This window comes from Maribacter sp. UBA3344 (assembly GCF_002362375.1).
In the GTDB taxonomy this organism is placed as follows: domain Bacteria; phylum Bacteroidota; class Bacteroidia; order Flavobacteriales; family Flavobacteriaceae; genus Maribacter; species Maribacter dokdonensis.
The window spans coordinates 344449-402119 of sequence record NZ_DERI01000008.1 but is presented as its reverse complement, the minus strand read 5'-3'; the positions used below and the strand labels follow the sequence as shown (position 1 = coordinate 402119).

The window sequence follows — 57671 nt, the reverse complement described above, 5'->3', positions numbered from 1 at the left end:
ATAATAGCACAGTTAAAGGTCTTCATTCAATAATCATAAAAGTTCTACGATACTTACGTTAAGAATGGGGGAAGGTTCATTTTTCTAAAGATTAATATTAATTTAAACTTGGAAAAACAGCCGAAAAATAGTGAATACTTATCTTCATTGCTAATAATCGTATAAAAACTTTTGATAACTATATTGTAAGTTTCTAGCTCAAAAACCTACTTTTGTTATAGAAAATTTAATAGAACCACTTGATATTATGTCTGATAAAATAGAACGTGTAAAAACATTGATTATAGGATCTGGACCTGCAGGTTATACAGCAGCAATATATGCTGCACGTGCAGATTTAAAGCCTGTTATGTACACAGGAATGGAACCTGGAGGTCAATTGACCACCACGACTGAAGTTGATAATTTTCCGGGATATCCAGAGGGTATAGACGGTCCTACTATGATGGTACAGTTGCAACAACAAGCAGAACGCTTTGGTACAGAGGTTAGAATTGGTATGATTACTTCTGTAGAGTTTTCAAAAGAAAAAGGCGGTATTCATAAGGTTGTCGCAGATAATGATAAGGAAATTGAGGCTGAAACTGTTATTATTTCAACAGGGGCTTCCGCTAAATATTTAAACTTGCCAAGTGAGCAACGCTTACGTGGTGGTGGAGTATCCGCATGTGCCGTTTGTGACGGTTTCTTCTATAAGGGACAGGACGTTGCAATTGTTGGTGCAGGGGATACTGCGGCAGAGGAGGCTTCTTATTTGGCCAATATCTGTAATAAAGTAACTATGTTGGTACGTAGAGATGAAATGAGAGCTTCTAAAGCTATGCAACATAGGGTAAACAGTATCAAGAATATTGAGGTACGTTACAATACTGAGGTTGATGAGGTTTTGGGTGAGCAAGTTGTAGAAGGTTTACGTATGGTGAACAATCAGACTGGTGAAAAGGAAGAAATTGCAATTACCGGTCTTTTCATTGCTATTGGGCATAAACCTAATACAGATATCTTTAAAGGTCAATTGGATATGGATGAAACGGGTTACCTAATTACCAAAGGTAAGTCTACGATGACCAATTTACCAGGAGTATTCGCTAGTGGCGATGCTCAGGATAAGGAATATAGACAAGCTGTTACAGCTGCAGGAACCGGTTGTATGGCAGCGCTAGATGCTGAACGTTATTTAGCCTCTATTGGTTCTGTTGAAGAAGCAGTAGCCGATAAATATTAAGAACTATTCAATAATATTTTAAAAGAGCCCGTTCATTTGAACGGGCTCTTTTATTGTTTACCAAATGTGGTTAGTCTATTCTAACGTAGTTTTCAGAAAATGTTCTGTTGCCTTCTTCATCAAGGCTTATTTGGCTGAACCTGTCATCGGTAAGTTGTAGTTCAAAAGTGAAAATACGCATGGTATCCATAGCTTGGATCATTTCATTGTCACCGTATTCCAAGGTTTCCATTAATCTGTCATCGGTAATTTTATAAGTGCCATAGCCGAATCTTCCTATTTTGTCTATAGGAACATACCTTGTCCACATAATTTTACCATTATAGTACATTTTAACCTGTCTATATCCGTCAGCCGTAGGCACGGTATCAATTACTTGTTGACCATCGTAATTATAAAAACTTTCAAGTTCCCATGTGCCTTGTATGGTATGCATGAAGTTGTCGTTTATGGAATTTGTTGAAGCGGCTGAGACCAATACCAGCATCAACAATACCAATCCTAGTAATTTTTTCATAGTGGTAGCGTGTTAGTTAATAAAAGAGTTGATTGTGTATTAAAAAGATACGAATAATTTTCAGAATTTGATAAAAATCACACCAAATAATTATGAATAATATATTGAAAATTAAGTAATTGTAGTGAATACTACGATTGTGTAGAGAAAGTGTTAAGAATATTGCAAAGACTTATAATGTCTTTTTGGGTATGGGAAGCACTTAAAACTATACGGCTCATTAAAGAGTCGTTTTCTGTGGGATACCTGAAATTTGTAACTATGATGTTGTTTTCTTGTAAATATTGGGCGAGCAATTCATTTTGAAAATTAAAGGTAGGGTGCCCTTTTGCATATACAAATAGCGAAGGATCAACGATAGTTTTTAGAAACAAATGGATGTGTTGATCCAGTTGTTTCCTTTTGTTCAATATTAATATATTGGCATCTTTTATAGTAGCTAATGATGCTGGAGTGGCAGGGCTGGCACCTCCATAAAATGAGGTGTTTTTTAAATTTTCTATTGTTTTGTTACTCCCAAAAATGGCACCTGCTTGTATGCCAAAACCTTTACCTAAAGAGCAAGAAACTAATAGTTCCTTTGGCTGTAACATTTGTAAAAAACGATAGCTTCCGCCACCTTGCTCTCCTGTAATTCCTATACCATGAGAATCATCTACTACTAAAATGATATCTTTCAGCGGTAGTTTTTTAAGAAAGTTGTAGTTAGGGAAATTGTCGCCATGAAAATCAATACTATCCAAAAAAAGGACTGGTGTTTTGCCAATGTTTTTATGAATAGCCCCTTCAAGTTCTTGCCAGTTTTTAAATACTTTTTGTTGATTTCTAAAGAGTGCCGAGTGGGTGTTTGGTGCATAATACAAACTGTAGTTGATATTACTGAAATAGTCACATACCAATTGCCCGGCCAAATAACCGGAAGACATGGTAACACAAGCCTCGCTGCCTGTTAGCTCTCTAAGATAGCTTTCAATCTCACCAAAAATAGAAATCTTAATATTAGACTTTCGTGATGCACTATAGGATGTGCCGTATTTTTTGATGTTATTAATGAACAGTGATTGAAACTCTTCATTGGTTTGAAGTCCTAAATAAGAAGTGCCTCCAAAATAGAGGTGTTCTTTACCATCTTTGGTTATCGTCCTTCCTGGAAATTCATTAATAGTAAGCATCAATCTAAAAGTTGAACACCGCTACCGGCTAAGTTTGGAAAAATTACTTTTCCTTCATCCGTTATTTGAACTCCAGTGGCAATATCACTTTTTAACAACATTGCGCCATCCATATCTACATAATCCAATTGCGGAATTAGTTGGGCTATTGCAGAAATACCAACGGTAGATTCTGTCATGCAGCCTACCATTACCTTAATACCCAATTCTTTTGCTTTGCTGATCATACGTAGGGCAGGGGTTAGGCCTCCACATTTGGTCAATTTAATATTTATACCATTAAAATGCAGTGCACATTTTTCAACGTCGTTTTCTACAATGCAACTTTCATCTGCAATTATCGGTAGCACACTGTGGTGCATAACCTCTTCCATGCCAGACCAGTCGTCCGCTTTTAAGGGTTGTTCTAAAAATTCTACTCCTAAATCTTTTAATAAAGGAGCATTATATATGGTTTCCTCTGCCGTCCACGCACAATTGGCATCAATTCTAAAAACGGCATTTGTATGTTCGCGTAACTCACGAACAATGGCAACATCATCACTAGTACCCAATTTAATTTTATAGATAGGCCATGGCACTTCTTGCATTTTGGCGAGCATTACATCAATAGGAGCTATACCAATAGTATAATTTGTGGTAGGATAATGATTATTATTCGTACCCCATAACTCATATAATGGTTTTCCCTGTAATTTTCCATACAAATCATGAGCTGCCAGATCAAGTGCACAAATGGCAAAATTAGATAAGCCTTTACCTACCAAAAATGAGTGGAAAAGTTCAGGTGTGGTAAAATTGAAATTTTCAATCTCTGAGGCTATGGCATTAATTTCATTGGTCATGCTCAGAACCGTAATTTTATAATATGGGTTAGCGGTGGCTTCACCGTAACCGGTTTTACCGTTCAAGGATAAGGAAGCTATTAAAGTATCTTGAAAATCATGAGATTCCCGTGATATGCTAAAGGTGTGCCTTAAGGGTAAAATGTATTTTTTTAGATGTACTTGCATAGTACTAATATACAGATAAGGATAGGACTAAAAAACGAAAACCCACTGATATTTCAGTGGGTTCCAATGTTGAATTGATTGATGAATTTTTTAGTACTTGTGAACACTGCCGGAAACCGATTTATTCTTCTGAACCGTTGGGTCTCCTTTATAAGAAATATTGCCACCGCTAGAAGCTTCAGCAGTTAAATTGTCTTTTACATCAATGCTAATATTGGCACCACTACTGGCATCGGCATTGGCGTTTGAGGTTGCTAAATCATTTGCCCTAACGTTAGATCCGCTACTGGCATCTACATATACTTCATTAGCATTGCCCTCAAGTGAAATATTGGCACCGCTACTAGCGTCTATATCCATATTGTTAGCTTGTACCATGGCATTTAATATGGCACCGCTACTTGCATCTATCTCCAACTTGTCCGATTTAATTTTATTTTCGGTAGTTAAGTGTGCACCACTTGAAGCATATAGCCCTGTGACGTTGGGCATGGTTACGAAAATCTTTTTGGTGGCACGACCAATGTTCTCAACACAGTGAATTTTTAATTTACCGTTTTTGATATCGGTACCTATGAGGTCTATGATATTTTCATCTGCTTCTACCGCAATGTCAAAATCGCTTCCTTGTGAAATAAATACTTCTAGACCTTCTGAGGCAGAAACTTCGGTGAATTCTTCGGTAATTTCCCTAGTTTCTTCTACTACTACCCCGTTGCCGGCTTCTCCAGTTCCAAAATTGATGTCAAAGCCACAAGATGAAAGTAAAAGGGCTAAAACAAAAGCTACTGTTATTCTTACTAATGTTGTCATGATTGTTTGTTTTTATGATTGTTATTTGATGATGTAAAAATGATCGTTTGTTACCTTTTCTACCACTATATGTTACTGAATTGTAGATTTAGGTATATGAACCGTAATTAATTGATACTATCGTTGGCATCTATTTTAACGCCATTTTCGTCTAACTTCATTTTAAACGATTCTCCATTATCGTTTACGTCAATGTTAATGCCATTTTCGTTAATGATGATCTTGCCTTTTTCGCCGTTATCGTTAATGTTGATGTCAATGCCGTTCTCGTTGATATTTATACGGTTAGAGCCATTGTGGTCTTCGTCATCGTTCATTTCAATATACTCAGGGCAATCAAGACATTCCAGTTCTCCGTTATTGTTCATTTTCCATAAGTATCCCTCTAAGCCGTCTGTATCCCTATCTGTATTTGCCGTGGTAATCCAGCTTCTAGAATTGGTTTGTTCATAAGTTAAGATGGTACCTACAGGTAAAAATATACTCACACGAACTTCTTGGTCTTTAAACTTAGGACCTTGCGTGGTCAAATAATCATTCAATGAGATGGTATTTCCGCTTACCTCATATTCGTATAGTATTTGACTTGCGATATCCTTTGCTTCTCTATTGGAAGGACCGTCAGCTTCTTTTCTGATCTGAACTCTAACTAACGAATCTTTGGATTTACGAATTCTAAACCTTACATCATCTGAAACCAATATTTTATTACCGGCCTCATCGTAAGAGATAAAGGTATCTCCCATATGCATATCCTTTTCATAATCGTACTCGTCAGTAGATACTAATCTAATGTTCAAAGTATCTGTAGGTATTACGTTCGTAATCTCATCTTCAATAGAAGTGCTACCGGTATAGGCGTGTGAAGCTGCTTCTCTTATACCAAAAATGATCAGTAGTATAATTGAAATCAACCATAAGCCTAATAGCGCAAACTTGGCAACCGTTCCAATAGACTTCAAGTTGTTCACTAAAATTTTCAACCCTAAATACATTAAGAAAAAGAACGGAATTCCAATGGCAAAAAATGCTAGTAATGAAACTACCCAAATTGGCATGTTGGTAGAATTGACCACATTGTAAAAGTCAATGCCCGGTACATGAATTATGTCTAGTATACCCACAGTGAACATACCCACAAATAGACCAATTAAGGTGGTTGCACCAATAATTACTAAAAGTATACCAATGAATTTGCCAAAGATCTTAAATAGAAACATAACAATATCTCCAAATGTGTCAAAGATTGTTTTTCCTCCTTTTTTGACGGTATTGCCTACTTTTTCATAGTCAACACTTTTTACACGATCCGCAACGTCATCAAAACCCTCTTTAACTTTACGTTCAATATTGCTGATATTGACAGTTTCCCCGCTCATGTCCAATTTTTGGGCCGTAGTTTTAGCTTCAGGTATAAGAATCCAAAGTAAACCGTAAATAAAGATAAAGCCGCCCCATGTGAAAATGGTCAAGAAAATCCATAGTAGACGGATCCATAATGGATCAATGTTGAAATAGTGTGCTAAACCGGCAGAAACCCCGGCAACATATTTTTTCTCGGTGTCTCTATAAAGTTTTTTCACCTTGTTCTGAGATGAAGTGGTTTTAGCCCTAGGCTCGTCTTCAAAGATATCCTCATCAACCATATAATCTTCTGGTTGTCCCATAATGGCAATAACTTCATCTACCTCCTTTTTGGTAATGACTTGTCTTTCGTTTTCAAGTTTATCATGAAAAAGCTCGGCAATTCTTGCTTCTATATCAGCAATGATCTCATCGCTACCAGGTGTATTGGCAAAAGATCGTTTTACCGATTCTAAATACCTACGCATTATATTGTATGCCTCTTCATCTATATGAAAGAGCATGTTCGCTAAATTTATATTTACTGTTTTGTTCATGATTAGCTGTTTTTTGAGTTGGTTACTAGGTTGGTTGCTTTTCTTAATTCGTCCCAGGTAGTATCCAGTTCCTTAAGGAAAAGTTTACCGGTTTCGGTAAGTGTATAATATTTTCTTGGCGGTCCAGATGTAGATTCTTCCCAACGATAGTTCAGAAGACCTGCATTTTTTAACCTGGTCAGTAGTGGGTAAATAGTTCCTTCCACTACTAGCATTTTAGCATCTTTTAGCGTTTTTAAGATTTCTGAAGCATACTTGTCTTCCCCATTCAAGATGGACAGGATGCAGTACTCCAAAACCCCTTTTCGCATTTGCGCTTTTGTATTTTCTACGTTCATAATGTCTTTTTGCTTTTTATGCAGTCCCGCTTTTGGAGGGGATTGCTCCATTGTTTCTGTCGTCTGCATAGGTTAACTGTTCGTTTTTTGTTCGATGAATAAACATGTTGATCGATTGATTGTTTTGACTGTGATTAAACAGGTTTTAATTGATTGATAAATAAACTCCTACGGGTGTGATGAATACCCTGATATATATTGACTGATTCACTTATTTTATAAATTTAATACTTAACGGATATTCAAAAACTTCGCCTTCATTGGTCTTGATCGTCGCAAGAATGGTGTATACTATATTGATGATGAATAGGGCAGATTGTGCCAGTCCAAGTAACCCAACGGGTATCATCCATGGACCAAAAAAATCATCTGAGTCGAAATGAAAATTGATGTTATTGAAGCTATGAACGTTCACTAAGCCAAAATTGTCAAAGTCAAAAATATTAGGTAAGAATCCACCTAGGAAAAACGGAATACTTACCATACCTACAAGAATAGAGTAGAGTAATATGCTAATTTGAAAGTTCAATGCTTGTTTGCCATTGTGGTCCACAAACTCATATTCTTTTTTATTAGCCGTCCATAATACGAGCGGAATGATGAAGTTTCCGAACGGAATAAAGAATTTAGAAAACGTACTGGCATGTATTAGTGCAGAGAGGTTTCTTTCGTGTTTTGTTACTGTTTCTGTCATGATTGCTTCGTTGATGATGATGATTGATTTTAATACTATGTAAAAGCCAATTACTTTGATTACCTATTAACTTCCTATGCAAATATATGTCTAAAAAAAGGTACTATGTAACGCATAGTACTAATATTTAATAATATTTTAACATTTTAGAATGGTCTAAATAAATACTACTTTTAGCAAAATAAATAAACAATATGGCGGTAACAGCTAGTAAATTCAATATGTTTTCATTTTTTAAACTACCTGCAGCTTGGTGGTGCGGAGTACGTTTAAGAGAAATAGATAAAAATAGGTCTGTAGTGACCGTTACCCACCGTTGGATCAATCAGAATCCGTTTAATTCTATGTTTTGGGCAGTACAGGGTATGGCTGCGGAACTATCTACCGGAGCAATGATGATAGACCAAATTGAAGCAACAGGAAAGAAGATTTCTATGTTGGTCGCTAATAATAAGGCTAATTTTTCTAAAAAAGCTACTGGTAAAATAACGTTTACCTGTGAGGACGGACACTTGATAAAAGAAGCTTTGGAAAAGACCATTGCAACTGGAGAAGGACAAACCATTTGGATGAAATCTGTTGGTGTTAATGAAGACGGGGTAGTGGTAAGTACTTTTGATTTTGAATGGACGGTAAGGTTGAAACAGAAAAAGTAGTTTCAATGAAAAGAGCAATAAGATTCCAAGAGACTCAGAAGTTTACCCAATGGTGGTTGTGGTTGATCATACTTGCTCCAATACTATTATTTGTAATAGGTAAGGTAATAACTATTATAAGTTTATTTACAGCTCAAATTCCTAATGCTTCCGGTAATATTAGCATTTCATGGATATCGGGTAGGTTATCTATTGTTCAATTTATCTGCGTCCTGGTTTATATAGCTACCATATTATTTTTGGCATTATCAAAACTTAAAGTAGTGGTTTCAGATAAGGATATAAAAATTCGTCATCTATTATTTTTTAGTAAAGTCATTGATTTAAATGAAATAGTAGAACAACAGATCGTTAATTATGATTTTGTAGGGTACGGTATCAGAAAAACTAAAAAGTACGGTACAGTTTAGAATGTTAAGGGTAAAGAAGGAGTCGCCCTAACATTGACCAATGGTGAGAAATACCTTATTGGCTCGCAAAAGACCGAAGAATTTTTAAAATCTCTTTTAAAATAATTCGGTTTAGTTGTAACAAAACTTTCCTTTAATCAACTAATTAGTACCGATAAAATTGGGAATTTGGTTTTATATAACTTTACTATTATGCAGCTAAAACATAAACCATTTCTTTTAATTCTCCTTGCTTTAGTATTAATTCATCTACTTCATGGTTTGATAATTTGGTTAACAATGCAACTCGGTTTAAGCAATGAGGAAGTGGACATTATTTCTTTAATAACAATACCAATAGTTACGATAATTGGTATAGTTTTTTTGTTAATACAATTCGGAATTCATTTAAATTTTTCATTAATTAAGGTAAACCCGAAGTTGGTATTTTATGTTATGCTTCTTGCAGTTTTTATAGTTATTTTCCAATCAGCTCTAGATGTATCTTTTATAAAAGGGTTGTTACAATCTAAAGTTCGTTTTTTTACTTTTACAAACCCATCTCAATATGGTATACATAGTATTGTTTATTTATTTGGAGCAGTAATTGCAGCTCCAATTATAGAAGAAATTTTATACCGAAAAATTATCTTTATAAAATTAAAGGAGCATTATGGGCTAGCTTTCGGTTTGGTTGTTTCTTCTTTCCTATTTGCTTTAGTACATTGGAATTTTGAAGGCTTATTTGCCTATTTTATTACAGGGCTTCTCTATACATATTTGTATTATTTAACAAAAGTATTGTGGCTTAATATTTTACTTCATGGTATTTATAATTTTGTAATAACGTTTACGACAATTGAAATGTTTGATTCTTCAGATAGAATTTTTGTTATTATACTATTGCTGTATTTAATTTCTACAGCAGGCATTTATATGATTTTAAAAGATGTAAAAACGCTTACCATTAAAACCAATTGAATTAAAATTGTAACAATATCTTCTTTTCATCAACTAATAAGCATCAATCAAAAACAATATAGAAATGAACGCACACGAAATAGATTACGAGATTTTTGGAGAAGAAATGCAATATGTTGAAATAGAGCTAGATCCGCAAGAGGCAGTTGTAGCCGAAGCTGGTAGCTTTATGATGATGGATACCGATATTAAAATGAATACCATTTTTGGTGATGGTAGCAATCAAGACAATAGTGTTCTTGGTAAAATTTTCTCGGCAGGTAAACGTATGCTTACGGGAGAAAGTCTATTTATGACGGCATTTTTAAATATTGGTCAAGGTAAAAAACAGGTAAGTTTTGCCTCTCCATATCCTGGTAAAATTTTGCCAATTGACCTTTCTGAAATGGGCGGACGCTTTATTTGTCAGAAAGATGCCTTTTTATGCGCTGCAAAGGGTGTATCTGTCGGTATTGAATTTTCTAAGAGATTAGGTCGTGGACTTTTTGGAGGTGAAGGTTTTATTATGCAAAAGCTTGAAGGAGACGGAATGTCCTTTATACATGCAGGTGGTACGTTGGCAAAGAAAACCCTTGGTCCTGGTGAGGTACTAAAAGTAGATACGGGATGTATTGTTGGCTTTACAAAAGATGTGGACTATGATATAGAATTCGTTGGTGGTATTCGTAATACGGTTTTTGGTGGTGAAGGCTTATTCTTCGCAACCCTTCGCGGACCCGGCACAGTCTATATTCAGTCCTTACCTTTCAGTCGTTTAGCAGGAAGAGTTTTGGCATCAATACCAAGAGGAGGAAAAGATAAAGGAGAAGGTAGTATCCTTGGGACTTTAGGGGATATTGTTGGTGGAGATACTAGGTTTTAAGAATTATGGACAGGGTACAAGGTACAAGGTACAAAGTATTAAGTACGAAGTCTAAAGTTAGAAGCGTGAAAATAGAGTATAGAGTATAGAGTATAGAGTGTAGAAAATAGACTTGTTAGAAGATATATTATTTAGCAAAGCTAAGCTTACCAAATGGAAGCTATTAAGTAATAAGAATTACTAGAGCAATTGCTAATATAATATCTCAGTACCTAAATATTTATTACTTAATACTAAATAACGCGAAGCGTAATAGCCAAAAGCCAAAAACCAGTAGAAGAAAGTATTAAGTACAAAGTATGTTAATTTGAATTTGAATTTGAATTTGAACTTGACTCTTGAACTTGACTCTTGAACTTGAACTTGAATTTGATTTTTAAGCTTGAGTTTGTATTTTAATTTTCCAACAACCAACAACCAACAACCAGCAACGAGCAACGAGCAACGAACTTATGAGTTTTAAAAATCAGATAGACTTCTTAAAAGAATTACAGCAAAACAATTCAAAGGAATGGATGGATGCCAATCGTAAATGGTACAAACAGGTACGTGATGAATATATAGATTGGTTAAATAGTATGAATGGTAGACTATCGGCTATTGATGACGAGTACTATGATACTCCGGGTAAAAAGGGAATAAATCGTATCAATAATAACCTTATGTTTCATCCCAATAAACCTATTTATAAAGACCATTTAGGAGCGGGGTTTGACAAGAAACCAAAAACTGCCGATTTCTATTTTGAGTTGGGTATAGACCGTTGCATTTTTGCGGGAGGATTATGGAGACCGGAGCCAAAAGTATTGCGTAGTGTTCGTGAAGCCATTGATTATGATGGAGAAGAATTGGTGAAAATATTAAATAAGAAATCCTTTAAAACCCGTTTTGGTGACCTCTATGAAGATGCTAAACTGACCAATGCACCTAAGGGGTTCGCCAAAGATCATAAACATATAGAATTGCTCAAAACCAAAACCTTTGCCGTATTCCAAGAGTTTAATACTAAGGAAACCAACAAAGCTAAGTTTGATGATGAATTAATAGCAGCTTATAAAGAAATGCTACCATTTAGGCGTTATTTGAATAAGGCCATTACCGTGTAATTATTTCGCATCTGCTGCCGGAATCCACTTAGGTTTTAAATCTGGCTGTGCCATAGTGCTATCCAATGGAAACATAGGTCTTTTAATTCTCTTATAACCTAATCTATTTAAATCTTGGTCCACTCCGCCGGGAGTAAGTGCCATGGTCCAATCGCCACGCATATCATAAAGTTCAGGAACCAAGTAGCCAATTTTTACGACTACAATATCCGTGTTTTTAGGGTCCAGGCCTAAATTGGTAAAATCACTTAAAAGATGGTAGGGTTTGCGTTTTTTGGTCACGATGACATCAATATTACCAACCTTAACAACTACTTCTATCTCAGCGTTTACATCACCTTCTTTAATAGCGGTAACGGTACCTTCTAACGTTAGGGGACCTGCAAATCTATCATCGACGGCAGCGCCAGCTTCAGCTTTAATTTTACCACCAATTCCTATTTCTAACGCCTTTTCTACAAACTCAGGTCCTGGTATAGATGCATAAATAAGAGAGGTTCCGTTTTTAGACTTAAATTCCGGTCTGGCCAAAAGCTTTTTCAATGTCCAAGTGACATCACCTGCACCGCCAGCAGTAGGGTTATCGCCCATATCACTGATCATGTAAGGTTTCTTTTCACTGGTCAAAGCAAGTTTTAAGCTTTCATCTAGCGTGGTAGTAGGTGCGACAAATTCAAATTCGTTACGCACATCCCAGAAATTTTGTGCCAATTTTTCTGCTCCTTCGGCAACTTTTTCCTTATCATCTCCGGTCACCATTACAACGGCGTGGTTACGGGGTTCATCTGCCCAGGCATAGCCGATCCATATGGCGGCATCAATAACACCTTCTTGATTGGCAACGGTAGGAACTTTTGCGTATAAACTCTTACCGGGCTCTATACGCGTACTTGTTTTTTCTCCGGGTAATAAAATAGGTACAGGTACCCAAGCCTTAAAGGCGGGTTTACCTTTGCCACTTTCAAGTCGGTCAATTAAATTAGTAACCGCTCTTCTTTTAGATTCAATAGCATCTTCATGCGGTGCCATACGGTAGCACGTAATTAAATCGGTATGTTTTGCCAATCGTTCAGATACGTTACCGTGCAAATCCATAGATGTAGAAATAAGTACATCATCACCTATTACTTCACGAATACGCATTATAAGGTCACCTTCAGGATCATCTAACCCAACCACGCTCATTGCGCCGTGTATGTCAAAAAAGAGTCCGTCATATGGTTTGTTTTCTTCTAGCATTTTCAAACTTTTGCCAACCAAAGATTCGTAGGCTTCTCGCGTTACCGTTCCACCTGGCAGCGATTTCCCCACAAGTGTTGGTACCCATTGCGCTCTTTTTCTATTTATAGAATCTGGCTGTAAAAAGGGATATCTGGTGAAAACCGAATCACCTACTTTAGCATGAAAGGCTTCCTCAGTAGAAAGGGCAGGTGAAAAGGTGCTACTTTCTATGCCCAAACCGGCAATGGCAATCTTAGGTAAGTTTTTGGTTTCAGTATCTTTTTTTTCTTCATTGCAAGAAGAAGCTAAGCTAAGTAATAGAACGGCGTAAAGGTATAAATGCTTCAAAATCTAAGGTTGTTTGGATTGTCATGAAAAGATACTGGTTCATAGGGCATATTAGCAAGAGTTTTTGCTAAATAACCTTTTCTAAGCTATTAATGTAAGTATTGGAAAGACCTAGTTTATTTCTTCACGTTTTAAAGCGTACTGCTTTATCTTTATAATCACAATTTAAAACGGCTATTGATTTGAAAAATGGAGGCATTAAGAATGTAAAAAGAGAAATACTTTCTGATAATTGGTATATTTTAAATAAATACACCTATGACTACCAAAAGCCAGATGGTAGTTGGGAAACCCAGGAAAGAGAGGCTTATGATAGGGGTAATGGTGCTGCTATTTTATTGTATAACTCTAAAAAAAAGACTGTGGTTCTTACAAGGCAATTTAGAATGCCTACCTATGTTAATGGTAATAAAGACGGAATGATGATCGAAGTTTGTGCCGGGCTTTTAGATGGCGATAACCCTGCAGATTGTGTACGAAAAGAAACTGAGGAAGAAACCGGATATAAGATCAATAATGTGGAAAAAGTTTTTCAAACCTACATGTCGCCCGGTTCAGTTACCGAAGAGCTGTTTCTTTTTGTGGGAGAATATGATGATAGTATGAAGGTAAGTGATGGTGGTGGCGCAGAAGATGAAACCGAAAACATTGAAGTCTTAGAATTGAATTTTGATGAAGCTATCACCATGGTTTCAAATGGGGAAATTAAGGATGCCAAGACAGTTATGTTATTGCAATATGCAAAATTGAATGGGTTAGTTTAGGCACGGTTTATCGACAAATAGGTATGCAAAATCTCTTTAAAATAGGGTTTGGTGGTGGTTGCCATTGGTGCACAGAAGCCGTTTTTATGGCTTTAAAAGGTGTACATAAGGTAGAACAGGGTTTTATAGCACCTAAAGAAGATCCTGAAAATTTTTCAGAAGCTGTAATTGTGTATTATTATCCTAATTTAATAGCGCTAAAAGATTTAGTTGCCATTCATTTAGATACTCATAGAAGTACTCAGAATCATTCAATGCGCCATAAGTATAGGTCTGGTATTTATTATTTTATGAATAATGAACAAGCTATTTTGAAAGAGCTATTGTCAGCGTTACAATTGGAATTTAAAGAGCCGATTATTACTGGGATATTTCCATTTGGGGCATTTAATGCCTCAGAAGAACGATTTCAAAATTACTATTTTAAAGATACCGAAAAGCCATTTTGCAAAACACATATTACGCCAAAAATCCAATTACTTAAAGAGAAGTATGCAAAACATGTATCAACAGATGTTTTATGATCAATAGTTGTCCCTAAGTGTTTGTAGCATAAGTTCAAGTTGGGTTCTTTCGTCACTGGTAGCATTTTTATAATGGTTATTCATAAAACTGAAGATAAGCGTTTTACCAGATTTTGTGAGTAAATAGCCGCTTAAGCAGTAATTGTTGCTCAAACTGCCCGATTTGGCAAAAATATACGGTTGGTCTACACCTTTAAATCTATTCTTGAGGGTTCCAGATAAGCCACCGGCAGGAAAAATGGAATATAATCGCTCTTTGGGTACAAGAACAAATAATTCGTTTAAAACGTGCACCATATTTTGTGGGGTAAACAGGTTGTAGCGAGATAAACCTGAGCCGTCTACCCATCTTGGAGTTTGCGCTAATTGGTTTAGTTCATGTTCTAGGATATATTCTCTAGCTAAACCACTATTCAAAGTATCCTTTAATGTAGAGGCAGCTAGAACCAATAATTGTTCTGCAATGAAATTATCACTTTCATGCATCATTCTAATGTAGAGTGAATCTGCCTGAATTCCAGGTAAAGTTTGTTTTGTTCCAATGGACATTTTAGACCTGTTCAAAATAGGCTTGTTCAATGCTTGCTCTAAAATGGCCTTTGTGTTGAGGGTGTTTGTAATAAAAGGTATTTCTATAGTGTCAGCATAATTGGGTGGGTAAAAAAATAGGTTCGAAGTCTCCTTACGGTTTTTGGTATTTCTAATTTGTAAAATACTATCCTTAAAGTATGTGGGCGAAACCGAAAGTGATGTATTCTTGTGTATCATTACCACATTGCCATACAGTGGAAAAGCGTTGCGCTCAGGTGAATAATAATATTGATAATCGTCCCATGCCCAACCTGGTCCAAATTTGGTATCCATGAAATTATCTGTTGCGAATACTAAATTCCTTTTACTTTTTAGAAATTTAAATGCGGTAGAATCTTTTAGATAAGGATGTAGGAATGATGGGTCGCCTGTGCCTTCAAAATACAAGGTGTCGTTACGGTCAATATATTGCAATGCAGGTATTTGGTCCGGGAGTGTTCTTATAGCGGTAAAAAGTGTGAAAATTTTTGTGTTGCTGGCAGGGGTAAAATACTTATGATCATTAAGGTTATAAATGGTGTCTTTAGAATTTGCATCAATTACTAAAACACCTGTGAACTGATTTTCATAAAAAGCGGATGTTAGACGTTGGTCTAAATTTTTCTTAATGAGAGATTTTTTTGAACCACAAGAGGATACAAGAAAAATAAGTACAATAATTAAAACCAAGTTTTTCATGAATTCGAAAGTACAAAATAGAAACCTTATGATACCCATAAAAAATTAACACGAAGAGTATTACTTTAACTTTTTGTATACAATATTAATTCTGTATTTCTGTTTACCTTTATACAACAACAAAACCTATTAATCTAACAACAAAATGTCTAAGTCTATGCTAGAGTATAGTAAAACAGTACTTAAAAAGGTTAGTTTTGATACCTTGCTTTTTTGTAAGGAGTTGAAGAAAGCCTTAAAGACGTTATTACCTGAAGAGGTAGAAGAATTGAAAATCTGGTTAGAAAGTTTCATAACGGATAAACCAGAGTTAAAACAAAGTTTAGTTTATTTAAAAGCATAAGTAAGAGCCACGTAAAGTGGCTCTTTTTTTTAAGCAACCAATTGGTGTTTTGTGAGTCTTATTTAAAAAAGTATGATGATTACTAGAATATTTGTTACCATTAGTTTGCTCTTTTTAATGCAATGTCAAAATGATGACACGGAATTTGACAATACACCAGTAGACGATACTAGCTTAGTGGGAGAGTGGCTGTTGACGGAGTCTTATGTAAGTCCTGGTGGAGCTACCGAATGGCAAGATGTTGATGAGGGTTATCGGTATATTTTTGATGAATTCGGTAATTATGAAAGAACCAACTTTGATAAGGAGACTTTGAATACAGGTAGTTATGAAATAATAGCGCCAGAACTTTATTTGTATTTCATTACCGAAGGAGAAAAAGATACTTTAGGTTTTAAGGCAGATTTTAATAGTAGCAAGACTAGCTTAACACTATCACCTTCTTACCCTGGCATATGCATAGAAGGATGTTTATACAGATTTAAGAAACAATAAATTTATTGGCACCGCCAAAGGGTATAATATCCCGAGGCTTACCTCGAATTTATAAGTTTGTTTCCTTTGAGTGCCTCACGGACTTGCCCTGAGGTACTTTACTTAGTGAGCGGACTAATAATCTTTACATCTTGAAATGCAATGGCACCGCGAACAATGCCAGTAATAACATCTCTTAAGGCTTCCGTAATTTGAACTTTAAGTTCCTTTTTATGGTATATTAGACTTACCTCCCTTGCCGGTGATGGGTCCCTAAAATATTTTAAATTCTTTTTCTTTGAACTGTCAAGCTCAAGTGTATTTAAATAGGGAAGTAATGTCATACCTAAACCTTCATTAGATAAGTTAATAAGTGTTTCAAAACTACCGCTTTGTAGGCTAAAGTGTTCTCCTCCGATTTTTGGTGCTTTGCACAAATTTAGGACACCTTCCCTAAAACAATGACCATCCTGTAATAACAGTATATCTTCAATATCTAAATCATCCGGGGATATTTTAGTGCTTTTGCCCAAGCGGTGTTCCATAGGAACATAGCCAACAAATGGCTCATAATATAAAGGTCTTTCTGTAATGAAATCTACTTCTAAAGGTGTTGCTGCAATTGCAGCATCTATGTGGCCATCTTCAATGTTTTGAATAAGACTTTCTGTATTTTGTTCTTTGATAATTAGATTTACCTTGGGATATTTCTGAATAAAATTCTTAAGAAACATAGGCAATAAAGTAGGCATTATCGTTGGGATAATTCCCAGAACATAATCTCCGCCAATATATCCTTTTTCTTGCTCTACAATATCTTTTATACGTGCAGCCTCATTTACGATATTCTTTGCTTGATCTACAATTTTTTTACCCACTTCAGTAATGGTTATCGGTTTTTTGCTACGATCAAATAATAGTATATCTAGCTCATCTTCAAGTTTTTGTACCTGCATACTCAATGTAGGTTGTGTTACAAAGCTTTTCTCTGCTGCTAAGGTAAAATTCTTGTGCTCTGCAACCGCTAGAACATATTGTAATTGAGTAATGGTCATGTGTATAGTTTAAAGCTTTAAAATTACTAAAAACCATTATCATGACCTATTACAAGAACTATATGTAAGCTATTTTTATGTTAGAAACGCAACCTTAATTCAAGGTCTTCCGTGGAAACCGTAAATTTAGAATCTGCAAATGTCGGTGGGCCCATTGGCATTGAATTACCGCTCATGGCATAATCTTCCGTTGGCATTCCGTTAGTGGCAAAATCCATTCGGTTATTGTCGTTTTTATCGTGCAATACAGAAAATGCATAATCACCAGGTTGAATATTTTCAAACGTCAAAACCAATTCTCCAGCTTCCGCTTTGTCTTTACTTGTTTTTATGCCTTCTGCTTTCATAAAGGTGTCTTCATTATGAAGTCCGCTTAATACATGTCCTTCACTGTTTAAAACATTTTCAATAACTACTGTTAATGTAATGCCTTCACTATTTTGAGCATTCATGGTTAAACTCATGGCTAATACGAAAATGGGGAATAGTAACTTTTTCATTTTTAAAGGTTTTAAAGATTAATTGATTACTTCAAAGGTGCTATAAACCTCTATTTTTAGAAAAAGTAGATTACCCAATTGTTTTATTGTAGCACCCAATTGTCGTAATTCAATGCCGATATAAAAATATCGACCATCTAGCGTTTGGTAATGAGGTAGTCTAAACCAAATTTCCCAGAGCCAAAACCCATAAAAAATAGACCTAAGCAGAAAAACATAAAAGTGGGCATAATGTTCCAAGATTGGTCCCACGGTCTAAATGCAATGGTAATGAACATAGTTGTAGTAATAAAAAAAGCTGTAATTCTGGTATTAAGACCTAATAACAGTAAAATACCGCCCAATGCTTCGGTTAAGCCGGCAGACCAAGCAAAAACTTCTGGCATTAAAGAAAATGGTAATCCAAAATCCTTGGTTAATTCTACAAACCAATCTGATACCTCAAATAATTGAAGGTTCATTGATTTAGGTGTCCAGGGAGTGCCAAATTTGTTAATAGCAAATACGAATGCGAGAAGATAGCCAGTAAATACCCTTGGAATCAAAATGAAGATATTTGGTAAGAGTGCATCTACTTTAAAAGGGACTATCAATCTCTTTAAAGATGTAAGTTGATAAATCATATTGTTGGTGGTTGATTATCTAAACTTACCTAAAAATTAGTAAAATAAAAATGACTAAAATCAACGGGAATTAGTTCAAAATTTATTATTTTATTTGCTTGCCTAAACTATTTTAATACTATCAATTTTTAAGGTGAAGTCTTCGGCTACTCCGTTTTTTATTATAAAGGCAATTTGAGCCAGAAAATCCCCATGGTAATTTGGCAGTTCTAAGTTATCGCCCCTAAATACAGCTTCCATTTCTTTAAAAGGTATTTGGATCGTTTGCCAATCTTTGGTAGTCTTAAAACTATAGCTATAAGTATGGCGTTGATGTTCGCCAGATTTACATCTAAAGGCATATTTTTTACCATCACCCTTTAATTTGATAACGAATGATGAAAATTTTTCAACCGATATGCGATTTATATCATGCTTAATTAGGCAAAATCCGCCATTGTTTTCCAATGAAACATGACCACTGAAAACACCGTTTCCATCATCATCAATTTGAAGAAGCCCCATGGAAATACCACCCATAACTTCATCATTGACCAAATCCCATTGTTTTCGGTTGCTGGTTTTATTGAAATCAAAAATTGTTACTTCTTCACGCATCATAAGATATTTTAAGGGTGTTCAAATTCAAGTTAAAATTAGTTGATAGGCACAAAGGATGGCAACTCTAAAGGTTTAAATGTTAGCTTGAACACTAACTTATTCATGCAATCTTTTTTTCATTTCTTCTGCAACCGCTTTTTCAGATGCACCTTGTTTTTCTAACTCAGAGATAATTTTTGGGTGGTCATGGCTTCTTCCTTGAGATAGTTTGTTTACAGCCTGTATATCATTGATTTCAATTTCAAAACCAATGATGCCAGTTACCTGTCTCATTGTTTTTTTAGACATGTTGTTCAGTGAAACAGGATATTCAGATTGTTGCTCATATTTATCTACTAGAGCATGTAGAGAGGTCAATAATTCATCGGATGTCTGAATTTTTACGGTACCATAAACATGTACTGCAATATAGTTCCATGTTGGTACTTCTTCTTGCTGGTACCAAGATGAAGAAATATAGCTATGCGGTCCATTAAAAATACATAACACCTGATCCCCGTTATTAAGGTTCTTGCTTTGTAAATTGGCTTTGGCAATATGTCCCACCAAAATGTCATTACCCATTTCATTTTTACATAGTTCTAAAGGAATATGGGTTCCCCAAGGTTTACCTTCAATAGTATTGATTAAAATACCAAAACTGTTATTTTTTAAGAAATCATGTATTTCTTTGATGTCCGTGTTCTGATAGTGTTCTGGTATAAACATATGGTCTTAAATATATTGAATTCAAAAGATGGTTATAAATATCCGTTTTTTGAACCAATAATTTCACCTTTAACGCTAAGTAAATTCGTTAATCTTAAATATCTTAGAAGTGAATTTAAAATAGACATATATGCCCTTTATAACAAATACAAAAGCAAAAGAACAAGTAGATATATTTTATGAAGATTACGGTAGCGGACAACCGGTAATATTAATTCATGGTTGGCCGTTGAGCAGAAAATCATGGGAACAACAGGTTTGGAAAATAGTAGAAGAAGGTTTTAGGTGTATTTCTTATGATCGTAGAGGTTTTGGTACTTCTTCATCTCCATGGGATGCCTATGACTATTCTTCATTGGCAAGTGACTTAAACGCTATTATTGAAGAGCTGGAACTAAAGGATGCCATTATTGTTGGTTTTTCAATGGGAGGTGGTGAAGTTGTACGCTATTTAACGGATTATGGTCCTAGTAGAATAGCAAAAGCAGCATTGATCAGTTCTATTATACCATTAGTAAAACAAAAACCGGATAATCCTTCAGGAGTGCCGGAAGATGCCTTGGAAGGTATTATTGATGCTCTTCAAAAAGATAGGGTGGGTTTTTTAAAGGAGTTCAGTAAAGGTTTCTACAATTTTGAAGAAAATAAAGGAGAGAAAATCAGTCAGGCGCAGTTAGACTATGATTTTACCATTGCCTCTTTTGCTTCTCCCAGAGCTACTATACAGGCTGCGTTGGCATGGATGCATACAGATTTTAGACCAGAGCTTGAAAATGTTACCGTACCTACATTAATTGTACATGGTGATGCCGATGCAACAGTACCTATAGAAACTTCCGCAAAACAAGCACATGATGGCATAAAATATAGCACTCTTGAAGTAATTGAAGGTGCTCCACACGGGCTAAACGTGACACACCCTGACGAATTGAATGAAATTTTGATTTCTTTTTTAAAGAAGTAATTGAATGAAATGAAATGCAAATCGGACCCTGATACGGTCCGATTTTTCATTTGTAATAATAGCTATACATAGAATAAATGAGTTTAAGTTCAAAAATCAAAGCATGTATTTTTTTACTGTTTATGGTAATGATTTATAGCTGTAAGCAAATAAGAAAAGTTACCGATGTCATTGTACAACCAACGGCAAGAGAGCTTTATGCACGAGAATTTGAAAATTTAGATTCGTTGCGTTTTAATACCTGGCAACAGGCGTATAAATTGGCAAAAGCCGATAGTCTTCAAATACGCCTTCCTTATGCCGAGCAAGGTCAATATTTTAAAGATCGCATTACAGTTTATAGTTATAATATGTACTTGAATGAAGGTGAGGTATTAAATGTTGAGGTTGAGAACAATGTATTGGGAATACGAAGTTTTATAAATCTCATAAAGGTTAACCCAGACAGTAGTTTAACGGATGAATTTCATAATAAGTTGGGAGAACATCATGCGAAAGTGCCTATTGATGAAACCGGAATTTATAAAATTACCATTCAACCGGAATTGAACTCACAAGGAATGTTTTCCTTTCAACTATATACATCGCCTAGTTTTGGTTTTCCCGTGCTCGGAAAGGACAATAAAGCCATTCAAAGTTTTTGGGGCGCGGTTAGAGGGGGTGGAGCACGTAGTCATGAAGGTATTGATATTTTTGCAGAAAGGGGAACACCGGTAGTTGCGGCGGTTGATGGTATGGTAAGCGCTACTGGCGAAAAAGGATTAGGTGGTAAACAGGTTTGGTTAAGAGCGGGACTCTTTGGTAAATCGCTTTATTACGCTCATTTAGATAGTATATCGGTATCAACCGGTAATAGAGTAGCTATAGGTGATACTTTGGGTCTGGTAGGAAATACGGGAAATGCCCGTACTACTGCACCACATTTACATTTTGGAATTTATAAATCCGGTCAAGGGGCTATTGATCCGCTTCCGTTTGTAAAGAAGACAGAAAGACCTGATATAAAAAGGGTATTGAGCACATCTAAATTTATAAAAGTATCAGCAGCAATTGCCAATTATAGAAATGCCCCAGAGGTTGTGGGCATAAAGTTAGGAGAAGTAAAACGGAATGACACCTTGTCATTATTAGGGTATACAAAAGATTGGGCACACATAGAACTTTTAAGCGGGGATAAGGGGTTTGTTTATAAGAGTCTGGTATCTGAACTTTAGTGGAAATGCTTTTATATTGAAATACAAAGCCTCTTGATTTTAAGAAGAAGAGGCTTCGTAATAACTAAAATGAAAGAAGTACTTATTTGCTCATTAAAAGCTTTGTAAAGACCGGTAGGTGGTCAGAGATATGTTTATTGTTTTCCATTCTATCATCAATATGTAGGTACTCTAAAACTTCAAAGTTTTCTACGAATATGTAATCGATACGATTAGTTAAAATACGCGAATGGTCAAAACCGCTAAAAGTTCCCGTTGGTCCGTAAAAAGGTTTTTGAGCGATTGATTTTCCATCAGCCAAGGCATTTTGTAAAAATTGAATCGGTTTTTCCGTGGGATTCAAATTCAAGTCGCCCATAAGCACCACCGGAAGATGATCACGATTAACCTCCCTTATCTTGGATACAATGAGTTTTGCCGAGTTTTCACGAGCAACTGTACCTACATGGTCAAAATGCGTATTGAAGACCAAAAATTGCTTTCCCGTATTTAAATCTTCAAATAATCCGTAGGTGCAAATACGTTCCATTGCGGCATCCCATCCTACAGATATTTTACTTGGTGTATCGGACAACCAAAATGTTTCACTTTTTAATAGTTTATATAATTTGGTGTTGAACAGAATAGGGGAGTATTCGCCTTTTTCTTTTCCGTCATCACGACCAACACCTATATAATGGTAATTGGAAAGCTGTTCATCTAAAAACGTTAGCTGATGATGCAGAACTTCTTGCATGCCAATGACACCAGGGTCATAATATTGTAAAAGATCAACCATGGCAGCTTTGCGATCGTTCCAATTGTTTACTGTATCATTAACATTGTCGTACTTTATATTATAGGTAAGTATATTAATTTCTTGACCACAAAGGCTTGATATCGACATGCATAATGCCAGAACAAAACTTATATATTCTATACTATTCCGCATCCTTGTATTTTTCAAACCAAGCTAGTACACTGGCAATTTTGGCTACTAAATTACTAGGTCTGTTAGCAATGCCATGTCCTGCTCCGGGAATACGCACCATAGCCGTTTCAACACCTTCTAATTTAAGGGCAGTATAGAATTGTTCAGATTCTGCAATAGGCGTTCTATAATCTTCTTCACCCGTTAGCAGCATAGTTGGCGTAGTAACATTGGCAACATACATTAACGGAGAACGTCTAAAATAGTTTTCCGGATCTTCCCAAGGTTTTTTGCCGAACCAATATTTAGAAAAGAAAGCAGCACCATCTGCATAGAGCACGAAACTTGTCCAGTTTATTACTGGTTTGGCAACCACGGCAGCTTTAAATCGGTCAGTTTTACCCACTATCCATGCAGTAAGTACTCCGCCGCCACTACCACCGGTAACAAATAGATTATTGGTATCTATAAATCCTTTTTCAATGACGGCATCTACACCGCTCATTAAATCTTCATAATCGTGATTAGGGTAGTCGTGGTGAATTAAGTTACCAAATTCCGCTCCATAGCTAGTACTTCCCCTTGGGTTACTGTACAGCACAACATAACCAGCTGCAGCATAAGCCTGTATCTCGGCACTGTAAACTGAGCCGTAGCTAGTAAACGGTCCGCCATGAATTTCAAGAATAAACGGATATTTTTTACTTGGGTCAAAATTTGGCGGAGTAACCACCCAACCTTGTATTTTTTTCTGGTCATATGAAGATTCCCACCAAATTTCTTCGGTCTTACCTAAATCACGAAAAGAGAAAAGATCGTCGTTTACAAAAGTCAATCGTTTAGAACCTTTTTTGTCGGCAGCACCTAAATCAGAAGGGTGTTCGGTATTACCTAACGTATAGGCAAATTTAGAGTTGTTAGAAACGGTAAAATCACCCGCGTTATAGGGTCTTCCCAATGACAAACCACCAAGTCCTTCAACAAGAGTGGTTACTTTACCATTCAAAGTAATATGGCCTATTTTGGTAGCTCCTTCCGTATCATATTGAAAATAAAGACCTTTGCCATCATTTGACCACTGCACATTGGCAATATCCCTATCAAAATCACCGGAAATTAACCTAGGGTTGCTTCCATCGGTATTCATCACATAAAGATTGGTAATTTCATACCCCTGTAATTTATCATCTTTACCGGTGTAAGCTATTAAATTGCCATCTGGAGAAACTGTAGGTGAATTGTCCGGTCCATATCTAGAAGTCAGTGGAGTTACCTCTGCTGTTGATAAGTCTAATTTATAGACTTCGCTATTGGCAGGTTCAAAAGCCTCATCTGGATTAAAATTTGCGGAGAAGTATAACGCTTTGTCATTTTTGGCCCATACGGGAGCACCATGGTCAAATGTTGTAGTAGTTAATTGCTTTGGCGTACCGCCATCAATAGATAAGGTGAAAAGTTGAGTATTTCCGCCTTTAATATATCCCTGACCGTCACCCCTATAGTTCAATTTATCAATATATGTTGGTGGGGTATTCCATTTGGCGCCTTCAGGCTTCGTAGGCATTTTCACGATAGATTTTTCAGCCTCTGGCACAAACATGGTAAAAGCTAAATAACGATCATCATGAGACCAGCTTACGGCACCGGGACTTTTAGGAGTATTCGTTAATGGAGCAATTTCTTTGGTATCCATCCACATGAGGTATAATTTCATTTTGGAATCCTCTTTGTTCGATTTAAAAATGATTTTTTTACCGTCATGAGACCAACGTGGGTAGTAGTCGTTTTGGTTGCCAGTTGTCAAAGGTCTATTTTGTGAACCGTCGTAATTTATGATCCAAAGATTAGATAAATTCTTGTCGGTCATAATATCCTTGAAGTTTCTAACGTAGATTATTTTACTACCATCTGGCGATATCTGAGGATCAGATACATACTCCATATTAAATATATCGGTAAGCTCAAGATTTGAAGAAACTTGTGCAGTTACCGTTATTGAAAATAATAGGAGAAAGAGTGTTTTTGTAATAATTTTCATAGTGTTGAGTTTGGTTTGAAATGATGCCTTGAAGATAGCGAATTACTAAAAAAATTGAACGCATTACATTAAGATTTGAGGAAGTATTAACATTCAAACCTTTAATCCTTTTTGTATTTTCACGGTATGGAAGAAAAAGGCTATTTACATCAAATTCACCCTGTGCTTCCGGTTTGGGATGTTGTTGAGGCGTTAGATTTTTATGTTAACCGTTTGGGGTTTAAGATTGCCTTCGCAGATGATGCCAAAAACCCAAAATATGCGGGTATCTTAAGGGACGATATTGAGATCCATTTGCAATGGCACAATAAAAAAATGTGGGAGGTAGATATAGATAGACCTATGTTGCGCATTGTATCTCAAAACATAGAAGCTTTGTACAACGAGTATTCAAACGTAGATGTTTTTAATGCACATACATTGCTAAGGGAAACCGCATGGGGAACACGGGAGTTTGCTTTTTACGATCCATTTAAAAACGGATTAACATTTTATAGAGATGTTTAGACCGTTCAGTTTCATGGAATCATCAAGAATTAAAAATATAGAAATGAAAGTATTATTTATAGGAGGAACAGGGAATATAAGTACACCAAGTAGTAGATTGGCAGTTGCCAAAGGAATGGATTTGTACCTATTAAATAGGGGCAAAGCCAAAGTTGATATTAAGGGCGCGCACAGCATCATTGGTGATATCAACAAACCAGATGAACTTGAAGAGCTGAAAAAACATGAGTGGGATGTTGTGGTGAACTGGATAGCGTTTACACCTGATGATATTGAGCGCGATATTGAATTGTTTAAAGGAAAGACCAAGCAATACATTTTTATAAGTTCTGCATCTTGTTATCAAACGCCATTGAGCTATCCTGTAATTACGGAGTCTACTCCGTTACATAATAATCTATGGGATTATTCTCAAGGTAAAATTCAATGTGAGGACAGGTTACAGAAAGCATATCGTGAGGAAGGATTTCCTATTACCATAGTAAGACCATCCTTAACGTATGATACGGTAATACCTATAGCCGTTGGTGGATTTGATAAGTTCAATACCGCACAGCGAATATTGGATGGCAAAGAAATAATTGTACATGGAGACGGAACCTCACTTTGGACAGTGACACATTCAGATGATTTTGCAAAAGGATTTGTAGGTTTATTAGGATTACAGACGGCAATAGGGCATGCTTTTCATATAACTTCAGATGAGGTGCTGACCTGGAATATGATTTATAAGATTTTGGCTGATGCCTTAGGGAAGGAAGCAAAAGTAGTTCATATAGCGTCGGACTTTATTTGTAAAGTAGAGCCGTCATTTACGGGTACACTTTTAGCGGACAAAGCAGAAAGTGTCTTGTTCGATAATACCAAGATAAAAACTTTTGTACCGGGTTTTAAAGCTACAATTCCGTTTTCGGAAGGGATAAAGAGGACCGTAAAGTGGTTGTTAGAGCATCCAGAACATCAAAACATAAATGAAGGGACAGAGGCTAAGATTGAGAATGTGTTGAAGGCTTATAAAGGTTTGTAGATTTTTAAGAGCTCTAGCAGGTTGATTCACCATTCGTATTGCCCACCCCTAAATCCCCTCCCGGGAGGGGAGGAATACGTGATATTTGTGAGTATTTAGCGTTTTTAAATGTTAATTTACGCGTATCATTCTATGAATTGGTTGGAGTAAAGCAATTAAACATTCCCCTCCTTGGAGGGGCTAGGGGTGGGTTCTTTGAGTCTGCTGAATTTTTTCTTGTATGTGAAATGATAATAGAAGTAAACACTGTGCGCAATCATTTTCTTCACCTTAGAGTGGTAAATATTGGGTAATTAAAAACTAGCTTGAATCTTACTTTTCATGATGCTCTAAATAATTATCTATTCTGTGATATAAGAGTGCAGCATCTTTTTTGACATACTCAAGCCTATTTAGAATGGAATAGGCATAGGTTAATTCTGAATTAGTGAGTTGGTAAAATTTATCCTTACGCATCATTTTTAAAAGAATGGGGATTTCGGCGGGACTTACTGAATCTGGAAATTTAGGGTTAAATACTTTATATGAGTTCATAAAATGAGGATAATCACTCCGTGAATCGGCCCCATATTCATATAAGAATTCTAAATTTAAATAGTACGCAACAATCTCATCACGAATGTCTTGGTCTGATATTAGGCTAATATTACCTGTACTTGACAACTCATTATAAGTTCTGTTATTGGGGGTAAGCCTGCCGATGCCATAAATACCACCATAAGCTACATCATTTATAAATGTGATGGTATCGGTTGGTATAATACCGTTCAGATAATAATTTTTAGCTTTATTTAAGCCTTGTATTTTTTTATCACCTCTTTTAAACCAACTTCTTTCAAAATATAAAGAATCCGATAGTATATCTTCTTGAATGTTCTTGAGGTAATTCAATTCTACTTTTCTGCTTTTACGATACTCATTCCAATTATTAATCTGTAATGCAATTAATATTCCAACAACAACGAGAATAATTTCACCGATGGCGTATTTTAAGTACTTGGAGACTTTGCCTTCTTCGAGCAGGTTTCTGCGGATTTTTCTAAAGAAATTAATCATTGGTCAATTGTTCTGATTTCTTGGCGTCAAATTGATTTATTTTAGAGGGGGGTCAATTTTTAATTGGAGCTTCAGGAACCTTACCATACAACACATTACCTGCAGCTTCATATTTATCATCTTTCACCCAAAAAGGAGTTTCAGGGTCATTGGCTATCAGCCTACCTGAGAGCACATAGCCTTGGTAAAATTTCAATAGATAATCATAATCCAAACTATCTGCCTCATCACTAGGTTGGTGGTAATATTTGTTAATTTCATCATCAAAGGCATCAAAACCAGTTGAATAAGTAGGAGCGGGTACACCCTTACTGGCAAAGCTTACATTATCGCTACGATCAAATAGTCCTTGTTCAGGAGCAGGGTCATCAATGGCTTTTAAACCAAAAGTTGCGGCACCTGAAACAATATGTTTTTGTGCTGTTGTTCTATTTAATCCAATTACGGTAGCCAATTTTGTATTGTTATACCCTCCACCATCGGTATTGAAACCATATACTATTTGTTTGAGTGGAAATATAGGGTGCTCAACATAATATTGACTACCTAATAAACCTTTTTCCTCTCCGGTAAAAAAAATGAATATAGCTGACCGTTTTGTAGGAAACTTTCCAATATTCTCTGCCATACTTAAAACAGCAGTAGTGCCTATGGCATTATCCCGTGCACCATTATAAATACTATCACCTACAGCATCAGGTTTACCAATACCCACATGGTCATAATGTGCAGAATACATAATGAATTCTTCTTTTAATTTTGGATCGGTACCTTCTAGAACACCTATTACATTTTGTGTTTCTAGTGTTTCTTCTTTTATTCCGTCAGTTTCTATTGCATATGCTAGCTTAGCATTATTGAATGTAGCAAGTTTATTAGCTGAGGAATTTACCCAAAGATGAATAAAATCTGGTTTTGGCATTTGTTCATCTTTAGTATCAGGTATCTTAACACCTTCTTCCATGAAATGAGAAACCCTGGTCCACCAATCTTCTTCAAGTAAAGTCATCTCAAGTAACCCTATTGCCCCATTTTTGATTGCTAATTCCTGTTTTTCTTTATGTGCATTATAAACTGCTCTAGCATCTGAAGCTTCTGAAGTTCCACCTTTTACTATAATAAGTTTTCCGTTGACATCTTTTCCTTTGTAATCTTCTTCAATTCCAAAATTAAGATAGATTGCTTCTCCGGAAAGATCACTCCCTTTTGCTTCCACTGCAATGGTGTGTGGATAGTTTTCCCCATTTATAGAAACCTTAAGTACTTTGGTTGCAGTGGTTTGTATTAAATTAAATTTCTGATAGTAAGAATTTATGGCAGAATGCGGTTTTATGCCATACCCGCGTAAAGTATTAGCTAGATAGGATGCCGCTATTTTTAATTCTGGAGATCCAGTAGCACGACCTTTTAGGGCATCATCGGCCAAAAAATATATATGTCCCTCAATTTCATTTTTATCAACGGTCATCTCTGCTTTTTCTGAATCTGTCTGAGCAAAAACCAGAGTGGTCAAGCATAAAGTTATAAGTAGTAGTAAAGGTTTCATAGTATTCATTATATGGGTTATTTGATGTTAGTTTTAAATAATACATTTAAGTGTTATAGCGGTGTGTGCTTATGGTCACATAATTCTTAACACTCCATAATAAACTGCTGTTAATAGCAGTAGCACAAGGCTAATAGCTAAAAAGAATATAGATCGTTGAACGTTTCTAAACTTCCACGCAGATATTTTTGAATTGATGTAAATCTGTTCCCCCAGTTGCTCAAAAACTTCTTTTTCATTAATACTTACATCATAAAACTTCTGTGAAAATTCTTTAATAGTGCCAAACTTGGTAATGACATCTCCAAAATAAAACACATTATCACTATAGTTCCCTTCAAGTTTTGGAATAAAGCAGCGTACACTATAAAAAATGGAAACTACGGTAGCTACAAACCACAGTCCAATTAGTATATAGAACAAAATGGCATTTGACACGGAATGCATTACGGGAGCAGCACTTTGGTAGATGAAATTGAGAATAATACCATAGAAAGAGAGTATAAGTCCCGCCTTCAATTCCGAAGCCTTTATGAGTCCAGATACATAATTAATGGTGCCCCAATAATGATCTACTAATTCTTCTGCATGTCCCTTGGATTTTAATTCATCTAAAAGACCTTTCTCAAAAGCGGACAATGGGTTATGCTCTTGTTTGGTTTTATTGGAATTCTGGTTTTTATTGTCAATCGGTTTGGTCATGGCTTTAAATTTAGTTTCAATGGCTATTCTATCACATTGTACACCGTAAGAGGTTTTGCTTTGTTCTTCATGTTAATACTACCTAGGTTCTCACATTTAAAAGCCTCTTTTACCTGTTCGTAACAACTTTCACAGATGATAATTTGATTTTCTTTAGCGGCATCTTGCAATCTAGCGGCAGTATTTACCGAGTCTCCTATAACAGTGTAATCTAGACGCTTAAGGGTAGCGGAACCAATATTTCCGGAAATCATTTCACCACTTTTAATACCTATAGAAACTTTTGGCTGGTATGTTTCTTTGCCTTCCTCTTTGGGTAAGCTGTTCACTTGATTTCTAATGGCCAGTGCAGCATCAATGGCACGGTCTAAATGATATTCTCCTCTAAAAACGGCCATGACGGCATCACCTATAAATTTGTCTATAATACCATCTTGCTCCATTATTTCTTTGACCATGGTATCGAAATAGGTATTTAGCATTGAAACAACAATGTCAGGACTAGTGGTTTCACTAATTTTTGTGAATCCGCATACGTCTACAAACATTATGGTACCTTCAATATTCTCGTTTGCCATTATTTTAGACTCATACTCTTGGCCACCCATAAAATTGAGTACGTTTTCATCAACATACATTTTTAGAATATTGTTTTCTTTAATGGCCTGCAGTGTTTTTCTAATTTCCATGGCATGCTTTAAAGTCTTTTCCATCGTAATCGTTAAGTCTTCAAAGTTTATGGGTTTAGTGATAAAATCAAAGGCACCTCGGTTCATGGCTACACGAATATTTTCCATGTCACCATAGGCGGAAACAATAACCGATTTAATTAAAGGGCTAGATTCATGCAATTCCGAGAGTAGGGTAAGACCGTCCATCTCTGGCATGTTAATATCGCTCAAAACAATATCTATACCAGGATTTTCCCCAAGTTTCTCTAGCGCATCTCTACCGTTTATAGCAAATACAAACTCGTATTCGTTCTGCCGTATCTGTTTTCTAAATTTCTGTTTGATGAGTATCTCTAAGTCCGTCTCATCATCTACTACCATTATTTTTGCCATAGTCTTAAGTTAAGGTTATCAGCTTGTCTTTAAGAACTGAAAAATCTAAAGGTTTGGTTAGAAAGTCGTCCGCACCTAGATTTTTTGCCATTGTTCTATTTTCATCATCTCCATAAGCGGTTATCATCATAACCATTGGTGGTGGTTTCACATAATTTTTTTTGATGTTATCCAATAACTCTAAGCCGCTCATGCCAGGCATATTGATATCTGATAAAATCAATACCGCTTCATGCTGCATTGTTTTCATAATTTTGAGTGCATCTTCTCCAGAGAATGCAAAAACAAATTCTAGTTCCTCTTTTCTTATTTCTTTTCTAAAACGCTGTTGAAAAAGCACTTTTACATCTTGTTCGTCATCTACAACTAATATCTTCATAATCTGTTTTTTTTGTGTTTGTACATATTATAATGAGGGAACATTTTGCTATTTAATTCATTGGTAATGAGATGGTGAAGGTGGTGCCTTCACCTTGTTTTGTTTCTACCGTTAATTCGCCACCATGTACCTTTACAATATCATAGCTTAGTGATAGTCCTAATCCGGTGCCTTCACCTGAAGGTTTGGTAGTGAAAAAGGGTTGAAATATTTTATCCAATACCTCTTTAGGCACTCCATTACCATTATCAGATACTTTAATGAGCACCTTATTGCCCTGTTTTTCTGTAGTTACCGAAACGGTAGGTTCGTAACCATTTGGGTTTTCTTCTTTTTTCTTTTTTACCACATAAAAGGCATTGGTAATAAGATTTAAAATAACCCTCCCAATATCCTGGCCAACAATGTTTATTTTACCGATAGCATCATCAAAGTCGGTATTTAACGTGGCATTGAAGCTTTTGTCCTTTGCACGTAAACCATGGTAGGCTAGGCGTAGGTACTCATCAGATAAAGTATTGATATCGGTCATTTCTTTTTGACCGGTGCTGCTACGGCTATGCTGTAGCATTCCTTTCACGATACCATCGGCACGTTTGCCATGAAATATTATTTTGTCCTCATTGGCGGCTACATCTTTAGCCAAAGCTTTTACTTCATCATAATTACCGTTATCTATTTCTTCTTCCAGTTCATCAAGAAGTTCTTTATTTACTTCAGAGAAGTTGTTAACAAAGTTTAGCGGATTTTGAATTTCATGGGCAATACCAGCGGTGAGTTCACCCAAACTTGCCATTTTCTCGGATTGTATAAGCTTTGATTGTGTAGACTTTAATTCCTCTATTTTAGTCTTAAGCTGAACCGTTCTATGAGAAACACGTTCTTCTAAGATTCTATTCTCTTTAGTTAATTTTCTGGCTCTAAAAACAATATATGCCCTTAAAATACTAGCTGCAATTAAACCGAAGAGCAAGTATGCCCACCAAGTTTGCCACCATGGCGGATTTATTTTAAATGAAAGTGTATCTGGTACGGACCAGTCGCTATTCCCACTTCTATCAGCTACTTTAAAAGTGTAATCTCCTGGTTTTAAGTTATAATAGTTTTTGGTCTTGGTAGCATTTGCAGCATAGCTCCAATCTTCATCTTCACCATCTAGAATAAAACGATAGTTTAATTGATCCCTGTTGAATATATCATTACTTCCATAACTAAAACTAATACTGTTCTGGTCATAGGGTAGAATAAGGCCTTGAGGTAGGTTGTAAGGATGTTTTACCGACTCCCAAGTTATACCATTGGTATTGGCATAGGTTGAAGTTTGCACCTTTGTAGAATCTTTCTTTTGGTTGAACCCGAACCCCGGGTTTTCATCCATGACGAAAATGTTGTTAATTTTCACTGTTCCAGTAGTACTATCTTGTTGTGGTTCTGAATTAAGAACAAGTAGTTTCCACTCATTGGAATCATTCGTAACACCTGACCAAAACTGGCCGTTTTTTAAAAATTTAGGTGAATTTTGTAAATAATCATTCGATTTAAAACCGAGTCCACCATTAAAATTGTAGAAGCCTTTATCTGTTGTTTTTGCAGTGGCTTTTTCCATGGCAATTAAACCATTACCACTAGCCGCATACATAAAGTTCCCTCTTTCAACTAGGTCGTAAAAATCTAGTGGGTATAATCCATTTTCACTTTCAATAGTAGTAAGCGTATTTTGTTCTAAATTAAGTATGTCTATACCGTTTAAGGTTGCTATCCATAATTCACCTTCATTAGAAAGTTTTACTGAAGATACATTTTCATGGCTAAGACCTTGCTCTTTACTAAGATAACTAACAGAGTTCGTTTTTAAATTTACTTTGGCTAGTCCGTTTGTAGTAGGTATCCAAATAATTTCTTTGTCATAAGCTATGACGGATCCGCTTCCTGCCTTTAAAATTTCCTGGCCATTTTTAGAGACTGCTTTTTTAACGGTGTTGTTTTCAATATTAAATATGTACAGTCCTGATCTAGAGTAGTTCGCAATTGTACCTTCATTTATAATAGAAATTCCTGCAGCAAAAATGTTGGAAGAATTGGCATAGACGGAAAGTTTATTTTTCTTTTTATCAAGAATAGAAAAGCCGGGCCTTGTGCTTAAATAATACATGTCCGGTGATATTTCTTTGATAAAATTGATTGTATTGGGTGCACTATGTAATTGCTCAAAACTTAGGGTTTTTATAGTATTTTTATTTAAGTCAATAATATTTATACCCGCAGCGGTTCCAAGCCATAGTTCACCCTTTGAGTCTTCTTCTATTTCCCAAACTTGGTCATCTATTAAGCCTCTGGTGGTATCAAAATATTCTGTTTGTAAAGTAAATTCATTGGCGATAATTACTCCATTATCAGTGGAGGCAATCCAAAGTGACCCATCCTTACGCTTTAAGGGTGTTGGTATTTTAAGGGATTCTTCTCGTTTAGCGTTTAGCTTAATTTTTTTAGAGGCATTTCTATTTGCACTTAGAATATATGCCTCTCTAGGGCCAAATATCCATAAGTTGTCGTCAGAATCAAATTCCATATTGTCACCCTTTATGGTATATCCGTTTTCTTCACCTAATACACTAACTTTATTCTTATCTAATGCTATTCTTAAAATGCTTGGAGTGGTTTTAGTATCAGGATTTGGGTAAGGGTAACTTAACCAAATACCATTTTGTGCATCTTCTTTAAATTCATAAACGACAGAATTTATTTCTAAATTGGCTATGATTGAGATTGTTTTAATCTCAGTTCTTTCTTTATTCAATACCGCAAGACCATCTATAAACCCTAACCATAAGTTATCTTTGCTATCTTCAAAAAGTTTAAAGGGCTTATTTCGTCCTATATTTGAAATCTTTTGCAAACTTTTCATTTCCGAGTCCATTTTGTATATCCCTTCACTATCGGAGATTATGTATAGGGTTCCCGTATGATCGCAAAGAATGTCAAACGGTATAAAGCTTGCCGTTTTAGTTATTGTATAGGCTGTATTGTTTATAAAGTCTAACACCGTTAAAAAATTTGGTCCAGGACTTACCAACCAAAGCTTACCTTGTTGGTCAAATGTCATTTTATACACTCCTGGGTAATCGTAAACTAAGGCGTTCTCACCATCATAGTAGGTTAGGGGTGTATTATTCATGGAAGATCCTATCCAAATACCACCATCCTCAGTTTCTAAAAACGATGTAATATCGTTAGAGGGCAATCCCTCATTTGTGGAAAGCTGTAGAAGATTCACATTTGTGCCAGCCATATTCGCTGGGGGTTTCATTTTAGTAATAGTTGGTTTTTTTATGGTAGATTTTGTAACTGTAAATGACGCAGAATCAAGCTTCAATTTCTCTACAGGAAAATTTTCCCAATCCAAATCGTATTCTTTCATGGGAGTTTCCAGTGGCTTAAATTCATTAAATTCAAACGGTTTGCTTGGCAAGGCATCTACGTTTAAATCATAAAAAACGGGAGTTGTCAGCGTATCATTGGTTATGGTTTCCCATTCAAAAGGTTCGGGGTCCGTAAATTGTAATGGAATGGTTTCTGGAACCTTAAAATCACCTACTGTAGTTTCCGTTTCGGACTTGCTTTGTTTATGGCAGGAAACCAAAAACAAGCAGCAGAAAAAGCCTATTATAAGAACAAGTTTACTTTGTTGTGTATTTTTCATACTGGTTTGGTTGTTGGTCTAGTTTGGTAATTCTATAATAAATGTGGTTCCCTTATTTTTTGTTGTTTCCACTTTTAACTCTCCATTATGTCCTTTCGTTACAATATCATAACTCATACTTAAGCCCAAGCCGGTACCTTGCCCAGTAGGTTTGGTGGTGAAAAACGGTTGGAATATTTTCTCTACAATTTCCTTCGGAATGCCGTTACCGTTATCGGAAATAGAAATTTGTACACTTTGAGACCCACCCCCAACCCCTCCAAGGAGGGGAGTTCGCTTTGATATAATTTTTACGGTAGGTTTATAACCTTCAATGTCAGAATTAGCTTTTTCATTTACCGCATAAAAGGCATTGGTAATCAAATTGAGAATTACCCGCCCCATGTCTTGTGGTACAATATTTACTTTTCCCATGTTCTTGTCAAAATTTGTAATGAGTTCTGCATTAAAAGATTTATCCTTTGCCCGCAGACCATGATAGGCTAAGCGCAAATACTCATCAGCAAGGGCATTGATATCCGTAGGTTCTTTTGTGCCGCTGCTACTTCTGGAATGTTGTAGCATTCCCTTTACAATATTGTCCGCACGTTTGCCGTGATGGTTTATTTTTTCTAGGTTTTGTTTGATATCCAATGAAATAGCCTTCACTTCTTCAAGATCTCCTTTATCCAATTCCTCGTTCATTTCATCAACAAGTTCGTTGCTTACCTCAGAGAAATTATTGACGAAGTTTAACGGATTCTGAATTTCATGGGCAATGCCGGCAGTGAGTTCACCAAGGCTCGCCATTTTTTCAGATTGGATGAGTTGAGATTGGGTGGTTTTTAATTCTTCTAAAGATTGATTAAGTGCTGCTGTGCGCTCCTTAACTTGTTGCTCTAAAGTATTTTTTTGTTGAGATAAAATGGATTCTTTTTCTTTGGATAATTCTTGGACACGATTTAAATTTAATCTTAAATCTTGACTGCGCTTTCCAAATGCGTAACCTAAATAGATAGCTAAAACAACAGGAACGAGCATAAAAGAAAAAGGAATAAATTTATCTATCCGCTGGTCTACTAAACCCATATACCAACATATCATTAAAATCCAAAAGGCCAGGTTAATACAACTAGAACTTAAAAATAAAAAGCTGGCAACTTTATTTTTGTTCCAAGATTTTAAACTTAAACGTATAATACCAGCATAAAGGAAAATTGACCAGATTGGCCCCAACTGCTCAGGATCATATAAAAAGTAACAACCTATAGTTAAAAAACATAAAAAACTAATAGCTTTAAAAACAAGGTCTATAGGCTGTGCTAATATTTTGTAAAAACAGAACAAAAGAATAAGGCTTGAAATAAGAATGCAAGTGTCATAATAAAAAGTTAGCCAAAAATAAGTGCCAGTATTATGATAGAACGACAATACTCCTAAGGTAAATAGAATTAAGAATAATAAAGAGGCAGCAAAATAACCGTTAATTTTCTCTTTAGGAAAGAAAATAAAAAACGATAGGAAAATAATAAACATTAGAATAGCAAGTCCAAGTGAGATATAATAACTATTGACAAATTGTTGAAAAAAAGCTACACGTTTATTCTTTATCACATCAGTTGAATTGGCATTACGCAAGGACGATATATAAATTCTAATTAGTCCGTTATGATAGTAGATAGGGTATTTGTATTGCGCATTGACAAAACGTACAGCTAAAATTTGTTCCTTGCCGATCTCTAAAGGTAAATGAAGCACTTGGCTAAATGGGTTATGGTAGATAACTTCATCCTTATTAGAGCTTACACTGCCCAATTGGTGAATTAGTTTGCCATCTAAATAAATTTCTGAAGCTCCTTCTTGAAAGATATTTAAAACTAGTGCATCATTTAATGACTGGTCTGCCATAATACGTTTACGCAACCATACAATTTCGCCCCTATCTGCAATTACGTTTTTTCCATCAATCAGATTTAAGTTATTACTAGAGAATTCATTCCAGGTAGAATCATCAATTTCTGGATTAGCCCATAATATATTATCTCCTTTTTGAAAACGCCAATCCATTCCAAGAATCATCCAGTTATCAGCAACAGTACTATCTGTAATGACTAACACTTTGTCTTCTTGACTAAAAACTGTCAACGAAAGCAGAAAACCAATAATGTATAGTATATGTTTCATTATCATTTAAATTATGGGAAAAATGATTTTAAAAGTGGTTCCTTCACCTTGTCGTGTTGTCACCAGCAATTCACCACTATGCCCCTTAGTAATAATATCATAACTCATGCTTAAGCCCAAGCCGGTACCTTGCCCAGTAGGTTTAGTGGTAAAAAAGGGTTGGAATATTTTCTCTTTTACTTTATCAGGAATACCGTTACCGTTATCGGAAATGGAAATTTGTACACTTTGAGGCCCACCCCCGACTCCTCCAAGGAGGGGAGTTCGCTTTGATGTAATTTTTACGGTAGGTTTATAACCTTCAATGTCAGAATTAGCTTTTTCATTTACCGCATAAAAGGCATTGGTAATCAAATTGAGAATTACCCTCCCCATGTCTTGTGGTACAATATTTACTTTTCCCATGTTCTCGTCAAAATCGGTAATCAGTTCTGCATTAAATGACTTATCCTTTGCCCGAAGTCCATGATAGGCCAAGCGTAAATACTCATCTGCAAGGGCATTGATATCAGTTGGTTCTTTTGTACCGCTGCTATTTCTAGAATGTTGTAACATACCTTTTACAATATTGTCCGCACGTTTGCCGTGATGGTTTATTTTTTCAAGGTTTTGTTTGATATCCAATGAAATAGCCTTAACTTCTTCAAGATCTCCTTTATCCAATTCCTCGTTCATTTCATCAACAAGTTCATTGCTTACTTCAGAGAAATTATTGACGAAGTTTAAAGGGTTTTGAATTTCATGGGCAATACCAGCAGTTAACTCTCCAAGGCTCGCCATTTTTTCAGATTGGATGAGTTGAGATTGGGTGGCTTTTAATTCTTCTAAAGATTGATTTAATTCTGATGTTCTTTCTTTTACTTTTAATTCTAACTTTTCATTTTGAGAAGCAATAAGCGCACTCTTTTCAGCTTCGACCTTTACAAGTTCCATTGCATTTTTACGCATATCCTCATTTTTCTCTCTCATGCGATAAGCGACAAATGCCAACATTCCAAAATAAAAAATTCCCTTACCGATTAAGTCACTGTTTACAGAAACTAATCTTAAACTAAGATGATCACCAGAAGCGAGCCATCTATATATAAGTCCTAGATAAGAAGTAGTAAATGATAAAAATAAACTAAACATGACTACCCTGACAGATATTACTTTTTTTCTGGATTTTAATGCGAAAATGAGTAAAAATATGGCAATCCCTATTACCGTAATTAGGTAGGAATAAGAACTGAAATACATTGCTAAAGATGCTATTATACAGAATAGAATCAACCATTTTTTAAGGTTTCCATATAACATCCTATAGCCCAATAAAAGACATAATATAGGGAAGAAGAAAAATAAAATATTACTTACATAATCTAACGTAATCATGATGTTAGAAGGTAGGGTGAAAAATAAACTATCTCCACCAAAGAATGCCGATGCAATGGTTTCTAGTAACATTACAGTGCAAAAAATAGCTATAATTAATAACTCCTTTTCATCTCTAATTAGAATATAGAGAAGCCAGAAAAGAATTGAGAATATAAAAGAGCTGATCAAGTCAAATAAAGCTTTAAAACTCAATAAACTCATATAGTCAAAATACGCGTTGGATACAATTCTGGTTGAACCCACTAGAGCTTTGGTTATGTTTCCATAAGTGCTATAGTCAACATAATGTATCGTTAATGTATGTACTGTATCAGGTTCTAAAAATATTGGGGTTCTTATTTCAAAATCTTGAATGTGTTCTTTAAATGAGGCTCTATCATTCCCTTTTTCGCCAAATTGGCGGAACAACTTTCCATTTAAATAAATATCCTCAGCAGCATGATCTTCTTTATCTAAATAGAGAGGAAGCTTTGCTACAGCACTATCAATAGTAAACTGCAATCTGAACCATCCTTCAAATTTTCCAGAACTATCTACCATATCATTAGTTATCTCAGAAGGACTTAATCGTTCCCAGCCAGCTAAATCAATCTCTACAGGAGATAAATCTTTTTCATTGCCCGATTTAAAAATCCAACCTTCTCTATTTTTCAACGTTAAACCAAATAGTGGATCTACATCTGCTTTCGTAAAATGTATAATGGTATCGAGTGCCAATCCATTTTTATCTACCGGGTTTTCTTGCCCACTTGCCGTAAATAGCATACAGAAAAATAGCGTGATGAATAGCAGGGATTGTTTAATCATGTATTCTTAAGTTATTGGTTGAACCTGGTTCAAAAATGTTGGCAAAGAAATTGGAGGTTGAAGAAATAATTAAAAATACCTTTTTGACGGAAGTACCGTTAAAACAAGTGTCATCATTTAAAATGTAAGTATGGGTTGTTACGTAGACATTTAAATAATCATGTAGCCATTTGGTATAGATTTCAATGACTTGATTTTCCCTATTTACAACTAATTTCATGCACAATTGGTGGTTGGTTTAAAAAAATAGCACTGATTACAACTTCATCCTCGTATTTAATTTTTTGAATTAGACACAAGACAAATAAGGCTACACATCAGGGGGCGATGAGCAACATATTGTGAATCAGAAAATAAAGGGGAATTTTACACCCTTAAAGTACGTAATAACTTTTACTTTAAGAGTGTTTTATTAAGAATTTAGATGCAAGAGATGAACTAGAATCCTTAATAAGGATATTAGTACGTAAAATATAGTTATAGATTGAAGTTATGAAATAACAGTACTCGGTATCAGTTCTTCCACAATTTCACCATCATTTAAATAGACGTAGTACGAATGGTTTTCATCGTTCAATGAGACTGAAGTATGAACTTCACCATCAATAAAATGAATAGCGGAACGGTCGTCACAGGCATAACCTTCGGATAGTTTGCCGGTCTTTATGTTTTCAAAGTACAAAGGTCTTCGTGAAGTTTCAGAATTGTAATGCGGGCAGTGGCTTTTGTCTATAAATGACATGCCGCCAACAATACTTAATTCTTTTGGTCTAGAATCTGTAGTACCGCCATTAAACCAGCATAAAGAACCAGCGCTGCCACCACCCATAACTACCCCGTTGTCATAGGCTTTTTTAAGGGCAACATCAATGCCTTGCGCTTTCCAAATGGCGAGCATGTTCAACGTATTTCCACCACCAACGATTATGGCATCCATCCGGGAGATGATCTCTTCGAACGATTCTTTTTGATCATAAGAATTAATCCAAACCGAAAGTACATGTGGGGTAACATCTATCTGTGAGCACACCTCATAGAAAGAAGCAATATACTGAGCGTCTTCACCACTAGCTGTAGGAATAAAACACATATTCGGTTTTTCCTTGCCGGTAGCTTTGGCAATGTAGTTTAAGAAAGGTACGGTATGGCGGCCACTGCCGTAAATTACCATTTGCTTTTTCATAAAGACGATAAAATGTTTATGCTAAAGATAAAATGAATTTCTAACAGAAGCTATTCGCTTCTGCTAGAATCTGTTCGTTTTTTAGGCCTGTTTGTATTTCTATTGTTCTTTCCCCGAAAGTTGTTGCCACCAGGTCTATTTCTGTTTCTATTTTTATTACGGGAGTTACCTTGTTTTCTTTGTTGTTGTGCCGGTTGACTGCCCGTATCTTGCGGAGTATCTTCATCTACGAATTGATGCTCTGGCATGCGAGGTACAGATTGTTTTATCAATTTCTCGATATCACGTAAGTAGGGTCTTTCTTCTTTATCACAAAAAGAAAGTGCCGTACCACTTGCATTTGCCCTACCTGTTCTGCCTATACGGTGAACATAAGTTTCGGATACATTTGGTAAATCATAATTTACAACCAATGAAAGGTCTTCTACATCAATTCCCCTTGCGGCAATATCGGTTGCAACCAAAACCTTAAGATCTCCTTCTTTAAAAGCACTTAGTGCCTTTTGTCTTGCAGTTTGCGATTTATTACCGTGTATGGCTGCAGAACGTATACCTGCTTGGTCTAATTTCTTTACAATTTTATTGGCTCCATGCTTAGTTCTGGAGAAAACAATAAGCGTACTCTCAGGGTTCTCTTTAATAATATGGATAAGCAGTTTTGGTTTGTTTGGCTTACTAACAAAATATATTCCTTGTTCAACTTTCTCTGCTGTAGCTTGTTCTGGCTTAATGGTAACGCGTTCAAAATCGCCCAACATTTTTCTAGAAAGCTCAACAATGTCTTTTGGCATAGTAGCCGAAAAGAAAAGCGATTGTCGTTTAGGAGGCAATTTCGCGATGATTTTCTTAATATCATGAATAAAGCCCATGTCCAGCATTTGGTCAGCTTCATCAAGTACTACGTGTTCTAAATCTCTAAAAGAAATAAAACCTTGGTTCATTAGGTCTAATAAGCGACCGGGAGTAGCAATTAATATATCAACGCCTCCTCTAAGGGCGTTTACTTGTTTACCCTGTTTTACTCCGCCAAAAATAACGGTATTACGTAGGCCTGTGTATTTTCCGTACGCCGTAAAACTTTCGGCTATTTGAATGGCAAGTTCACGGGTAGGTGTTACTATAAGCGCTTTAATTTTTCTTTTGTTCTGGCTAAGACTTATACCTTCATATAATTGATGTAGGATAGGAATACCAAATGCGGCCGTTTTACCGGTTCCCGTTTGTGCAACGCCCAATAAATCTTTGCCTTTCAGTAATATGGGTATGGATTGTTCTTGAATTGGAGTAGGGTGAGTATATCCTTCAGCCTCTAATGCCTTGAGGATAGGTTCGGCTAAGCCGAGTTCTTTAAATGTCATAAAATTTTAATAAGCTGCAAAGGTACGCTTTAATGTGGAAGGAATTGTAATGTGGGGTTAAAGTGCAAAGTGTTGAGTACAAAGTAAGAAGTATAAAGTAGTTGGAAGTAAGAAAATAGAATAAAGAGAATAGACCTTTTTTGATTAGTTCCTAATCAAATCTATTTAGCAAAGCTAAATTTTATAGTTTCTAACAACTAACAACTAACAACTAACAACTAACAACTAACAACTAACAACCAACAACTAACAACCAACAACTAATCCTGAACTTGATTTTTGAGATTGTGCTTGTATTTAAAACATCGATTGTCGATTAAAGTCACTAAAAATCGGTAAGGTGAAAATAGGGGTAATGTCGTTAATCGACGGGATTTTACACTTAATCCGAATCTTTGTCAAGTAACGAGAATACGGTGTTTTTCAGCGATTCATCACCTAGTAGAACAAGGTCTACGGCGTTTTATAATTGTAACAAAACGCAAGTCATGAAAACATTAGCAACTATCATTTTCATCATCTTTTTAAGCTTTACTGCTCAAGCTCAAAACACAACTTCAGAGGTTAAAGTTGAAACTATTGAAATGAGCATTGTTACGGAAACTACAAATGAAGTTAAAACGGAATCTACTACTGAGGTTGCTCGTTTATACAAATTCAAAAATTCAAGAATTAAAAGAGATTTGAATTTTATCACTAAGGCTAACAAGCCTAAAATGGCTTAATTATAGTGTTCAGTGTTCAATTGCCAGGTACAGTTTAAAGTATTAAGTACTAAGTCTTAGGTACAAAGTACAAAGTGGAAAAGAGAAAATAGAGAAGAGAGGAAAGACTTTTGGTAATGAAAATTTTGCAAAGCAAAATTTCATTTTTCCAACAACTAACAACTAACAACTAACAACTAACAACTAACAACTAACAACTAACAACTAACAACTAACAACCAACAACCAACAACCAACTATAATCCTGCCATAGCAGCTTCGGCACATCTTTCGCCATCCATTGCTGCAGAAACGATACCACCGGCATAGCCACCACCTTCACCACAGGGGAAAAGTCCTTTGATCACTGGGTGTTCCAGTTTTTCGTTTCTAGGGATGCTCACAGGTGATGAGGTTCTGGATTCCACGCCTACAATATTTGCTTCGACCGTGTAATAACCATGCATTTTATCACCAAAAGCTTTAAAGCCTTGTCGCAATCTACTACCAATAAGTTTAGGTAACAGGGAGTGTAGGGGAGCGGAGTTTAATCCGGGTTGGTACGAGGTAGGGTTAAGGTCTACGGATAAGTTTCCTTCTACGAAATCGGTCAATCGCTGAGCTGGGGCAGTTTGCGTTCTTCCGCCAGAAGTGAATGCCAGTCGTTCTAAATTCTTTTGATATTCCAATCCTTTCAAAGCCCCGAATTTCTCATATTTAGGAATATCCTTATCCACATTAATTTCCACTACGATACCGGAATTGGCATACAGGTTATTTCGTTTTGATGGTGACATGCCGTTTACAACCACCTCGCCAGGGGAAGTGGCAGCAGGCACAATGAATCCGCCAGGACACATACAGAACGAATACACGCCGCGTTCCTTCACTTGTTCCACTAAACTATAAGAAGCTGCAGGTAACAATTCGCTTCGGTCACCAGAGCAGTGGTATTGAATACTGTCTATGATATGTTGCGGATGCTCTACACGCACGCCCATGGCAAATGATTTTGCTTGTAGCGCAATATCTTTTTTATGTAATAAGTCAAAAATGTCACGAGCGGAATGTCCCGTAGCCAATATTACGCGATCCACGGCCATTTCATTATTGTCGTTTAAAACAATGGCTTTTAACGTATTGTCGTTGATAACGAAATCGGTCACCTTGGTATTAAAATGAACTTCACCACCGTGCTGCTGTATAACTTCACGAATATTCTGTACAATTTTAGGGAGCTTATTGGTTCCGATATGTGGATGTGCATCTACTAATATTTGGTCTGTTGCACCATGAAATACCAAACTTTCGAAAATGCGACGTACATCGCCACGTTTAAGACTACGGGTGTATAATTTTCCATCAGAATACGTACCTGCGCCACCTTCACCAAAACAGTAATTACTTTCAGGGTTTACCTGATGGTCTTGGTTAATGGCCTTCAAATCTCGTCTGCGTTCTTTTACATTGTTACCACGTTCCAAAACAATAGGTTTGTAACCCATTTCTAAACAACGTAGTGCCGCCCACATACCCGCAGGTCCAAATCCTACAATATGTATGGGTTTGGCTTTTGATACATCTTTATATTCAAAATGAAGGGCGTCGTTAGGTGCGGGCTCGTTAATATATACCGCCAATTTGTAATTGAATACAATTTTAGGTTTACGTGCATCAATAGATTTACGTAAGACTTTAAGGGTAAAAGACCCTTCTTCGAGTCCAAGATATTGCGCTGTACGAATTTGTAATCCGTTTGGGGTTGCTTCTTCCTTTAAAGTTAACCTTAGCTGTACATTTCTAATCATAGGGCAAAATTAAAGTAAAAAGATGATGTAAAGTTGTAGCGGCTTAAAAATGCATAAGGTCTGTAGCGGTAAAATTATTTTTCAATGATGGTTCTAAATGTGAGGTTTACTCTTGGTGTTTTACTTTTCGTAGTGGGTGGCAATCTATGTAACCAGTGGGTCTGTGTTTCATCTTTCATCATTAATAGGCTACCGTGCTCTAAAACTAGTTCAACCTTTTCTTTCGTTTCTTTGTGTTTAAATGCAAATTTTCGCTCCGATCCAAAACTTACGGAAGCTATTGCGCCATTTTTTTTAAGGTCTTTTTCTCCATCACTATGCCACGCCATGCCCTCGCTGCCATCATGATATAGGTTTAATAGGCAAGAGTTAAAGGTTACGCCACTTTCTTGCTCTACTTTAGATTTTAATTGAAGCAACTCTGCAGTCCACGGTAGGGCTAGTTTAGTAGTTTTAGAGTAGGTATATTGAAAAGGTTTTTCGCCATACCACGCTACTTTTCGTTTGGTTATGATCTTTTTGCCAAAGATGATGGCTTCATCATTCTTCCATTTTATTTTGTTCAATAAGACATTTAGATAGTGTATAGCGTCTTCCTCATTTAATATTTTACCAAAGTAATGTACCGTTCCGTCACGTGGAAGTAGGTTTTTCGTGTGGTCAACCTCAATATCAAATAATTTCATAACCCTTGTTTTCTAACAATTCAGAGAACTAAAGTACTTGGTAATGATCTTAAAAGCAAAAGCGAATAGTTAACCTTTTTTATAAGATTTTCTATTCGCTTTTATAATTAAAATGAACTTTGTTGATATATACTAATTGCTTTTGAGCAAGTTTTTAATCGCTTTGTTCCATTTTTCTATAGACTGAAATTCTCCACTTAATTGATAGTTGACTTCAACATCATAAAATTCAAAAACTACATCTGGTGCATTGGTGTTTTTTGGGAAAAGTTGCAGCAGCAATCGCTCTGTAATTTTCTCTTTTCTTGCAAAGGATTTACCAATGTTCGCAATTTCAGCAGTTTTAATAGTGGCTAAATCGGCATACTGTTCATGTAATTCTTCGCCATTATTTGAGACAAAGAATACAAATTTCTTTTCAGTGTCCAAACCTATGGCATAGTGACCAAAAATCTCATATTCCGTTAGTTTACAATGATGTGTAGTTGCGATGTCGTTTAAAGATGCCATCATTTTTTTTTCTTTTATTTTTCTGTTTCTGTTCGTTAAAACAAAAGGCATTGCACATAGTGCAACAGATGCTAAACCAATAGCAGTTACTCCAAATTCCATGTTGTAAATTTTAATTTTTTAATACTGATTATTGTATGATGTAAAGTGATACATCATAAGACCTAGTTATTTAGCTATCAAATTGATAGCCTATATGAAGAGGTCTACCAGAAATTATGGAAAGGAAAAATAAGATCAGTTTTTCTAAACTTGATCAATAGTGTTTTGGCATAAAGAATATATTGCCTGTATCTAGAAATAGAGGCAAAATCAATACCGTTAAGGCTAGCGGTAAAGCCAGTAAACGGAAGCTTGTAATTAGGCGAAACAACTTCGGCAACATCTGAAACCGAAACTTCAGATTGCTGAGCATGTGGAGATAAAAGTTTGGTGGACGCTGCAAAATAGCTTTTTTGCTCGCTATTTTCGCTTAATGGTGTTTGGTTAAAGTTAGTTAGGGCATCTGCAGAATTAACTAGCCCGAAACAATAAATTGTAACGAGGAATAGAACTTTTACTATGTTGTTAAAACTTTGCATTTTACGCTATAACTACTTGGTCCAGTATTTCATTAACTTCTTTTAAGCTTTCTTCATTATCTAGAAGTAAAACCAAAATATCATTTGCTTCAATCACCGTAGCACCGCCCGGACGTACAAATTTACCATTTCTCTTTATCATCACAATGAAAGCCGACCTGGGAAAATGTAAATCGATAATTCGTTTTTCTACAGCAAAACTGTTGGGAGCAACCGTAACTTCTTCCATAGCGGATTTAGGTAGATTAAGAATGTATCTATCATTTTCTGCAATAGGTTTTACTTCCTCCGGTAAAGCAACATTAAGCCATTTGGCAAAAATAGATAGGGTAGTACCTTGGATTAAAACCGATGAAACCGATATAAAGAATACGATACTAAATATAATATTGGCCTTATCAATGCCTGCTAATAGGGGATAAGTTGCAAATACGATAGGCACTGCACCACGTAAGCCCACCCATGAGATATAGAAACGTCTCCCTAGTTTCATTTTAAAGAACATAAGGCTTAATAAAACACTTACAGGCCTTGCCACAAGAATTAAGAATACCGATATAAGCAGACCAATACCTAAATAAGGTAAAATCTGAGAAGGGAAAACGAGTAGGCCTAAGGTCAAGAACAATACGATCTGCATTAGCCAAGCCATACCATCGAACATTTTTAAAATGGTAGACTTATGTATTAAATCTTGATTGCCTAAATACACGGCACAAATGTAAATAGCCAAGAAGCCATTACCGCCAACAGCGTCTGTAGCGGAAAAGGTTATGAACATTAAGGCAATGACCAGCACAGGGTACAAACCTTCAAAGCCTAATTTAATTTTGTTGATGATAATTTCACTGAGCTTTCCAAATACAAAACCGCCAATGCCGCCCAATATCATTTGTTGTAAAAACAAGGGAATGATAGAGAGAACGCTCAGGTCTTGATTAATGACCAAGGTCAAAAAAGCAAGAGTAAGCACATAAGCCATGGGGTCATTACTACCACTTTCAAGCTCTAACGTGGGTCTTAGATTACTTTTTAAGGCTAAATTTTTAGAACGTAAAATGGAGAAAACCGCTGCGGCATCTGTAGAAGATACAATAGAGCCCAACAACATGCTTTCGTATATGGTAAAATCGGTAATATAATAGACGAAAGTTCCAAGGGTGACCGCTGTGAGCAAAACCCCTAGGGTAGATAGCACAAGTCCCTCTTTTAAAATAGGTTTTACAGCGTTCCAATTGGTATCTAAACCACCAGAAAACAATATAAAGTTAAGAGAGACAATACCAATGAATTGGGCAAGTTTAGGGTCATCAAACTGAATACCGCCAATACCATCAGATCCGGCAAGCATACCTATGGCTAAGAAAAGAATCAATGTAGGTACCCCGAATTTGTACGAAGTCTTACCAACTATAATACTGATAAACAGTAATATAGAGCCTACAAGAAGTATGTTTTCTATGGTAAGGTTCATTGGTGGTCAGTTGCCTTATTTTTAAGGCAACAAAGTTAGATCATTTATCAAAAAACCAATACAAATGTTAAGGTTTGGCACAATGTTAACATGTTGTATTATAACCCTGATTTATTAAAAAACTAATTAATTTTTCTAATGAAGGCAGTTATAATATTGATGGGGTATAGTAATTGTACACAGACTGCCGCAAGTGTAGATAAAGTCACGGTTAAATGAGAACCAAAATCTTGATTTGAATCTGATAGGAAAAATGAGATGAATAAAATTTAGCAGAAGCCAATAACGGTAATTATTAAATGAATTATGGTCAGCCAATTTACCAACCTTCTGTTAAGTTTAATTACGACCCAGTATCCAAAACCTATAATTGCAAATATAATAGAGATTAGTACGGCTTAATTGATTAACCCCAGTACATAATAGGTGTCATGAATATTAAAGTAGAATGTTTTATCAGGTTTTAGAAATCCTGTGAGTAGTATTATGGGAATCAGGATCCAGAAAACAATATGGGGTGTTTTGGTAACTTTAGTCATCTGTTGGTTGTAGTATTATTCCTAAAGTCAAGTTAATCATTATTAAGAGAATCACAATTAAAGTTTAGTGTCAATATTTATATATACATTTACATGTATCTATATAATATATCATCATGGAGCTAAAACAAGTGGAGAAAATATCTAAAGCATTAAGTGATGTTAATCGTTTAAAGATTCTGCAGTATATGCAGAAAAATCAAGGCAAGGTTGAATGCACCAAAGCGTGTAACCTGCTCGATTTAAGTCAGCCTTCCATCAGTCATCATATAAAAAGGTTGGTTGAGGCAGAACTCATCAATCAACATAAAATAGGACGTAACTATCACTATTCCTTAAATCATGAAGTTTGGGATAATTACATGTTACGATTACAGCAACTGTAGTTTTTTTGATAAAACATATAGATACTTTTAAATGTATTAATGAAATTATTTGAATGAAAAATATTAAATATTCTATATTGGATTTAGCCATTGTATCAGAGGGTACAACGTTAAAAGATACTTTTGACCACTCTTTGGCATTGGCACAAGCTGCGGAAGAAGTGGGGTACAACCGATTTTGGTTGGCAGAGCATCATAATTCTATAGCTATTGGTAGTAGCGCCACGTCTGTATTGATGGGTTACATTGCCGAAGGAACAAAAACTATACGAGTGGGGTCAGGTGGTATAATGCTACCAAATCATTCCCCATTGATAATTGCAGAGCAGTTTGGAACTTTAGGAATACTATACCCAAATAGAATAGACCTAGGTTTGGGGCGTGCACCTGGAACCGATCAATTAACCGCCCAAGCCATACGGTCAGATTTTTTCCAGGCGGCACAGTCGTTTCCTTTAGAAGTGGAAAAAATACAGCGCTATTTCTCTACGGAAAATGCAGATGCAAAAGTGCGCGTTACCTTGGCAGAAGGGGTAGAGGTACCTTTATACATTTTGGGTTCAAGCACGGATAGTGCCCATTTAGCCGCCAAAAAAGGATTGCCCTATGCATTTGCGAGTCACTTCGCTACGAACCATTTAATGAACGCCTTGCAAATTTACCATCAGGAGTTTCAGCCTTCTAAGGTTTTGGAGAAACCATATACTATGGCAGGCGTAAACATTATCATTGCGGATACAGATGAAGAAGCGGAACGCATTTCAACATCCCTTTATAAAATGATTATTGGTTTGTTGACAGGAAAAAGGGGCTATATGCAACCACCGGTACCCATGACTCCTGATTTACGTGAATTGAGTAAAAATCCGTCTGTACAGCAAATGTTGAAGTATTCCTTTATTGGTAGCAAAGAAACCGTTAAAAAACAAGTGCAACAGTTTATAAACGATACCCAAGTAGACGAACTTATTGCGGTTACCAATATTTATGACGGTAAAGACCGCATAAAATCATACCGCTTGTTTGCCGAGATTATGAAAGAATTGAATGGGGAGAAGGAATAATTCTCCCCCTTATTAATCCTTGATTTCTATGGTAGACTGTCTTTCTCTGTTCACGGAAAGTTTAGTGACATCTGGTCTAGAATAGTGCCCTACGGGATCAAAATTCTGACGTTCTTCTAAAACCCTGTTGAAATCTATAGTTGTTGTGATCAATCCCTCTTTATCAATGACCGGAGGTAAAATCCATTCCCCATCCGGTCCGGCAATACAAGAACCACCGTTTGCCAATGTTTCCGGGCAATTTTCAAGAATGGCGTTTAAATGTGGAGTATCATCTGGAAAATCGGTTTTGCTCATTAAGCTAGATACGGAAACTACAAAAGATCTGGATTCTCGTGCAATGAACCTGGTGATATCGGCGGTATTGTAATCCGATCCGGGCCAAACGGCAATATGTAAGTTTTCTCCCAACCCGTACAGGGTAGCTCTAGGCAAGGGCATCCAGTTCTCCCAACAGTTTAATCCGCCAACACTAAAGTTCTTAAGATCATGAACTTGTAATCCGTTACCATCACCTGGAGCCCATGTCAATCGCTCTTCGTAGGTAGGCTGTAATTTTCTGTGTACCGATTTTATTTCGCCCTGGTTGTCAATATATGCAAGGGAGCAGTAAATACTATGACCGCCTCTGTTTTTTGCTCGTTCCATGAGGCCTAAGTAGATGGCAATCTTATGTTGTTTTGCAAGCTCACAGATATCATCTAATTCTCCAGCCTCAATTTGAACCGAATTTTTAATGTAATGCGCATGAATCTCTTTCTGAACTTTAGAATCGAATTGTGCACCATTGGTCATGGAAACCCAAAAAGGATAACCCGGTAACAAGGCCTCACCAAAGACAACGAGCTCACAATTGTCTTTGGCCGCCTTTATAATATATTCCTTAATTCTATCAATAGTAGCAGATTTGTTGAGCCAAACCGGTGCTATTTGTGCCATGGCAATTTTAAGGTGGTTTTGCTCTGGTGTGTCTATAATTTTCACTGATAAAAGGTTTGGTGGTTTTATTTAAGAGATACTTTTTAAAGCTTCTACAATTTCGTCTGGCTCTGAACGTGTACGGTAATCAACGTTAATGTAGCTCCATTGAATTGCACCGTCTGTGCCAACAATAAAGGTAGCAGGTATTGGCAATACCGTTCCATTTCCGTTATTTATTTGTTTTAGATCAAGATCTCGGTCAACGCGCATATGGTCCAAAAGAAATTCTGGTACTTCCCAGGCTACGCCGTACTTAGACGCTACTTTTGCATCTTGGTCAGACAAAACTGTAAAATCCATCTCGCTAATTTCATTCTTGGTCATTGATGCATCTGGAACTTCTGGACTAATGGCGACCAGCGTAGCGCCAAGAGATTGAATTTCCGGTAGCTTAGCTTGTAAAGCACGTAATTGTAAGTTGCAGTATGGGCACCAGCTACCACGATAAAAAGTGACTACCACCGCACCGTTTTCCAATAAACCGGATAATTTTGTTTGATTGCCTAAAGCATCTGGTAACTTGAAATCCGGAGCTTGTTCTCCTACTTTTAGTGCATTCTTACCTTTTTCAAAAGCCTTTGCTTCTTCGATGATCTCATCGACGCCTTTCATGAATTCAGGATTTTTTTGTCTGCCAAAAGCTATTTTAGCATCGGTCTGTTCTCTTAGTTTTTGCATTATGTAAGTCTAAATTTTCTATGTATATAGCTACTAGGTAGTCTAGCGTATTTTTTCGAAATATAGTGAAAACCCTTTGTGCTATTGGTCTGCATTAGGAATAATATAACATTGTTCTTTTGGGTAAGATGAGCATATATACCTTTATTTTGTCAAAACTGAAACGTTGTGGTAATTACTTTTAGCTTTGCCTTATAATTGTGCGGATGGTACAAGAAATCTATTATTGGAAATTCAAAAATTCCGCAGTTGATTCCATTAAACTATGCATTGACGTTTAGTATATCTCGTATTTCTTTTTGTATGCCAAAGGGGTTAATTTAGTGATATGCTTAAACTGTTTGTTGAAATTTGAAAGCGTTTGATATCCGCTTTGATAACAAGCTTGTGAAACATTCATTTTCTTCTCGATCAAAAGTTTACAAGCATGACCAATTCTAATTTCACTTACAAAATCTGAAAAAGGTTTATTAGCGTGTTGCTTAAAATATCTACTGAATGATGTAGGGGTCATATTCGTTAGTTTGGCTAAATCTGTCAAGAATATTTTTTGCTTAAAGTTTTTCATGACAAAAGCATACACTTTGAACATACGTTCCGTATCTGCTTCCCTTAGGGTGTTGGTATAACCAGCGCTGGCCAAAAGATTAAATTCGTTGGCTGTACTTATAAAATTTAAAATTTTTAGTAATTGTAGCACACCATCAAACCCGGTCATGGCTACAAGGTCAATCATCATTGTTTTTAAGGTTGCAGCGGTCTTATGGGTAAACTCAATTCCCCGTAGACTTTTATGGAAAACATTTCGTAAACGTATGGCTTCATTGCTCTGCAAAAGATTTTTTCCTAAAAAATCTTTATGAAAATAAATGACGATCCCTTCAGACCAAGCAATGTTCATTTCTTGCTCTTCCTCATTTTCACTACGCCAAAGATGTGGAAGGTCAGGACCTATAAAAGTGATATCACCAGCAATATATGATTTAACGCTATCGCCAATAAATCTTGTGCCACTGCCTTTTAGAACTAGAAAAAGCTGATGTTCTGAATGAAAATGCCAATGGGGATCAAAAACAGGCTCTTTAAGCATTCTAGCTAAATAGGCATGATGCTTGGGAATCGGTGATTTTTGTAACGCAGATTTCATGACATAATGTTGGCTTAATACAATCCATTTTTAAATGGAATTTATACTAATGTATCAAAAAAATATAGTTATTATGATTTGAATGACAATATATAGTCGGTTTGTGATAAATGAGAGTAATTTTTCAGCTTGTTTTTTGGTTATTATTGACCTAAGAAAAATAGACTACCTATGAAAACCTATTCTTACCCATTTTTATTTTTATCACTGATAATCTTTCTATCGGCTTGTTCGCCAATGGGTAAAGAACGGTTAGATGATAAGCCGAGAAGAATAGAATTACTTTTTTTAGGTCATGAATTGGAGCATCATAATTCAAGAGCCTATTTTCCCATTTTGGCATCTGCATTAACTAAGGATGGTATAAATATTACATATACCGAAAAACAATCTGACCTTAATGAAGAAAATTTAAGATTGTATGACGGACTTATTATGTATGGAAATCAAGAAGAGATTTCTCATAATGAGGAAAAAGCATTATTAAGTTTTGTAGAAAATGGTAATGCATTCATTCCTATACATTCGGCTAGTTTTTGTTTTAAGAACTCCAATGAATACATAAAACTAGTCGGTGCGCAATTTAAAAGTCACCAAACAGGAACATTTATGGCAGATATTGTTAACAAAGATCATCCTGTGACTAAAAATTTGGCTCCATTTAGAACTTGGGACGAAACTTATGTTCATGATAAAATAGCTGATGATATTACCGTTTTAATGGAGCGTGTAGAAGGTGATCACCGTGAACCTTACACATGGGTAAAAGAAGTAGGAGAAGGCAAAGTATTTTATACAGCTTTTGGTCATGACGATCGTACATGGAACAATAAAGGATTTCAAAGCTTAATTAAATCTGGAATTCTTTGGGCTGTAAATAAAAAGGTTAAAAAGAATTGGACAGCATTTATGGCCAATATGCCAATATTATCCTATGAAGAACGAGCAAACATACCAAACTATGAAAAAAGAGATCCTGCGCCAAAATATCAACTACCGTTATCTGCAGAAGCTTCAAAAAAATTAATTCAGGTACCTGCGGGTTTTGAAGTACAACTGTTTGCATCTGAACCAGATATTATAAACCCAATTGCTATGGATTGGGATGAACAGGGTAGGTTATGGGTTATTGAAACGGTAGATTATCCAAATACGGTTCGTAATGATAATAGTAAAGGTGATGATAAGGTAAAAATTTTGGAAGATACCGATGGTGACGGAAAAGCAGATAAGGTAACCATCTTCGCAGAAGAATTGAATATACCTACAAGTTTTACTTTTTATGGTGGCGGTATTATAGTTTCACAGGCACCTTATTTTATTTTCTTAAAAGATACTGACGGTGATGATAAAGCAGATGTAAAAGAAATACTAATAGATGGATGGGGAACTTTTGATACACATGCAGGACCATCAAATCTGCAATATGGTATTGACAATAATCTGTACGGTGTAGTAGGGTATTCAGGGTTTGAGGGAAATGCTTTTGGACAAGATTTAAAATTCAATCAGAATGTCTATCGTTTTAACCCCAAGAAGAAAACTTTTGAAGTTATTACTAATACCAGTAATAACACTTGGGGGTTGGGCATAACGGAAGATAACGAGATATTCGTATCTACAGCGAACAACACGCATAGTGCATTTGTAGCTATTCCGAATAAAAACCTAAAGGATGTAAAAGGAATTGGGGCTGACGGAAGTGCTAAAATAGACGGTCATTATTATATGCAGCCCATTACTTCAAATGTAAGACAAGTTGATGTTTTTGGAGGGTTTACTGCAGCGGCGGGTCACTATTTCTATACTGCACGTGCATATCCGGAGCCGTATTGGAACAAAATAGCCTTTGTATGTGAGCCAACGGGTGGGCTAGTGCACCAAGCTAAAATAGTCAATAATGGTTCTGGTTATGCTGAAGAAGATTATGGTAATTTATTTGCATCTGCGGATGAATGGAGTTCACCGGTAGATGCCAAGGTTGGACCGGACGGAGCTGTTTGGATTGCAGATTGGTATAATTTTATAGTACAGCACAACCCTACACCTAATGAAGATCGTGGCGGATATAACGCAGAAAATGGAGACGGTAATGCCTATGTAAATCCTTTAAGGGATAAAGGTCATGGTAGAATTTGGCGTGTGGTACCAAAAGATAATGATACCTATGAGCCAAAAAAATTGTCAAAAAAACAACCAGATGTTTTATTGAAAGCATTAAGTGATGACAATAAATTTTGGAGGTTAACCGCCCAACGCCTTATAGTTGAAAATGAGTATGTTGACTTGTTAAGTGGTCTTTATGAATTAGTGAATGACCAACATGTTGATCAAAACGGATTAAATAATGCTGCAATACATGCCCTTTGGACTATTAATGGATTAAATGCCATTGAAAATAATAATGAAGCACTTAAAGTTGTACGTAGTGCATTATATCATAAAGCATGGGCAGTTAGAAAAGCTGCATTGCAAATGTTACCTAGAAATACACAGAGCGATGCAGCTATATTAAAAGCCAATACACTTTATGATACAGACCCTCGTGTTCAATTGGCAACATTACTTTATTTTACAGAAAGACCCTCTTCCACGAAAATGGGGCAACTAATGTATAACCTTTCACAAGACCAAAAGGTGATGAGTGATCCTTGGTTATATAAGGCACTTTATGCCAATGCGGCCATTCATTTAAGCGGGTTTTTAAATGCGTTTCATAAAGCCAATCCTACACATGAAATTTCTTTTGAAAAAAGAGTTGATATGAGTTTGGTCAATTACGATGACAGCGATTGGGAAACTATGGAGTTGCCCCAGTATATTGAAAATGCCGGACTGGATATTGATGGTGTTATTTGGTTTAGAAGAGAAGTAAATATACCGGCCAACATGGTTAAGGGTGCTGCAATATCGTTAGGTCCCATTGATGATTCAGATATTACCTATATCAACGGAATTGAAGTAGGTAGTATGGCATCAAGTTATAGTTCCAATAGACATTATAAAATTCCAGATGGGGTATTAAAACCAGGTAAAAATACGATTGCCATTAAAGTTGAAGATACTGGAGGCGAAGGTGGTATTTATGGTAATTTTTGGCAGATGTATATAGAAGCAGGTGAATCCTTGGTTAGGATCAATGGAGCCTATAAATATAAAGTCCAAAAAAGCTTTTTGGATCAAGAGGAAAAAGTAACTAACGTTTTTGATATGGTCAACCTCTTATATAAGTACTACGATAATCAATCTAACAAAATTGAAGCTCAAGAAAACATTGATCAAAATGACGCTAAGGTGATTGAAGTCAAGGTTTTAAAAAATGAAATGAAGTTCAATGTTACCAGGTTTGAGGTAAATGCTAGTGAACAAGTAGAATTGGTATTGCAAAATCCTGATTATATGCAGCATAATTTGGTCATAACTAAACCCGGTAAAAAAGATATTGTAGGAAAAGCGGCAGATAAAATGGCTGCGGATCCTAATGCTGCGACACTTAATTATGTACCGCAAATGGGCGATGTGCTATTTGCAACACCAATATTGAATCCAGATGAAACGTATTCCCTAAAGTTTACGGCCCCAAGTAAACCAGGTGAATACCCATTTATCTGCACTTTTCCCGGACATTGGAGAATTATGCAAGGGGTAATGATCGTTAAATAGATGAGAGATTTGAATAAGAATAAGTTGGTTTTCGGAGTCAGTACTTGGCTGTGGCAATCACCATTTTCCACTGAAAATATTGGGCTGTTTGCAAAAATTAAAAAAATGGGTTTTGATGTCGTTGAAATTCCCATAGAGGATCCGTTATTGATCAATGCGGCTGAAGTAAAAAAAGCGCTAGATGATCATGGTTTAAAAGCTTCTATTTGCGGGGCATTTGGACCAACTAAAGACCTGACCAGTAAGGATGAGAAAGTGCATTTGCATTGCTTTGAATATTTAGAGCAATGTTTTGAAATCTGCAGTGTACTTGGCGCAACATCTTTTGTTGGCCCTTTATATTCGGCTGTAGGAAAGGCGCGTATGTTATCTACAGATCAAAGAAAGGCAGAATGGGATTTAGCGGTAGCCAATGTAAAACATGCTTGTCGTTTAGCTTATGCATATGATCTAAAAATAGGAATAGAGCCATTGAACAGGTTTGAGTCAGATATGGTCAATACGGCAGAGGATGTAATGCAATTAATTGCAGATGTGGATCATAAAGCCGCTATGGTATCTTTAGATAGTTTTCATATGACGATAGAAGAAAACAATCTACGTAAAGCTATAAATGTAGTAGGTGATAAACTTATACATATTCAAGTCTCTGAAAATCATAGAGGTACTCCTGGTACCGGGCTCACCCCTTGGAACGATATTTACCTAGGTCTAAAGGACATTAATTATAACGGAACTATGGTTATTGAAAGTTTTACTCCGGAGATAAAGGAATTGGCTGGTGCCGTTTGTATATGGAAGACCAAAGCAAAGAGTCAAGATGAATTTGCACAAAATGGACTAGAATTTTTAAGAAGAACATTTAAGGATTAACATATGAATTTAAGTGATAAAAAAATTAAGATCGCTATAATAGGACTTGGCTTTGGAGCAGAATTTATTCCAATTTATAAAAAACATCCTAATGCTGAGTTGGTAGCATTATGTCAACGAAACGATAAAAAACTCCAACAAATAGCGGATGTATTTAATATAGAAAAAAGATATACTTCTTACGAGGAGCTTTTGAATGATCCAGATATAGACGCAGTGCATATAAATACACCAATACCTCTTCATGGTCAGCAATCTATACAAGCATTAAGGGCAGGTAAACATGTAGCCTGTACGGTACCTATGGCAACAACTGTTGATGAATGTAGGCAAATTGTGGCCTTGACACAGGAAACCGGATTAACTTATATGATGATGGAAACCGTGGTATATGCTAGGGAGTTTTTATTCATGAAAGAGTTATATGAAAATGGTAATCTGGGAAAAATTCAATTTTTAAAAGCAAGTCATCAACAAGATATGGAT

The 57671-nt window shown here is 36.0% G+C and carries 56 protein-coding genes (2 of these 56 only partly in view); 20 read left to right on the top strand and 36 right to left on the bottom strand.

Going from position 1 to position 57671, the window contains the following annotated elements; genetic code table 11:
* Positions 1-26, bottom strand: partial view of a LytR/AlgR family response regulator transcription factor gene (locus B2Z27_RS04995; protein ID WP_286812792.1) — the 5' portion only. 670 nt of this gene lie to the left of the window's left edge; only the first 26 of its 696 coding nucleotides appear in the window; it begins with the start codon at positions 24-26; its stop codon lies beyond the left edge, outside the window.
* 221 nt (positions 27-247) lie between these two features.
* Here B2Z27_RS04995 and trxB point away from each other — a divergent pair, with 221 nt between their 5' ends.
* Positions 248-1225, top strand: a complete 978-nt coding sequence (trxB, locus tag B2Z27_RS04990; RefSeq protein WP_058105597.1) for a thioredoxin-disulfide reductase — start codon at positions 248-250, stop codon at positions 1223-1225.
* A 70-nt stretch (positions 1226-1295) separates the two neighbouring features.
* Here the strand turns inward: trxB and B2Z27_RS04985 are convergent, their stop codons facing one another.
* From B2Z27_RS04985 to B2Z27_RS04955, 7 genes are all read right to left on the bottom strand, one after another.
* Complete coding sequence (locus tag B2Z27_RS04985) at positions 1296-1742, bottom strand: hypothetical protein (protein WP_286812791.1); 447 nt, start codon at positions 1740-1742, stop codon at positions 1296-1298.
* 131 nt (positions 1743-1873) lie between these two features.
* A complete protein-coding gene (locus B2Z27_RS04980) occupies positions 1874-2914 on the bottom strand; it encodes a pyridoxal phosphate-dependent aminotransferase family protein (RefSeq protein WP_286812790.1) in 1041 nt (346 codons plus the stop codon).
* A complete protein-coding gene (locus tag B2Z27_RS04975; RefSeq protein ID WP_286812789.1) occupies positions 2914-3927 on the bottom strand; it encodes a dipeptide epimerase in 1014 nt (337 codons plus the stop codon). Before B2Z27_RS04975 ends, B2Z27_RS04980 begins: the two co-directional genes overlap by 1 nt.
* 90 nt (positions 3928-4017) lie before the next feature.
* Positions 4018-4740, bottom strand: coding sequence for a head GIN domain-containing protein (locus B2Z27_RS04970; protein WP_058105601.1), 723 nt, complete (start codon positions 4738-4740; stop codon positions 4018-4020).
* Positions 4741-4847: 107 nt separating this feature from the next.
* Complete coding sequence (locus B2Z27_RS04965) at positions 4848-6641, bottom strand: PspC domain-containing protein (RefSeq protein ID WP_071339724.1); 1794 nt, start codon at positions 6639-6641, stop codon at positions 4848-4850.
* A 2-nt stretch (positions 6642-6643) separates the two neighbouring features.
* Complete coding sequence (locus B2Z27_RS04960; RefSeq protein ID WP_058105659.1) at positions 6644-6979, bottom strand: PadR family transcriptional regulator; 336 nt, start codon at positions 6977-6979, stop codon at positions 6644-6646.
* Positions 6980-7190: 211 nt separating this feature from the next.
* Complete coding sequence (locus tag B2Z27_RS04955; RefSeq protein WP_286812788.1) at positions 7191-7673, bottom strand: DUF4870 domain-containing protein; 483 nt, start codon at positions 7671-7673, stop codon at positions 7191-7193.
* A 194-nt stretch (positions 7674-7867) separates the two neighbouring features.
* On the opposite strand from B2Z27_RS04955, the gene B2Z27_RS04950 reads away from it, so the two are divergent.
* From B2Z27_RS04950 to B2Z27_RS04930, 5 genes are all read left to right on the top strand, one after another.
* Entirely contained in the window at positions 7868-8329 is a 462-nt protein-coding gene (locus tag B2Z27_RS04950) for a DUF4442 domain-containing protein (protein WP_071339722.1), read from the top strand.
* A 5-nt stretch (positions 8330-8334) separates the two neighbouring features.
* Positions 8335-8739 (top strand): hypothetical protein, encoded by a 405-nt coding sequence (locus tag B2Z27_RS04945; RefSeq protein ID WP_286812787.1) that lies wholly within the window; start codon positions 8335-8337, stop codon positions 8737-8739.
* A 192-nt stretch (positions 8740-8931) separates the two neighbouring features.
* Positions 8932-9699, top strand: coding sequence for a CPBP family intramembrane glutamic endopeptidase (locus tag B2Z27_RS04940; RefSeq protein ID WP_286812786.1), 768 nt, complete (start codon positions 8932-8934; stop codon positions 9697-9699).
* Positions 9700-9763: 64 nt separating this feature from the next.
* Positions 9764-10561: a TIGR00266 family protein gene (locus tag B2Z27_RS04935; RefSeq protein WP_071339720.1), complete on the top strand. Its 798-nt coding sequence runs from the start codon at positions 9764-9766 to the stop codon at positions 10559-10561.
* A 452-nt stretch (positions 10562-11013) separates the two neighbouring features.
* On the top strand, positions 11014-11667 hold the full coding sequence (locus B2Z27_RS04930; protein WP_286812785.1) for a DUF2461 domain-containing protein: 654 nt from the start codon (positions 11014-11016) through the stop codon (positions 11665-11667).
* Here B2Z27_RS04930 and B2Z27_RS04925 read toward each other — a convergent pair whose 3' ends face one another.
* Positions 11668-13236: a M81 family metallopeptidase gene (locus B2Z27_RS04925; RefSeq protein ID WP_286812784.1), complete on the bottom strand. Its 1569-nt coding sequence runs from the start codon at positions 13234-13236 to the stop codon at positions 11668-11670. It abuts the gene before it with no gap.
* Between the two features lie 182 nt (positions 13237-13418).
* Here B2Z27_RS04925 and nudK point away from each other — a divergent pair, with 182 nt between their 5' ends.
* Complete coding sequence (gene nudK / locus B2Z27_RS04920; RefSeq protein ID WP_286812783.1) at positions 13419-14000, top strand: GDP-mannose pyrophosphatase NudK; 582 nt, start codon at positions 13419-13421, stop codon at positions 13998-14000.
* 23 nt (positions 14001-14023) lie between these two features.
* Positions 14024-14524: a peptide-methionine (S)-S-oxide reductase gene (locus tag B2Z27_RS04915; protein WP_286812782.1), complete on the top strand. Its 501-nt coding sequence runs from the start codon at positions 14024-14026 to the stop codon at positions 14522-14524.
* Here the strand turns inward: B2Z27_RS04915 and B2Z27_RS04910 are convergent, their stop codons facing one another.
* Positions 14525-15793 carry a D-alanyl-D-alanine carboxypeptidase/D-alanyl-D-alanine-endopeptidase gene (locus tag B2Z27_RS04910; protein WP_286812781.1) on the bottom strand — a complete coding sequence of 423 codons (1269 nt, stop codon included), beginning with the start codon at positions 15791-15793 and terminating at the stop codon, positions 14525-14527. It lies immediately after the preceding gene.
* A gap of 145 nt (positions 15794-15938) precedes the next feature.
* Here B2Z27_RS04910 and B2Z27_RS04905 point away from each other — a divergent pair, with 145 nt between their 5' ends.
* Positions 15939-16136, top strand: a complete 198-nt coding sequence (locus tag B2Z27_RS04905) for a hypothetical protein (RefSeq protein WP_058105611.1) — start codon at positions 15939-15941, stop codon at positions 16134-16136.
* Between the two features lie 72 nt (positions 16137-16208).
* Positions 16209-16631, top strand: a complete 423-nt coding sequence (locus tag B2Z27_RS04900) for a hypothetical protein (protein ID WP_286812780.1) — start codon at positions 16209-16211, stop codon at positions 16629-16631.
* Positions 16632-16729: 98 nt separating this feature from the next.
* Here the strand turns inward: B2Z27_RS04900 and B2Z27_RS04895 are convergent, their stop codons facing one another.
* From B2Z27_RS04895 to B2Z27_RS04875, 5 genes are all read right to left on the bottom strand, one after another.
* Positions 16730-17665 carry a LysR substrate-binding domain-containing protein gene (locus B2Z27_RS04895; RefSeq protein ID WP_286812779.1) on the bottom strand — a complete coding sequence of 312 codons (936 nt, stop codon included), beginning with the start codon at positions 17663-17665 and terminating at the stop codon, positions 16730-16732.
* Between the two features lie 80 nt (positions 17666-17745).
* Positions 17746-18165, bottom strand: a complete 420-nt coding sequence (locus tag B2Z27_RS04890; RefSeq protein WP_286812778.1) for a DUF2141 domain-containing protein — start codon at positions 18163-18165, stop codon at positions 17746-17748.
* 137 nt (positions 18166-18302) lie between these two features.
* The gene (locus B2Z27_RS04885; protein ID WP_058105615.1) at positions 18303-18788 is read right to left on the bottom strand and encodes a DoxX family membrane protein; all 486 of its coding nucleotides are present in this window, start codon (positions 18786-18788) and stop codon (positions 18303-18305) included.
* 102 nt (positions 18789-18890) lie between these two features.
* Complete coding sequence (locus B2Z27_RS04880) at positions 18891-19388, bottom strand: CIA30 family protein (protein WP_286812777.1); 498 nt, start codon at positions 19386-19388, stop codon at positions 18891-18893.
* A gap of 96 nt (positions 19389-19484) precedes the next feature.
* Positions 19485-20096 carry an FMN-binding negative transcriptional regulator gene (locus tag B2Z27_RS04875; protein WP_286812776.1) on the bottom strand — a complete coding sequence of 204 codons (612 nt, stop codon included), beginning with the start codon at positions 20094-20096 and terminating at the stop codon, positions 19485-19487.
* A 130-nt stretch (positions 20097-20226) separates the two neighbouring features.
* Between B2Z27_RS04875 and B2Z27_RS04870 the strand changes: the two genes are divergently transcribed.
* Positions 20227-21060, top strand: coding sequence for an alpha/beta fold hydrolase (locus B2Z27_RS04870; RefSeq protein ID WP_091603253.1), 834 nt, complete (start codon positions 20227-20229; stop codon positions 21058-21060).
* A 77-nt stretch (positions 21061-21137) separates the two neighbouring features.
* The gene (locus tag B2Z27_RS04865; protein ID WP_286812775.1) at positions 21138-22274 is read left to right on the top strand and encodes a M23 family metallopeptidase; all 1137 of its coding nucleotides are present in this window, start codon (positions 21138-21140) and stop codon (positions 22272-22274) included.
* An 82-nt stretch (positions 22275-22356) separates the two neighbouring features.
* On the opposite strand, the gene B2Z27_RS04860 is transcribed toward B2Z27_RS04865, so the two are convergent.
* Positions 22357-23205, bottom strand: coding sequence for an endonuclease/exonuclease/phosphatase family protein (locus tag B2Z27_RS04860; protein ID WP_244745143.1), 849 nt, complete (start codon positions 23203-23205; stop codon positions 22357-22359).
* Positions 23195-25222, bottom strand: a complete 2028-nt coding sequence (locus B2Z27_RS04855; protein ID WP_286812774.1) for a S9 family peptidase — start codon at positions 25220-25222, stop codon at positions 23195-23197. The genes B2Z27_RS04860 and B2Z27_RS04855 overlap by 11 nt, the downstream gene beginning before the upstream one ends.
* 126 nt (positions 25223-25348) lie before the next feature.
* Between B2Z27_RS04855 and B2Z27_RS04850 the strand changes: the two genes are divergently transcribed.
* The gene (locus B2Z27_RS04850) at positions 25349-25729 is read left to right on the top strand and encodes a glyoxalase superfamily protein (RefSeq protein WP_058105621.1); all 381 of its coding nucleotides are present in this window, start codon (positions 25349-25351) and stop codon (positions 25727-25729) included.
* A 43-nt stretch (positions 25730-25772) separates the two neighbouring features.
* Entirely contained in the window at positions 25773-26756 is a 984-nt protein-coding gene (locus tag B2Z27_RS04845) for an SDR family oxidoreductase (protein WP_286812773.1), read from the top strand.
* A 312-nt stretch (positions 26757-27068) separates the two neighbouring features.
* Here the strand turns inward: B2Z27_RS04845 and B2Z27_RS04840 are convergent, their stop codons facing one another.
* The 11 genes from B2Z27_RS04840 to B2Z27_RS04790 all read right to left on the bottom strand — a co-directional run bounded on the left by B2Z27_RS04840 (position 27069) and on the right by B2Z27_RS04790 (position 42091).
* On the bottom strand, positions 27069-27812 hold the full coding sequence (locus B2Z27_RS04840; protein WP_071339705.1) for a DUF6090 family protein: 744 nt from the start codon (positions 27810-27812) through the stop codon (positions 27069-27071).
* A gap of 52 nt (positions 27813-27864) precedes the next feature.
* Positions 27865-29358, bottom strand: a complete 1494-nt coding sequence (locus B2Z27_RS04835) for a M28 family peptidase (RefSeq protein WP_286812772.1) — start codon at positions 29356-29358, stop codon at positions 27865-27867.
* Positions 29359-29433: 75 nt separating this feature from the next.
* On the bottom strand, positions 29434-30060 hold the full coding sequence (locus tag B2Z27_RS04830; RefSeq protein WP_286812771.1) for a Pycsar system effector family protein: 627 nt from the start codon (positions 30058-30060) through the stop codon (positions 29434-29436).
* A gap of 23 nt (positions 30061-30083) precedes the next feature.
* A complete protein-coding gene (locus tag B2Z27_RS04825; protein WP_071339704.1) occupies positions 30084-31124 on the bottom strand; it encodes an adenylate/guanylate cyclase domain-containing protein in 1041 nt (346 codons plus the stop codon).
* 4 nt (positions 31125-31128) lie between these two features.
* Positions 31129-31503: a response regulator gene (locus tag B2Z27_RS04820; protein ID WP_210707324.1), complete on the bottom strand. Its 375-nt coding sequence runs from the start codon at positions 31501-31503 to the stop codon at positions 31129-31131.
* Positions 31504-31555: 52 nt separating this feature from the next.
* The gene (locus B2Z27_RS04815) at positions 31556-35203 is read right to left on the bottom strand and encodes an ATP-binding protein (RefSeq protein ID WP_286812770.1); all 3648 of its coding nucleotides are present in this window, start codon (positions 35201-35203) and stop codon (positions 31556-31558) included.
* An 18-nt stretch (positions 35204-35221) separates the two neighbouring features.
* Positions 35222-37366 carry an ATP-binding protein gene (locus B2Z27_RS04810; RefSeq protein ID WP_286812769.1) on the bottom strand — a complete coding sequence of 715 codons (2145 nt, stop codon included), beginning with the start codon at positions 37364-37366 and terminating at the stop codon, positions 35222-35224.
* A 6-nt stretch (positions 37367-37372) separates the two neighbouring features.
* Positions 37373-39550, bottom strand: a complete 2178-nt coding sequence (locus tag B2Z27_RS04805; RefSeq protein ID WP_286812768.1) for an ATP-binding protein — start codon at positions 39548-39550, stop codon at positions 37373-37375.
* On the bottom strand, positions 39543-39770 hold the full coding sequence (locus B2Z27_RS04800) for a hypothetical protein (RefSeq protein ID WP_286812767.1): 228 nt from the start codon (positions 39768-39770) through the stop codon (positions 39543-39545). The genes B2Z27_RS04805 and B2Z27_RS04800 overlap by 8 nt, the downstream gene beginning before the upstream one ends.
* Positions 39771-40040: 270 nt before the next feature.
* On the bottom strand, positions 40041-40733 hold the full coding sequence (locus tag B2Z27_RS04795) for a peptidase E (protein WP_286812766.1): 693 nt from the start codon (positions 40731-40733) through the stop codon (positions 40041-40043).
* 50 nt (positions 40734-40783) lie between these two features.
* A complete protein-coding gene (locus tag B2Z27_RS04790; protein WP_286812765.1) occupies positions 40784-42091 on the bottom strand; it encodes a DEAD/DEAH box helicase in 1308 nt (435 codons plus the stop codon).
* A 488-nt stretch (positions 42092-42579) separates the two neighbouring features.
* On the opposite strand from B2Z27_RS04790, the gene B2Z27_RS04785 reads away from it, so the two are divergent.
* Complete coding sequence (locus B2Z27_RS04785) at positions 42580-42816, top strand: hypothetical protein (RefSeq protein WP_286812764.1); 237 nt, start codon at positions 42580-42582, stop codon at positions 42814-42816.
* A gap of 236 nt (positions 42817-43052) precedes the next feature.
* On the opposite strand, the gene B2Z27_RS04780 is transcribed toward B2Z27_RS04785, so the two are convergent.
* From B2Z27_RS04780 to B2Z27_RS04760, 5 genes are all read right to left on the bottom strand, one after another.
* Entirely contained in the window at positions 43053-44603 is a 1551-nt protein-coding gene (locus tag B2Z27_RS04780) for an NAD(P)/FAD-dependent oxidoreductase (protein ID WP_286812763.1), read from the bottom strand.
* Between the two features lie 74 nt (positions 44604-44677).
* The gene (locus tag B2Z27_RS04775; protein WP_286812762.1) at positions 44678-45289 is read right to left on the bottom strand and encodes an alpha-ketoglutarate-dependent dioxygenase AlkB family protein; all 612 of its coding nucleotides are present in this window, start codon (positions 45287-45289) and stop codon (positions 44678-44680) included.
* 132 nt (positions 45290-45421) lie between these two features.
* Complete coding sequence (locus B2Z27_RS04770) at positions 45422-45901, bottom strand: hypothetical protein (RefSeq protein WP_286812761.1); 480 nt, start codon at positions 45899-45901, stop codon at positions 45422-45424.
* A 104-nt stretch (positions 45902-46005) separates the two neighbouring features.
* A complete protein-coding gene (locus B2Z27_RS04765) occupies positions 46006-46380 on the bottom strand; it encodes a hypothetical protein (RefSeq protein ID WP_286812760.1) in 375 nt (124 codons plus the stop codon).
* Between the two features lies 1 nt (position 46381).
* The gene (locus B2Z27_RS04760) at positions 46382-47854 is read right to left on the bottom strand and encodes a potassium/proton antiporter (RefSeq protein ID WP_058105635.1); all 1473 of its coding nucleotides are present in this window, start codon (positions 47852-47854) and stop codon (positions 46382-46384) included.
* Between the two features lie 655 nt (positions 47855-48509).
* Here B2Z27_RS04760 and B2Z27_RS04755 point away from each other — a divergent pair.
* Entirely contained in the window at positions 48510-48779 is a 270-nt protein-coding gene (locus B2Z27_RS04755) for an ArsR/SmtB family transcription factor (RefSeq protein ID WP_215997993.1), read from the top strand.
* 53 nt (positions 48780-48832) lie between these two features.
* Entirely contained in the window at positions 48833-49843 is a 1011-nt protein-coding gene (locus B2Z27_RS04750) for an LLM class flavin-dependent oxidoreductase (RefSeq protein WP_286812759.1), read from the top strand.
* A 12-nt stretch (positions 49844-49855) separates the two neighbouring features.
* Here B2Z27_RS04750 and B2Z27_RS04745 read toward each other — a convergent pair whose 3' ends face one another.
* From B2Z27_RS04745 to B2Z27_RS04735, 3 genes are all read right to left on the bottom strand, one after another.
* Positions 49856-50782 carry a carbon-nitrogen hydrolase family protein gene (locus B2Z27_RS04745; protein WP_286812813.1) on the bottom strand — a complete coding sequence of 309 codons (927 nt, stop codon included), beginning with the start codon at positions 50780-50782 and terminating at the stop codon, positions 49856-49858.
* Positions 50783-50851: 69 nt separating this feature from the next.
* Positions 50852-51502: a peroxiredoxin-like family protein gene (locus tag B2Z27_RS04740; RefSeq protein WP_286812758.1), complete on the bottom strand. Its 651-nt coding sequence runs from the start codon at positions 51500-51502 to the stop codon at positions 50852-50854.
* Between the two features lie 277 nt (positions 51503-51779).
* Positions 51780-52649 (bottom strand): AraC family transcriptional regulator, encoded by an 870-nt coding sequence (locus B2Z27_RS04735; RefSeq protein ID WP_286812757.1) that lies wholly within the window; start codon positions 52647-52649, stop codon positions 51780-51782.
* 171 nt (positions 52650-52820) lie between these two features.
* Here B2Z27_RS04735 and B2Z27_RS04730 point away from each other — a divergent pair, with 171 nt between their 5' ends.
* The 3 genes in view from B2Z27_RS04730 to B2Z27_RS04720 are tightly spaced (at most 3 nt apart) and all read left to right on the top strand, a layout consistent with a single transcriptional unit that may run on beyond the window.
* The gene (locus B2Z27_RS04730; protein WP_286812756.1) at positions 52821-56312 is read left to right on the top strand and encodes a PVC-type heme-binding CxxCH protein; all 3492 of its coding nucleotides are present in this window, start codon (positions 52821-52823) and stop codon (positions 56310-56312) included.
* Positions 56313-57185 (top strand): sugar phosphate isomerase/epimerase family protein, encoded by an 873-nt coding sequence (locus tag B2Z27_RS04725; protein ID WP_286812755.1) that lies wholly within the window; start codon positions 56313-56315, stop codon positions 57183-57185.
* Between the two features lie 3 nt (positions 57186-57188).
* Positions 57189-57671, top strand: the 5' end (the start) of a protein-coding gene (locus tag B2Z27_RS04720; protein ID WP_286812754.1) for a Gfo/Idh/MocA family protein. 654 nt of this gene lie beyond the right edge of the window; 483 of the gene's 1137 nt are visible here — the first part of the coding sequence; its start codon is at positions 57189-57191; the stop codon falls past the right edge of the window.

What these genes read in the sequence shown, in the direction of transcription:
- trxB (WP_058105597.1), top strand. Translation starts at nt 248, where the DNA reads ATGTCTGATAAAATAGAACGTGTAAAAACATTGATTATAGGATCTGGA.
- B2Z27_RS04985 (WP_286812791.1), bottom strand. Translation starts at nt 1,742, where the DNA reads ATGAAAAAATTACTAGGATTGGTATTGTTGATGCTGGTATTGGTCTCA.
- B2Z27_RS04980 (WP_286812790.1), bottom strand. Translation starts at nt 2,914, where the DNA reads ATGCTTACTATTAATGAATTTCCAGGAAGGACGATAACCAAAGATGGT.
- B2Z27_RS04975 (WP_286812789.1), bottom strand. Translation starts at nt 3,927, where the DNA reads ATGCAAGTACATCTAAAAAAATACATTTTACCCTTAAGGCACACCTTT.
- B2Z27_RS04970 (WP_058105601.1), bottom strand. Translation starts at nt 4,740, where the DNA reads ATGACAACATTAGTAAGAATAACAGTAGCTTTTGTTTTAGCCCTTTTA.
- B2Z27_RS04965 (WP_071339724.1), bottom strand. Translation starts at nt 6,641, where the DNA reads ATGAACAAAACAGTAAATATAAATTTAGCGAACATGCTCTTTCATATA.
- B2Z27_RS04960 (WP_058105659.1), bottom strand. Translation starts at nt 6,979, where the DNA reads ATGAACGTAGAAAATACAAAAGCGCAAATGCGAAAAGGGGTTTTGGAG.
- B2Z27_RS04955 (WP_286812788.1), bottom strand. Translation starts at nt 7,673, where the DNA reads ATGACAGAAACAGTAACAAAACACGAAAGAAACCTCTCTGCACTAATA.
- B2Z27_RS04950 (WP_071339722.1), top strand. Translation starts at nt 7,868, where the DNA reads ATGGCGGTAACAGCTAGTAAATTCAATATGTTTTCATTTTTTAAACTA.
- B2Z27_RS04945 (WP_286812787.1), top strand. Translation starts at nt 8,335, where the DNA reads ATGAAAAGAGCAATAAGATTCCAAGAGACTCAGAAGTTTACCCAATGG.
- B2Z27_RS04940 (WP_286812786.1), top strand. Translation starts at nt 8,932, where the DNA reads ATGCAGCTAAAACATAAACCATTTCTTTTAATTCTCCTTGCTTTAGTA.
- B2Z27_RS04935 (WP_071339720.1), top strand. Translation starts at nt 9,764, where the DNA reads ATGAACGCACACGAAATAGATTACGAGATTTTTGGAGAAGAAATGCAA.
- B2Z27_RS04930 (WP_286812785.1), top strand. Translation starts at nt 11,014, where the DNA reads ATGAGTTTTAAAAATCAGATAGACTTCTTAAAAGAATTACAGCAAAAC.
- B2Z27_RS04915 (WP_286812782.1), top strand. Translation starts at nt 14,024, where the DNA reads ATGCAAAATCTCTTTAAAATAGGGTTTGGTGGTGGTTGCCATTGGTGC.
- B2Z27_RS04910 (WP_286812781.1), bottom strand. Translation starts at nt 15,793, where the DNA reads ATGAAAAACTTGGTTTTAATTATTGTACTTATTTTTCTTGTATCCTCT.
- B2Z27_RS04905 (WP_058105611.1), top strand. Translation starts at nt 15,939, where the DNA reads ATGTCTAAGTCTATGCTAGAGTATAGTAAAACAGTACTTAAAAAGGTT.
- B2Z27_RS04900 (WP_286812780.1), top strand. Translation starts at nt 16,209, where the DNA reads ATGATGATTACTAGAATATTTGTTACCATTAGTTTGCTCTTTTTAATG.
- B2Z27_RS04895 (WP_286812779.1), bottom strand. Translation starts at nt 17,665, where the DNA reads ATGACCATTACTCAATTACAATATGTTCTAGCGGTTGCAGAGCACAAG.
- B2Z27_RS04890 (WP_286812778.1), bottom strand. Translation starts at nt 18,165, where the DNA reads ATGAAAAAGTTACTATTCCCCATTTTCGTATTAGCCATGAGTTTAACC.
- B2Z27_RS04885 (WP_058105615.1), bottom strand. Translation starts at nt 18,788, where the DNA reads ATGATTTATCAACTTACATCTTTAAAGAGATTGATAGTCCCTTTTAAA.
- B2Z27_RS04880 (WP_286812777.1), bottom strand. Translation starts at nt 19,388, where the DNA reads ATGATGCGTGAAGAAGTAACAATTTTTGATTTCAATAAAACCAGCAAC.
- B2Z27_RS04875 (WP_286812776.1), bottom strand. Translation starts at nt 20,096, where the DNA reads ATGTTTATACCAGAACACTATCAGAACACGGACATCAAAGAAATACAT.
- B2Z27_RS04870 (WP_091603253.1), top strand. Translation starts at nt 20,227, where the DNA reads ATGCCCTTTATAACAAATACAAAAGCAAAAGAACAAGTAGATATATTT.
- B2Z27_RS04865 (WP_286812775.1), top strand. Translation starts at nt 21,138, where the DNA reads ATGAGTTTAAGTTCAAAAATCAAAGCATGTATTTTTTTACTGTTTATG.
- B2Z27_RS04860 (WP_244745143.1), bottom strand. Translation starts at nt 23,205, where the DNA reads ATGCGGAATAGTATAGAATATATAAGTTTTGTTCTGGCATTATGCATG.
- B2Z27_RS04855 (WP_286812774.1), bottom strand. Translation starts at nt 25,222, where the DNA reads ATGAAAATTATTACAAAAACACTCTTTCTCCTATTATTTTCAATAACG.
- B2Z27_RS04850 (WP_058105621.1), top strand. Translation starts at nt 25,349, where the DNA reads ATGGAAGAAAAAGGCTATTTACATCAAATTCACCCTGTGCTTCCGGTT.
- B2Z27_RS04845 (WP_286812773.1), top strand. Translation starts at nt 25,773, where the DNA reads ATGAAAGTATTATTTATAGGAGGAACAGGGAATATAAGTACACCAAGT.
- B2Z27_RS04840 (WP_071339705.1), bottom strand. Translation starts at nt 27,812, where the DNA reads ATGATTAATTTCTTTAGAAAAATCCGCAGAAACCTGCTCGAAGAAGGC.
- B2Z27_RS04835 (WP_286812772.1), bottom strand. Translation starts at nt 29,358, where the DNA reads ATGAAACCTTTACTACTACTTATAACTTTATGCTTGACCACTCTGGTT.
- B2Z27_RS04830 (WP_286812771.1), bottom strand. Translation starts at nt 30,060, where the DNA reads ATGACCAAACCGATTGACAATAAAAACCAGAATTCCAATAAAACCAAA.
- B2Z27_RS04825 (WP_071339704.1), bottom strand. Translation starts at nt 31,124, where the DNA reads ATGGCAAAAATAATGGTAGTAGATGATGAGACGGACTTAGAGATACTC.
- B2Z27_RS04820 (WP_210707324.1), bottom strand. Translation starts at nt 31,503, where the DNA reads ATGAAGATATTAGTTGTAGATGACGAACAAGATGTAAAAGTGCTTTTT.
- B2Z27_RS04815 (WP_286812770.1), bottom strand. Translation starts at nt 35,203, where the DNA reads ATGAAAAATACACAACAAAGTAAACTTGTTCTTATAATAGGCTTTTTC.
- B2Z27_RS04810 (WP_286812769.1), bottom strand. Translation starts at nt 37,366, where the DNA reads ATGAAACATATACTATACATTATTGGTTTTCTGCTTTCGTTGACAGTT.
- B2Z27_RS04805 (WP_286812768.1), bottom strand. Translation starts at nt 39,550, where the DNA reads ATGATTAAACAATCCCTGCTATTCATCACGCTATTTTTCTGTATGCTA.
- B2Z27_RS04800 (WP_286812767.1), bottom strand. Translation starts at nt 39,770, where the DNA reads ATGAAATTAGTTGTAAATAGGGAAAATCAAGTCATTGAAATCTATACC.
- B2Z27_RS04795 (WP_286812766.1), bottom strand. Translation starts at nt 40,733, where the DNA reads ATGAAAAAGCAAATGGTAATTTACGGCAGTGGCCGCCATACCGTACCT.
- B2Z27_RS04790 (WP_286812765.1), bottom strand. Translation starts at nt 42,091, where the DNA reads ATGACATTTAAAGAACTCGGCTTAGCCGAACCTATCCTCAAGGCATTA.
- B2Z27_RS04785 (WP_286812764.1), top strand. Translation starts at nt 42,580, where the DNA reads ATGAAAACATTAGCAACTATCATTTTCATCATCTTTTTAAGCTTTACT.
- B2Z27_RS04780 (WP_286812763.1), bottom strand. Translation starts at nt 44,603, where the DNA reads ATGATTAGAAATGTACAGCTAAGGTTAACTTTAAAGGAAGAAGCAACC.
- B2Z27_RS04775 (WP_286812762.1), bottom strand. Translation starts at nt 45,289, where the DNA reads ATGAAATTATTTGATATTGAGGTTGACCACACGAAAAACCTACTTCCA.
- B2Z27_RS04770 (WP_286812761.1), bottom strand. Translation starts at nt 45,901, where the DNA reads ATGGAATTTGGAGTAACTGCTATTGGTTTAGCATCTGTTGCACTATGT.
- B2Z27_RS04765 (WP_286812760.1), bottom strand. Translation starts at nt 46,380, where the DNA reads ATGCAAAGTTTTAACAACATAGTAAAAGTTCTATTCCTCGTTACAATT.
- B2Z27_RS04760 (WP_058105635.1), bottom strand. Translation starts at nt 47,854, where the DNA reads ATGAACCTTACCATAGAAAACATACTTCTTGTAGGCTCTATATTACTG.
- B2Z27_RS04755 (WP_215997993.1), top strand. Translation starts at nt 48,510, where the DNA reads ATGGAGCTAAAACAAGTGGAGAAAATATCTAAAGCATTAAGTGATGTT.
- B2Z27_RS04750 (WP_286812759.1), top strand. Translation starts at nt 48,833, where the DNA reads ATGAAAAATATTAAATATTCTATATTGGATTTAGCCATTGTATCAGAG.
- B2Z27_RS04745 (WP_286812813.1), bottom strand. Translation starts at nt 50,782, where the DNA reads ATGGCACAAATAGCACCGGTTTGGCTCAACAAATCTGCTACTATTGAT.
- B2Z27_RS04740 (WP_286812758.1), bottom strand. Translation starts at nt 51,502, where the DNA reads ATGCAAAAACTAAGAGAACAGACCGATGCTAAAATAGCTTTTGGCAGA.
- B2Z27_RS04735 (WP_286812757.1), bottom strand. Translation starts at nt 52,649, where the DNA reads ATGAAATCTGCGTTACAAAAATCACCGATTCCCAAGCATCATGCCTAT.
- B2Z27_RS04730 (WP_286812756.1), top strand. Translation starts at nt 52,821, where the DNA reads ATGAAAACCTATTCTTACCCATTTTTATTTTTATCACTGATAATCTTT.
- B2Z27_RS04725 (WP_286812755.1), top strand. Translation starts at nt 56,313, where the DNA reads ATGAGAGATTTGAATAAGAATAAGTTGGTTTTCGGAGTCAGTACTTGG.